52 protein-coding genes (1 of these 52 running past the window's edge) are annotated in these 57,671 nt (G+C 53.3%); 32 read left to right on the forward strand and 20 right to left on the reverse strand.

Features of this window, described 5'->3' with window-relative positions:
• Positions 1-398: 398 nt before the first annotated feature.
• Positions 399-1,103 carry a FadR/GntR family transcriptional regulator gene (locus ABVN44_RS22535; RefSeq protein ID WP_001131144.1) on the forward strand — a complete coding sequence of 235 codons (705 nt, stop codon included), beginning with the start codon at positions 399-401 and terminating at the stop codon, positions 1,101-1,103.
• 11 nt (positions 1,104-1,114) lie between these two features.
• The gene (mdtD, locus tag ABVN44_RS22540) at positions 1,115-2,542 is read left to right on the forward strand and encodes a multidrug transporter subunit MdtD (RefSeq protein ID WP_000202071.1); all 1,428 of its coding nucleotides are present in this window, start codon (positions 1,115-1,117) and stop codon (positions 2,540-2,542) included.
• Here mdtD and rbsR read toward each other — a convergent pair.
• The 7 genes from rbsR to kup form a co-directional block, all read right to left on the reverse strand.
• The gene (gene rbsR, locus ABVN44_RS22545) at positions 2,508-3,506 is read right to left on the reverse strand and encodes a ribose operon transcriptional repressor RbsR (RefSeq protein ID WP_000224487.1); all 999 of its coding nucleotides are present in this window, start codon (positions 3,504-3,506) and stop codon (positions 2,508-2,510) included. The two genes, mdtD and rbsR, sit on opposite strands and share 35 nt — an antisense overlap.
• Positions 3,507-3,509: 3 nt before the next feature.
• Positions 3,510-4,439 carry a ribokinase gene (rbsK, locus tag ABVN44_RS22550; RefSeq protein ID WP_000844728.1) on the reverse strand — a complete coding sequence of 310 codons (930 nt, stop codon included), beginning with the start codon at positions 4,437-4,439 and terminating at the stop codon, positions 3,510-3,512.
• Positions 4,440-4,571: 132 nt separating this feature from the next.
• The gene (gene rbsB, locus ABVN44_RS22555; RefSeq protein WP_023254734.1) at positions 4,572-5,462 is read right to left on the reverse strand and encodes a ribose ABC transporter substrate-binding protein RbsB; all 891 of its coding nucleotides are present in this window, start codon (positions 5,460-5,462) and stop codon (positions 4,572-4,574) included.
• Positions 5,463-5,486: 24 nt separating this feature from the next.
• On the reverse strand, positions 5,487-6,452 hold the full coding sequence (gene rbsC / locus ABVN44_RS22560) for a ribose ABC transporter permease (RefSeq protein WP_000211345.1): 966 nt from the start codon (positions 6,450-6,452) through the stop codon (positions 5,487-5,489).
• 5 nt (positions 6,453-6,457) lie between these two features.
• Positions 6,458-7,963, reverse strand: coding sequence for a ribose ABC transporter ATP-binding protein RbsA (gene rbsA, locus ABVN44_RS22565; RefSeq protein WP_000339359.1), 1,506 nt, complete (start codon positions 7,961-7,963; stop codon positions 6,458-6,460).
• Positions 7,964-7,970: 7 nt separating this feature from the next.
• A complete protein-coding gene (gene rbsD / locus ABVN44_RS22570; RefSeq protein ID WP_000715944.1) occupies positions 7,971-8,390 on the reverse strand; it encodes a D-ribose pyranase in 420 nt (139 codons plus the stop codon).
• A 216-nt stretch (positions 8,391-8,606) separates the two neighbouring features.
• Positions 8,607-10,475, reverse strand: a complete 1,869-nt coding sequence (gene kup, locus ABVN44_RS22575) for a low affinity potassium transporter Kup (protein ID WP_000102338.1) — start codon at positions 10,473-10,475, stop codon at positions 8,607-8,609.
• A 347-nt stretch (positions 10,476-10,822) separates the two neighbouring features.
• Here kup and ravA point away from each other — a divergent pair, with 347 nt between their 5' ends.
• Both ravA and viaA read left to right on the forward strand, forming a co-directional pair.
• The gene (gene ravA / locus ABVN44_RS22580) at positions 10,823-12,319 is read left to right on the forward strand and encodes an ATPase RavA (protein ID WP_023232179.1); all 1,497 of its coding nucleotides are present in this window, start codon (positions 10,823-10,825) and stop codon (positions 12,317-12,319) included.
• Positions 12,313-13,764, forward strand: a complete 1,452-nt coding sequence (viaA, locus tag ABVN44_RS22585; protein WP_000956595.1) for an ATPase RavA stimulator ViaA — start codon at positions 12,313-12,315, stop codon at positions 13,762-13,764. Before ravA ends, viaA begins: the two co-directional genes overlap by 7 nt.
• Positions 13,765-13,768: 4 nt before the next feature.
• Here viaA and asnA read toward each other — a convergent pair whose 3' ends face one another.
• Positions 13,769-14,761, reverse strand: a complete 993-nt coding sequence (gene asnA, locus ABVN44_RS22590) for an aspartate--ammonia ligase (protein WP_000845123.1) — start codon at positions 14,759-14,761, stop codon at positions 13,769-13,771.
• A 150-nt stretch (positions 14,762-14,911) separates the two neighbouring features.
• Here asnA and asnC point away from each other — a divergent pair, with 150 nt between their 5' ends.
• The 16 genes from asnC to glmS all read left to right on the forward strand — a co-directional run bounded on the left by asnC (position 14,912) and on the right by glmS (position 31,034).
• The gene (gene asnC, locus ABVN44_RS22595) at positions 14,912-15,370 is read left to right on the forward strand and encodes a transcriptional regulator AsnC (protein WP_000433016.1); all 459 of its coding nucleotides are present in this window, start codon (positions 14,912-14,914) and stop codon (positions 15,368-15,370) included.
• An 89-nt stretch (positions 15,371-15,459) separates the two neighbouring features.
• The gene (gene mioC / locus ABVN44_RS22600) at positions 15,460-15,903 is read left to right on the forward strand and encodes an FMN-binding protein MioC (protein ID WP_000763722.1); all 444 of its coding nucleotides are present in this window, start codon (positions 15,460-15,462) and stop codon (positions 15,901-15,903) included.
• Between the two features lie 378 nt (positions 15,904-16,281).
• Positions 16,282-18,171 (forward strand): tRNA uridine-5-carboxymethylaminomethyl(34) synthesis enzyme MnmG, encoded by a 1,890-nt coding sequence (gene mnmG / locus ABVN44_RS22605; RefSeq protein WP_000499872.1) that lies wholly within the window; start codon positions 16,282-16,284, stop codon positions 18,169-18,171.
• Positions 18,172-18,273: 102 nt separating this feature from the next.
• Positions 18,274-18,897, forward strand: coding sequence for a 16S rRNA (guanine(527)-N(7))-methyltransferase RsmG (rsmG, locus tag ABVN44_RS22610; protein WP_023232180.1), 624 nt, complete (start codon positions 18,274-18,276; stop codon positions 18,895-18,897).
• A gap of 615 nt (positions 18,898-19,512) precedes the next feature.
• Positions 19,513-19,893, forward strand: a complete 381-nt coding sequence (atpI, locus tag ABVN44_RS22615; RefSeq protein ID WP_000116685.1) for a F0F1 ATP synthase subunit I — start codon at positions 19,513-19,515, stop codon at positions 19,891-19,893.
• 8 nt (positions 19,894-19,901) lie between these two features.
• On the forward strand, positions 19,902-20,717 hold the full coding sequence (gene atpB, locus ABVN44_RS22620) for a F0F1 ATP synthase subunit A (protein WP_000135632.1): 816 nt from the start codon (positions 19,902-19,904) through the stop codon (positions 20,715-20,717).
• A 46-nt stretch (positions 20,718-20,763) separates the two neighbouring features.
• Positions 20,764-21,003 carry a F0F1 ATP synthase subunit C gene (atpE, locus tag ABVN44_RS22625; RefSeq protein WP_000429386.1) on the forward strand — a complete coding sequence of 80 codons (240 nt, stop codon included), beginning with the start codon at positions 20,764-20,766 and terminating at the stop codon, positions 21,001-21,003.
• A 59-nt stretch (positions 21,004-21,062) separates the two neighbouring features.
• Positions 21,063-21,533 carry a F0F1 ATP synthase subunit B gene (gene atpF, locus ABVN44_RS22630; RefSeq protein WP_001052212.1) on the forward strand — a complete coding sequence of 157 codons (471 nt, stop codon included), beginning with the start codon at positions 21,063-21,065 and terminating at the stop codon, positions 21,531-21,533.
• Between the two features lie 14 nt (positions 21,534-21,547).
• The gene (gene atpH, locus ABVN44_RS22635) at positions 21,548-22,081 is read left to right on the forward strand and encodes a F0F1 ATP synthase subunit delta (RefSeq protein ID WP_001288957.1); all 534 of its coding nucleotides are present in this window, start codon (positions 21,548-21,550) and stop codon (positions 22,079-22,081) included.
• Positions 22,082-22,093: 12 nt separating this feature from the next.
• Positions 22,094-23,635 (forward strand): F0F1 ATP synthase subunit alpha, encoded by a 1,542-nt coding sequence (atpA, locus tag ABVN44_RS22640; RefSeq protein ID WP_001176751.1) that lies wholly within the window; start codon positions 22,094-22,096, stop codon positions 23,633-23,635.
• 50 nt (positions 23,636-23,685) lie between these two features.
• Positions 23,686-24,549: a F0F1 ATP synthase subunit gamma gene (gene atpG / locus ABVN44_RS22645; protein WP_000896506.1), complete on the forward strand. Its 864-nt coding sequence runs from the start codon at positions 23,686-23,688 to the stop codon at positions 24,547-24,549.
• A gap of 26 nt (positions 24,550-24,575) precedes the next feature.
• Complete coding sequence (gene atpD / locus ABVN44_RS22650; RefSeq protein WP_000190499.1) at positions 24,576-25,958, forward strand: F0F1 ATP synthase subunit beta; 1,383 nt, start codon at positions 24,576-24,578, stop codon at positions 25,956-25,958.
• A 20-nt stretch (positions 25,959-25,978) separates the two neighbouring features.
• Positions 25,979-26,398, forward strand: coding sequence for a F0F1 ATP synthase subunit epsilon (locus ABVN44_RS22655; RefSeq protein WP_001251971.1), 420 nt, complete (start codon positions 25,979-25,981; stop codon positions 26,396-26,398).
• Positions 26,399-26,627: 229 nt separating this feature from the next.
• A complete protein-coding gene (locus ABVN44_RS22660) occupies positions 26,628-27,326 on the forward strand; it encodes a Bax inhibitor-1 family protein (RefSeq protein ID WP_000009904.1) in 699 nt (232 codons plus the stop codon).
• A gap of 319 nt (positions 27,327-27,645) precedes the next feature.
• Positions 27,646-29,016 carry a bifunctional UDP-N-acetylglucosamine diphosphorylase/glucosamine-1-phosphate N-acetyltransferase GlmU gene (glmU, locus tag ABVN44_RS22665; RefSeq protein WP_000934854.1) on the forward strand — a complete coding sequence of 457 codons (1,371 nt, stop codon included), beginning with the start codon at positions 27,646-27,648 and terminating at the stop codon, positions 29,014-29,016.
• 188 nt (positions 29,017-29,204) lie between these two features.
• Entirely contained in the window at positions 29,205-31,034 is a 1,830-nt protein-coding gene (gene glmS / locus ABVN44_RS22670; RefSeq protein ID WP_023232181.1) for a glutamine--fructose-6-phosphate transaminase (isomerizing), read from the forward strand.
• Between the two features lie 150 nt (positions 31,035-31,184).
• Here the strand turns inward: glmS and ABVN44_RS22675 are convergent, their stop codons facing one another.
• Entirely contained in the window at positions 31,185-32,942 is a 1,758-nt protein-coding gene (locus tag ABVN44_RS22675; RefSeq protein WP_129339497.1) for an SgrR family transcriptional regulator, read from the reverse strand.
• A gap of 94 nt (positions 32,943-33,036) precedes the next feature.
• Between ABVN44_RS22675 and ABVN44_RS22680 the strand changes: the two genes are divergently transcribed.
• From ABVN44_RS22680 to phoU, 7 genes are all read left to right on the forward strand, one after another.
• Entirely contained in the window at positions 33,037-33,855 is an 819-nt protein-coding gene (locus tag ABVN44_RS22680) for a shikimate 5-dehydrogenase (RefSeq protein WP_000166709.1), read from the forward strand.
• Positions 33,856-33,903: 48 nt separating this feature from the next.
• Positions 33,904-35,277: a fructose-specific PTS transporter subunit EIIC gene (locus ABVN44_RS22685; RefSeq protein WP_023232183.1), complete on the forward strand. Its 1,374-nt coding sequence runs from the start codon at positions 33,904-33,906 to the stop codon at positions 35,275-35,277.
• A gap of 165 nt (positions 35,278-35,442) precedes the next feature.
• On the forward strand, positions 35,443-36,483 hold the full coding sequence (gene pstS / locus ABVN44_RS22690; RefSeq protein WP_000867131.1) for a phosphate ABC transporter substrate-binding protein PstS: 1,041 nt from the start codon (positions 35,443-35,445) through the stop codon (positions 36,481-36,483).
• Positions 36,484-36,618: 135 nt separating this feature from the next.
• Positions 36,619-37,578: a phosphate ABC transporter permease PstC gene (gene pstC / locus ABVN44_RS22695; RefSeq protein WP_000741630.1), complete on the forward strand. Its 960-nt coding sequence runs from the start codon at positions 36,619-36,621 to the stop codon at positions 37,576-37,578.
• A complete protein-coding gene (pstA, locus tag ABVN44_RS22700; protein WP_000212197.1) occupies positions 37,578-38,468 on the forward strand; it encodes a phosphate ABC transporter permease PstA in 891 nt (296 codons plus the stop codon). Before pstC ends, pstA begins: the two co-directional genes overlap by 1 nt.
• An 86-nt stretch (positions 38,469-38,554) precedes the next feature.
• Positions 38,555-39,328: a phosphate ABC transporter ATP-binding protein PstB gene (gene pstB, locus ABVN44_RS22705; RefSeq protein ID WP_000063118.1), complete on the forward strand. Its 774-nt coding sequence runs from the start codon at positions 38,555-38,557 to the stop codon at positions 39,326-39,328.
• Positions 39,329-39,342: 14 nt separating this feature from the next.
• Positions 39,343-40,068: a phosphate signaling complex protein PhoU gene (gene phoU, locus ABVN44_RS22710; protein WP_000377800.1), complete on the forward strand. Its 726-nt coding sequence runs from the start codon at positions 39,343-39,345 to the stop codon at positions 40,066-40,068.
• A gap of 94 nt (positions 40,069-40,162) precedes the next feature.
• On the opposite strand, the gene yieH is transcribed toward phoU, so the two are convergent.
• Positions 40,163-40,828 (reverse strand): 6-phosphogluconate phosphatase, encoded by a 666-nt coding sequence (yieH, locus tag ABVN44_RS22715; protein ID WP_023232184.1) that lies wholly within the window; start codon positions 40,826-40,828, stop codon positions 40,163-40,165.
• A gap of 168 nt (positions 40,829-40,996) precedes the next feature.
• Between yieH and adeP the strand changes: the two genes are divergently transcribed.
• Positions 40,997-42,334, forward strand: coding sequence for an adenine permease AdeP (gene adeP, locus ABVN44_RS22720; protein ID WP_001519317.1), 1,338 nt, complete (start codon positions 40,997-40,999; stop codon positions 42,332-42,334).
• A gap of 44 nt (positions 42,335-42,378) precedes the next feature.
• On the opposite strand, the gene ABVN44_RS22725 is transcribed toward adeP, so the two are convergent.
• From ABVN44_RS22725 to rpmH, 9 genes are all read right to left on the reverse strand, one after another.
• Entirely contained in the window at positions 42,379-42,963 is a 585-nt protein-coding gene (locus ABVN44_RS22725; RefSeq protein ID WP_001527038.1) for an NADPH-dependent FMN reductase, read from the reverse strand.
• Complete coding sequence (locus tag ABVN44_RS22730; RefSeq protein WP_023232185.1) at positions 42,963-43,718, reverse strand: 4'-phosphopantetheinyl transferase superfamily protein; 756 nt, start codon at positions 43,716-43,718, stop codon at positions 42,963-42,965. The genes ABVN44_RS22725 and ABVN44_RS22730 overlap by 1 nt, the downstream gene beginning before the upstream one ends.
• Before the next feature lie 157 nt (positions 43,719-43,875).
• Positions 43,876-44,835 carry an HTH-type transcriptional regulator YidZ gene (gene yidZ / locus ABVN44_RS22735; protein ID WP_000749365.1) on the reverse strand — a complete coding sequence of 320 codons (960 nt, stop codon included), beginning with the start codon at positions 44,833-44,835 and terminating at the stop codon, positions 43,876-43,878.
• Positions 44,804-45,991 (reverse strand): MFS transporter, encoded by a 1,188-nt coding sequence (locus ABVN44_RS22740; RefSeq protein ID WP_023232186.1) that lies wholly within the window; start codon positions 45,989-45,991, stop codon positions 44,804-44,806. The genes yidZ and ABVN44_RS22740 overlap by 32 nt, the downstream gene beginning before the upstream one ends.
• 182 nt (positions 45,992-46,173) lie before the next feature.
• Complete coding sequence (gene mnmE, locus ABVN44_RS22745; RefSeq protein WP_198870416.1) at positions 46,174-47,538, reverse strand: tRNA uridine-5-carboxymethylaminomethyl(34) synthesis GTPase MnmE; 1,365 nt, start codon at positions 47,536-47,538, stop codon at positions 46,174-46,176.
• A 140-nt stretch (positions 47,539-47,678) separates the two neighbouring features.
• The gene (gene yidC, locus ABVN44_RS22750) at positions 47,679-49,325 is read right to left on the reverse strand and encodes a membrane protein insertase YidC (protein ID WP_000378283.1); all 1,647 of its coding nucleotides are present in this window, start codon (positions 49,323-49,325) and stop codon (positions 47,679-47,681) included.
• Between the two features lie 2 nt (positions 49,326-49,327).
• The gene (yidD, locus tag ABVN44_RS22755; RefSeq protein ID WP_001307474.1) at positions 49,328-49,585 is read right to left on the reverse strand and encodes a membrane protein insertion efficiency factor YidD; all 258 of its coding nucleotides are present in this window, start codon (positions 49,583-49,585) and stop codon (positions 49,328-49,330) included.
• Entirely contained in the window at positions 49,549-49,908 is a 360-nt protein-coding gene (rnpA, locus tag ABVN44_RS22760) for a ribonuclease P protein component (RefSeq protein ID WP_000239725.1), read from the reverse strand. Before rnpA ends, yidD begins: the two co-directional genes overlap by 37 nt.
• A 16-nt stretch (positions 49,909-49,924) precedes the next feature.
• Positions 49,925-50,065, reverse strand: coding sequence for a 50S ribosomal protein L34 (gene rpmH, locus ABVN44_RS22765; protein ID WP_000831330.1), 141 nt, complete (start codon positions 50,063-50,065; stop codon positions 49,925-49,927).
• A 660-nt stretch (positions 50,066-50,725) separates the two neighbouring features.
• On the opposite strand from rpmH, the gene dnaA reads away from it, so the two are divergent.
• The 4 genes from dnaA to gyrB all read left to right on the forward strand — a co-directional run bounded on the left by dnaA (position 50,726) and on the right by gyrB (position 56,945).
• Positions 50,726-52,126 carry a chromosomal replication initiator protein DnaA gene (dnaA, locus tag ABVN44_RS22770; protein WP_000059093.1) on the forward strand — a complete coding sequence of 467 codons (1,401 nt, stop codon included), beginning with the start codon at positions 50,726-50,728 and terminating at the stop codon, positions 52,124-52,126.
• A gap of 4 nt (positions 52,127-52,130) precedes the next feature.
• Positions 52,131-53,231: a DNA polymerase III subunit beta gene (gene dnaN / locus ABVN44_RS22775; protein ID WP_000673474.1), complete on the forward strand. Its 1,101-nt coding sequence runs from the start codon at positions 52,131-52,133 to the stop codon at positions 53,229-53,231.
• A 197-nt stretch (positions 53,232-53,428) separates the two neighbouring features.
• Positions 53,429-54,502 (forward strand): DNA replication/repair protein RecF, encoded by a 1,074-nt coding sequence (gene recF, locus ABVN44_RS22780; RefSeq protein ID WP_023232188.1) that lies wholly within the window; start codon positions 53,429-53,431, stop codon positions 54,500-54,502.
• A 28-nt stretch (positions 54,503-54,530) separates the two neighbouring features.
• Entirely contained in the window at positions 54,531-56,945 is a 2,415-nt protein-coding gene (gene gyrB / locus ABVN44_RS22785) for a DNA topoisomerase (ATP-hydrolyzing) subunit B (protein WP_000072047.1), read from the forward strand.
• 350 nt (positions 56,946-57,295) lie between these two features.
• Here gyrB and ABVN44_RS22790 read toward each other — a convergent pair whose 3' ends face one another.
• Positions 57,296-57,671 carry the 3' portion of a hypothetical protein gene (locus tag ABVN44_RS22790; RefSeq protein ID WP_024148487.1) on the reverse strand. Its footprint extends 317 nt past the window's final position, so 376 of the gene's 693 nt are visible here — the last part of the coding sequence; the start codon falls outside the window, past its right edge — the gene reads right to left on this strand; its stop codon occupies positions 57,296-57,298.

The raw sequence follows: 57,671 nt of genomic DNA on the forward strand, positions 1-57,671 counted from the left end.
GACGTTAAGAATCCGTATCTTCGAGTGCCCACACAGATTGTCTGATAAATTGTTAAAGAGCAGTGCCGCTTCGCTTTTTCTCAGCGGCGCGGGGTGTGCATATTACGCTTTCCCGCTTCAGAGTCAAGCGTTTATTTTCGCTTTTCTCCGTGAGGTTCTGGTCTGAACCCCGCTGACCCGGCGGCCTGTGTGCCGTTGTTCCGTGTCAGTGGTGGCGCATTATAGGGAGTTATTTCTGCCTGACAAGAGGAAATTTAAAATAATTTTCTGAGTGTCTCTTTTTTCATCAATAGCGTGCTTAACGTGCCATAAAATAAGCAAATTGCCGTTATTGCAACTGCAATCACACTTCCAGGTGGCATACTAATAACCAAACGAAAGAGAAAGGAAGAACATTCATGCCTTTAAGCGCACAACAATTAGCCGCACAGAAAAATCTATCCTATGTTCTGGCTGAAAAGCTGGCGCAGCGGATATTAAAGGGTGACTACGCCCCCGGTACGATTCTTCCCGGCGAAATAGAACTGGGCGAGCAGTACGGCGTAAGTCGAACGGCAGTTCGCGAAGCGGTGAAAACGTTGACGGCTAAAGGTATGGTGCTCCCCCGTCCGCGCATTGGTACGCGGGTGATGCCGCAGGGAAACTGGAACTTTCTGGATCAAGAGCTGCTGACCTGGTGGATGACGGAAGAAAATTTTCATCAGGTGGTAGATCATTTTCTGGTGATGCGTATTAGCCTGGAGCCGCAAGCCTGCCTGCTGGCGGCGACTCTTGGCACACCGGAGCAGAAAGCGCGGCTTAATGCCTTAATGGAAGAGATGGTCGCGCTGAAAAAGCATTTTAAGCGTGAACGCTGGATTGAAGTGGATATGGCGTGGCACGAGCATATCTACGAAATGAGCGCCAATCCCTTTCTAATCTCTTTTGCTACGCTATTTCATTCGGTTTATCACACTTACTTTACCTCAATCACCTATAACGAGGTGGTAAAGCTGGATTTGCACCAGGCCATTGTTGATGCCATCGCTGATGGCGACGGCGAACGCGCTTTCCAGGCCTGCCAGGCGTTGTTAATAGCGCCCAATGAGAGACCAGATAATTAACAGGATATTGAATGACCAGCAAAAAAGCGCGCAGTATGGCTGGCCTGCCGTGGATCGCGGCGATGGCCTTCTTTATGCAGGCGCTAGACGCCACCATTTTGAATACCGCTTTACCGGCTATTGCGCATAGCCTTAACCGTTCCCCACTCGCCATGCAGTCCGCTATTATCAGTTATACCCTGACAGTAGCTATGTTAATTCCGGTAAGCGGCTGGCTGGCTGACCGCTTCGGTACGCGTCGCGTCTTTATGGTTGCCGTAAGTCTGTTTACGTTAGGCTCGCTGGCCTGCGCGCTCTCCAGTTCACTATCTGAATTGGTTATTTTTCGCGTCGTACAAGGCGTCGGCGGAGCGATGATGATGCCAGTGGCGCGGCTGGCGTTATTGCGAGCCTATCCGCGTAGTGAGCTGCTGCCCGTTCTTAACTTTGTCACTATGCCGGGGCTGGTAGGTCCGATTCTGGGGCCGGTATTAGGCGGCGTACTGGTGACCTGGGCAAGCTGGCACTGGATCTTCCTGATTAATATTCCCATTGGTGTTGCAGGCATTCTGTATGCCCGCAAATATATGCCCAACTTCACCACGCCGCGTCGCAAGTTTGACATGACCGGCTTCTTTCTTTTTGGGTTAAGTCTGGTTTTATTTTCCAGCGGAATGGAACTGTTTGGCGAAAAGATTGTGGCGACATGGATCGCATCCGCCATTATTTTTTGCAGTATCGTTCTACTATTGGCCTATATCCGCCACGCCCGCCGTCATCCGACACCGTTAATATCACTATCGCTGTTTAAGACACGCACATTTTCCGTCGGTATTGCCGGCAACCTCGCCACGCGTCTGGGGACAGGCTGCGTACCTTTTTTGATGCCGTTAATGCTACAGGTTGGTTTTGGCTACCCGGCTCTAATCGCCGGCTGCATGATGGCGCCGACAGCTTTGGGTTCTATTATCGCGAAATCGACCGTAACGCAGGTTTTACGACGTTTGGGATACCGGAAGACTCTGGTCGGCATTACGGTATTTATCGGTCTGATGATTGCCCAGTTTTCGTTTCAATCTCCCGCCATGCCGATCTGGATGCTCGTACTGCCGCTATTCATTCTTGGAATGGCGATGTCCACTCAATTTACGGCAATGAATACGATTACTCTTGCGGATCTGACGGACGATAACGCCAGCAGCGGCAACAGCGTTCTGGCGGTTACGCAGCAATTGTCTATCAGTTTAGGCGTGGCGATCAGCGCGGCGGTGTTACGTATTTATGAAGGTTTTGCGGGCACCAGTACCGTGGAACAGTTCCACTATACCTTTATCACGATGGGGGCGATCACTATCGTGTCCGCGCTGATGTTTATGCTGCTAAGAGCCAAAGACGGCAACAATCTGATTAAAGAACGGCATAAATCTAAACCGACCCACGCACCGTCAAAACCGGAGTAAGCTGAAGTCGCTGTTGTTGCAAGGCGGGCTGCGCCATCCGATGAATCAACACATCAATAGCCAGCTCGCCCAATTCATCTTTCGGCTGATGGATAGTCGTCAGCGGCGGCGTCATATAGCGCGCCAGCTCAATATCATCATAGCCAATGACTGCCATATCCTGCGGAATACGAAGCCCCGCCTGATATAGCGCCTGATAGGCGCCGACAGCCATCGCATCGTTTCCGGTAAAAACCGCTTGCGGTCGCTGTTGATGGGCGAGTAACGCCTGCATGGCGTCAAAGCCGCCGCCAAATTCAAAATCGCCGGTGATCTCATAGCCTTGCGGAATAGCCAGCCCTGCGCGTTTCATCGCCGCCCGATACCCTTCCAGCCGTAAACGCGCTGGCGTTTTGTCCAGCGGGCCGGTAATACAGGCTATTCGGGTAAATCCTTTATCGATAAGGTGTTGGGTGGCAAGATCGCCGCCTAACAACGAATTATCCTGAATGAGATCGCTATCGCCCTCGCCATCAAACGGCGACCAGTCCATCATGACGGTAGGAATAGACGGATAACGCTCCATGATTTCACGAGAAGGCTGATGCGTTTCGGTACACAGCAGCAGTAAACCGTCTACCCGTTTTTGCATCAGCGTCTCCAGGTTGCGGTTCATCCGTTGCTCGTCGCCTTCGGTATTGCACAGCACCAGACTATAACCGCGCTCAAAACAGCTTCGCTCAACGCCGCGCACCAGTTCGGAATAAAAAGGGTTGGTACTGGCGGTAATTAGCATACCAATCGTGCGGGTCTGGTTTAACTTGAGGCTTCGCGCCAGCGCAGAAGGCGCATAGTTAAGTGATTTAATCGCCGCTTCAACTTTTTCGGTTATCGTCTCACTCACAAAGCGATCTTTGTTAATAACGTGAGAGACCGTCGATGTAGAGACTCCCGCCAGGCGGGCAACATCTTTCATAGTAGCCAAGCGTTACCCCTGCTGATGTAAAAACGCTTCTATCTCTTCGCGCCACGGAACGGAAGGTTGCGCGCCTTTACGCGTTACGGCAATCGCGGCGGCGGCATGGGCAAAGCGAATCGCTTCCGGCAACGGCGTCTCCTCCAGTATCGCGGTGATAAAGGCGCCGTTAAACGTATCTCCGGCGGCAATGGTATCGACAGCCTCAACGCTAAATCCAGGAACGCGGCGGCCCTCGCCGTCTACGCTGGCCCAGACGCCACGGCTTCCTAAGGTAATTAATACGGTTCGAATGCCTTTATCATGCAAAACCTGCGCAGCTTTCGCGGCATCGTCGTCATTTTCCACACGCACGCCCGTCAGCTTTTCAGCTTCCGTTTCATTTGGCGTGATGATGTCCACTAGCGCCAGCAGTTCATCCGGTAACTCACGGGCAGGCGCCGGGTTAAGCGCAACAGTAGTATGATGTTGATGGGCGATTTTCGCCGCCGCCAGTACGCTTTCCAGCGGCGATTCCAGCTGCATCAGTAACGCATCCGCCTGCGCGATACGTTCACGTTGCGCATCAACCAACGCCGGCGATAACGCGGCATTCGCTCCGGCATGAATACCGATGACGTTCTCGCCTTCGCCGTTAACGAAAATCAGCGCCACCCCGGTAGACTCGCCTTTAATAACGCTAACTGGCGCGATATCAATACGATCGCTGACTAATTGTTTACGAATACTGTCGCCAATATCGTCATCGCCCGTGCAGGCGATAAACGCAATATTTGCCCCGCTACGTCCCGCAGCAACCGCCTGATTCGCGCCTTTCCCGCCAAACGCGACCTGATAATGGCTACCGGTTACCGTTTCACCCGGGGTAGGGAAGGACTCAAGATTAAGGATATGATCGGCATTAATGCTGCCAAGGACGATGAGATTACCTGCGGTTTTCATATTCGGGGTTCCACGTCAAAGTGCGCCACCGGTTAGGGTGGCGCGTGCCCTGCTTTTCTTTTTTTACGTTCACCTCAGCGGAGGCTCGCGTATTTCTGTCGCCATCAGGCCATAGTTGACCCGTGTCGTTTATTACTGCTTGATGACCAGTTTCAGGTCAACCGGATATTTGGCCTGAACTTTTTCGCCTTTCAGCACCTTATCCGCCACTTCAACGCCTTTGGCGCCGATTTGATCCGGTAACTGAGCGATAGTCGCTGCCAGTTTGCCATCTTTTACGGCCTTTTCGCCATCCGGCGTACCGTCAAATCCAACCACCATCACATCTGCTTTACCGGCAGTTTGCAGCGCGCGCAGTGCGCCCAGCGCCATTTCATCGTTCTGGGCGAAGACCGCCTGAACATTCGGATGCGCGGTCAGCAGGTTCTGCATGACGTTCAGACCCTTAGTACGGTCGAAATCGGCAGGCTGGCTGGCCAGGACATTAAATTTGTGGGCGGCTACCGCCTGCTGGAAACCTTCGCCACGCTCACGCGCCGCGGATGTTCCGGCAATGCCTTGCAGCTCAATCACTTTGGCGCCTTCACCAACTTTTTTCGCGATATAGTCGCCAGCGATCTTACCGCCCAGCACGTTATCAGACGCGATATGGCTGACGACATCACCTTTGGTTGCCTGGCGGTCAAGCGTGATAACCGGAATCTTCGCCTGGTTCGCCATCTTCACCGCGTTACCCACCGCATCGGAGTCAGTCGGGTTGATCAGCAAAATTTTGGTCCCGCGAACGGTTAAATCCTGCACGTTCGCCAGCTCTTTGGCAGGGTTGTTCTGGGAGTCCAGCACCACCAGGTTATAACCCAGTTTATCCGCCTCTTTTTGCGCCCCGTCTTTTAACGACACGAAGAAGGGATTATTGAGGGTAGAGATCACCAGCGCAATGGTGTCTTTCGCCATTGCATTCGCGCTCACGGTGGCGCTCAGCGCAACAGCAGATACCAGGGTAGCTAGTTTTTTCATGTTCATATTTCAGATGTCCTGTAGTCGTTGTTACTGCTTTTTGTTGTCTACCAGTACCGCCAGCAAAATCACCACCGCTTTGACGATCATCTGGTAATAGGAGGAAACACCTAACAAATTCAAACCATTATTAAGGAAGCCGAGAATCAATGCGCCGATCAATGTCCCAACAATGCGTCCTTTACCGCCTGCAAGGCTGGTGCCGCCCAGCACCACGGCGGCAATAGCATCCAGCTCATAGCCGGTACCCGCCGTCGGCTGCGCGGAAGAGAGGCGCGCCACTTCAATGATGCCCGCCAGCGACGCTGTCAGGCCGCAAAGTGAATAGACGATAATTTTCACTTTGCTCACGCTAATGCCAGACAGGCGCGTCGCCGCTTCGTTACCGCCCAGCGCGTAGATATAGCGTCCCAGACGGGTGTGATGCAGCATATACCAGGCGGCGATAAAGACGATAGCCATGATCCAGACCGGCGTAGGAACGCCCAGCGGACGGCCGATACCGAACCAGCCAAACAGATCGGCGTTATCGGTAAAGCCGGTGTTGACCGGGCTACCGTCGGTGTAAACCATCGTCACGCCACGCAGTAGCAGCATCATCACCAGCGTAGCGATAAACGCCTGTACGCGGCCCTTCGCGACGATAACGCCAGTGACGGCGCCAATCGCAGCGCCCAGCGCCAGCGCGGCGGCAACCGCGACCAGCGCATTCACTTCAACGCCGACGATTGAAGCGGCAACCGCGCCGGTGAGCGCCAGCAGGGAACCGACGGACAGATCGATCCCCGATGTCAGAATCACCAACGTCATCCCCACTGCCATAATGGCGTTGACGGAGGTCTGTTGAAGAATATTGAACAGATTATTAACGGTAAAAAAGTTGGGGCTCAACGTCGAAACAATCGCGATCAGCACCAGCAGGGCAATGAGCGACTTCTGCTCAAGAAGCCACGCTTTAGTGAAATAACGGCGACCAGAAACAGCCTGGGTTGTCATCTTTTTTACTCCTGATTCACGCGATTAAGCTTGCCCACTGCGGCAGCCATTAACACTTCCTGGGTGGCCTGCTCGCGAGTAAATTCACCGCTGAGATGCCCTTCATGCATGACGATGATGCGATCGCTCATGCCTAATACTTCTGGCATCTCAGATGAGACCAGAATGATGCTCAGGCCGTCGGCCTTAAACTGGTTGATAAGCTGGTAAATCTCTTTCTTGGCGCCGACGTCCACGCCGCGGGTCGGCTCGTCGAGAATGAGCACTTTCGGGCGCGTCATCAACCCGCGGGCAATCGCCACTTTTTGCTGATTACCGCCGGAAAGCAGGCCTATCGCCTGTTCCATTGACGGTGTCTTGACGTTGAACAGACGGATAAAATCCCCCACCGCCTGCTGCTCATCTTTGTGTTTCAGGCTTCCGCCAGCGCGGCTGAAATAGTCCAGCGCCGTCAGCGACATATTCTCTTTAACTGACATGCCGAGCACCAGTCCATCGCGCTTACGGTCTTCAGAGATATAAACGATGCCATTGGCCAGCCCGTCCTGCGGAGAACGCGTCACCACTTCGTGTCCATCAAGCGTCACGTAACCGCTGGTTCGCGGCATCGCGCCGTACAATACTTTCATCAGCTCGGTGCGACCGGCGCCCATCAGGCCGGAGATGCCAAGAATCTCACCTTTTCGCAGCACAAAAGAGACATCATTCACGCCCGGTCCGCACAGATTATCGACCTTCAGGCGAATCTCACCCGGCGCGTTATCCAGATGCGGGTACTGATCTTCCAGCTTACGTCCCACCATCATTTCGATAAGAGAATCTTCGGTCAACGTGGCCACTTCACGCTCGGCGATAAATTGCCCATCGCGGAAGACCGTCACGTCATCGCAAATTTCGAAGATCTCTTTCATACGGTGGGAGATATAGACAATGCCGCGCCCCTGCGATTTTAATTCGCGGATAACGCGGAACAGAGAGTCGGTTTCAGTGTCGGTCAGCGCATCGGTCGGTTCATCCATAATGATGACTTTGGATTCGAAGCTCAGCACTTTGGCGATTTCCACCATTTGCTGATCGCCGATAGAGAGTTCGCCCACCAGCTTATCGCTCTTAAAGCGCAGATTGAGTTTGGCTAAGAGGTGGTCGGCTTCGGCATACATCTTTTTCCAGTCGATTTTACCAAAGCGATTCACAAACTCACGGCCCAGGAAGATGTTTTCCGCAATGGTCAACTGCGGGATCAGGTTCAGTTCCTGATGAATAATGCCGATCCCGGCTTCCTGAGACGATTTAGGCCCGTTAAAGGTGGTCTCTTTACCCAGCCATAACAACGATCCCGCATCTCGCGTATAGATGCCGGTTAATACTTTCATCATGGTGGATTTTCCGGCGCCGTTTTCCCCCACCAGCGCCATAACGCGGCCAGGATAAACATTTAACGCGGCGCCGGAGAGAGCCTTCACGCCGGGGAACGCTTTATCGATCCCTTTGAGTTGCAGTAATGCGTCCATAGCGGCCTCAGAAAGTGACGCCAGCGCAAAGAATGACGTTCGCATACGGGGAACACTCCCCGCTGCGAATCACTGCCTGACTGTCTGCAGTCAATTTTTTGAATTGTTCGTGTGTCGTATAACTAATTTTTATGGTGTTTCCCTGGTGTTGCTGCAGTTGCTCAAGGTGAGTGAGCAACGTTTCGTGGAGCTGCGGATTCTGTTGTTTGATTTCCGTTGCAAGAATCGCCGCCTCAACCTGCATTTCCCGGGTCACGACATCCACCACCTGCATAAAAGAAGGTACGCCCTGGGTTAGTGCCATATCGATACGCGCAGTGCTATTCGGGATGGGTAAACCCGCATCACAGACCACCAGAGTATCAGTATGCCCCAGACGGGAAATGACCGACGAGATTTCAGAGTTGAGTACGGTGCCTTTCTTCATTTTTCTGCTCCACTAGCGAAACGTTTCGCTGGCCGCAGTGTAACCCTGGATGTGTTCATAAAACCATCATGACGTAACAGAATTGTGATCGCCGTCGAAACGTTTCGCTAGCGGAAATCAGGTGAAGATAATAGCCCAATGGCGATTATCGTGTGGGAATCTACGGATTGGCCAGGCCGGGTAAGCCAACGCGGCCCCCGGCATGTTGATGGGAGGTTAAATCTCGACCTGCGTACCTAACTCAATCACGCGGTTAGGCGGGATCTCGAACTGATCCGGCGCGCGCAGGGCGTTGCGTTGCAGCAACAAATACAGCTTGCCACGCAAACGCAAATACCACGGGCGTTTGCCGACAATCAACGACTCGTGCGACATAAAGAACGACGTTTCCATCATCCGACAGCTAAGCCCTTCCAGACCGCAGCGGTGGAACACCTCTTCAACGTTTGGCGTTTCGCGCCAGCCGTAGCTGGCCACCACGCGCCAGAATGTCGGAGACAACTGCTCAATCTGCACCCGGCGAACGTTATGCACATAAGGCGCATCTTCCGTACGCAACGTCAGTAAGATTACGCGCTCATGCAACACTTTGTTGTGCTTCAGGTTATGCAATAAAGCAAAAGGGATCACACTGAGCGCGCGCGACATGTATACGGCAGTACCCGGTACCCGAACCGGCGGTGACTTCTCCAGTGAAGCAATCATCGCTTCCAACGAATTACCGTGTTCATGCATACGACGCAACAGACGGAAACGCTCGCTCTTCCAGGTGGTCATGATCGTGAACATGATCAGGCCCAGGCTCAGCGGCAGCCAACCACCGGACAACAATTTGTCGAGGTTGGCCGAGAACAGCGGGATATCCACGCACAGGAATGCGATGAGGATCAGCGCGACAAAATATTTGTTCCAGTGCCAGTTCTTACGCGCCACGGTCGTAGAAAGAATAGACGTCAGCACCATCGTGCCGGTCACGGCGATACCATAGGCCGCCGCCAGGTTGCTGGAGTGCTCAAAGCTAACAATAACAACCACGACCGCGAAATAAAGCAGCCAGTTTACGAAAGGGATATAGATCTGACCGGATTCCATCTCGGAGGTATGGATAATGCGCATTGGCGACAAATAGCCAAGACGCACGGCCTGACGCGTCAGCGAAAAGACGCCGGAAATGACCGCCTGGGAGGCGATCACCGTCGCCAGCGCGGCCAGAATCAGCAGCGGAATTAACGCCCAGTCCGGCGCCAACAGGAAGAAGGGATTTTTAATCGCTTCCGGATGTTTAAGTAGCAATGCGCCCTGACCAAAGTAGTTCAGTACTAACGACGGCAATACCACGGTAAACCACGCCAGGCGAATCGGGAACTTACCGAAGTGTCCCATATCGGCGTACAACGCCTCTACGCCGGTAATCGACAGCACCACCGCGCCCAACGCAATAAACGATACGGTTTTATATTCAAGGAAAAAACGTACCGCCCAGACAGGATTCAGCGCATGTAACACTTCGGGATTGGCGATAATACTGCGCAGGCCAAGTACCGCCAGGATTAAAAACCAGGTCAGCATGATCGGCGCAAAGAGTTTCCCTACCATTCCCGTACCGTGCTTCTGAATCATAAACAACAGAGTCAGCACAATAATGGAGAGCGGGACAATCCAGGTGTCCAGCTGCGGCGCGACAATCTCCAGGCCTTCAATCGCCGACATCACCGAAATCGCCGGCGTAATGACCACTTCGCCATAGAAAAAGCTGCCGCCTATCAGTCCCATGATAACTAACATGGATGTGGTGCGCGCCGAGGTATTACGCCCGGCAAGCGACATCAGCGTCAAAATTCCACCTTCACCCGCGTTATCGGCGCGCATCACGAAGGTGAGATATTTGATGGAAACCACAAAGATGAGTAGCCAGAAGATCAGCGACAGAAAACCAAACACGGCATCTCGTTCAACGCCAAAACCAAACTGACCGGACAAACATTCACGAAGCGTATAAAGCGGGCTGGTACCAATATCACCGTAGACAACCCCAATAGCTGCGAGGGTAATCGCAGGCAACGATTGCTTATTATCAGTGCTCATAGACTCATCTTTCGTTTATACACGTCACCCTTCACACTACCTCCTTGTCGGCTGCATTCGCTTACCCCAGTCACACGTTTAAGTCAGTGCCAGGGGATTCACTCCTTTGCCGCCTTGATGTAGTTTGAATGAATGAGTGTATAGATATGAAATGTGTGCTTAGTCCCTTGGCCCACAAAAAAGCGCACAGTATGCACGATTAATCATAAAATCGTACCCCTAAATGAAGCCAGATTAACCTGGCTCAAAGAAAAATAAACAGCGCGTCAGACGATTACAGCCCCGGTGGTGAAACGTCTATACTCGCAATTAGCATGATCCATTTGTCGAAAGGACGCCTCTTTATTATGGCTCACCCACATTTATTAGCGGAAAGAATTTCCCGTCTGAGCAGCGCCCTTGAGAAGGGGCTGTATGAACGTAGTCACGCCATACGCCTGTGCCTACTGGCGGCGTTAAGCGGTGAGAGCGTCTTTTTGTTGGGCCCGCCCGGTATCGCCAAGAGTCTGATTGCCCGCCGCCTGAAGTTTGCTTTCCAGCGCGCCCGCGCTTTTGAATATCTGATGACACGCTTTTCCACGCCGGAAGAGGTGTTTGGCCCGCTCTCTATTCAGGCGCTGAAAGATGAAGGTCGCTATGAACGCTTAACGACCGGCTATCTTCCCGAAGCCGAAATCGTTTTTCTGGATGAAATCTGGAAAGCCGGGCCCGCTATCCTGAACACATTGCTGACCGCCATTAACGAACGCCATTTCCGCAACGGCGCATTTGAGGAAAAAATTCCGATGCGGCTGCTGGTGGCGGCCTCTAACGAACTGCCCGAAACGGACAGCAGCCTGGAAGCCTTGTACGACCGAATGTTGATTCGCCTGTGGCTGGATAAAGTTCAGGATAAAGCCAATTTCCGCTCCATGCTGGTTAGTCAGCAGGATGAGAGCGATAACCCGGTCCCCGCCTCGTTACAGGTAAGCGACGAAGAATATCAACAGTGGCAAAAAGATATCGGCGCGATTTCACTCCCTGAGCCGGTCTTTGAGCTGATATTTACTCTGCGCCAACAGCTGGATAATTTGCCGAATGCGCCTTATGTCTCCGACCGTCGCTGGAAGAAAGCCATCCGCCTGTTACAGGCCAGCGCCTTCTTTAGCGGACGCGACGCGGTTGCGCCGATTGACCTTATCCTGCTAAAAGATTGCTTGTGGTATGACGCGCAGAGTCTGAATCTCATGCAACAGCAACTGGAAATATTGATGACCGGACACGCCTGGCAGCAGCAGGCCATGCTGACTCGCCTCGGCGGTATCGTCCAGCGCCGCCTCCAGTTGCAGCAACAGCAAAGCGATAAAACCGCCTTCACCGTCATTAAAGAAGGCGGTATGTTCAGCCGTCGCCCGCATTACACTTTACCGCCGGAAGCCAGTGCATCAACGTTGACGTTATTGCTACAAAAACCGCTAAAACTGCATGATATGGAAGTGATCCATATTACCTTTGACCGCAGCGCGCTGGAACTTTGGCTGACCAAAGGCGGCGAGATCCGCGGCAAACTGAACGGGATCGGCTTTGCCCAAACGCTGAATATGGAAGTCGATAACGCTCAACATCTGGTGGTGCACGACATCAGTCTACAAGGTACCCGTCTGGCGTTACCGGGAACGGCTGAAGACAGTATGCCTGCGGAGATCAAACAGCAGCTGGAAACGTTAGAAAACGACTGGCGCCAGCAGCATACCCGCTTCAGCGAGCAGCAACATTGCCTGTTTATTCACAGCGACTGGTTAGGGCGCATTGAGGCCAGCCTGCAGGATGTAGGAGAACAGATCCGCCAGGCGCAACAATGCTGACGCTGGATACGCTAAATACCATGCTGGCCGTCAGCGAAGAGGGAATGGTCGAAGAGATGATCCTCGCGCTACTGGCTTCCCCACAGCTGGTCATTTTCTTTGAAAAGTTTCCGCGTTTAAAAAACGCCGTGACCGCCGATCTCCCGCGCTGGCGGGAAGCGCTACGCAGCCGTCTTAAAGACGCACGCGTTCCGCCGGAACTCACGGAAGAGGTCATGTGTTATCAGCAAAGCCAACTTCTCTCTACACCACAGTTCATCGTGCAACTGCCGCAAATACTGGCGTTGCTTCACCGCCTGCATTCACCGTATGCCGCGCAGGCGAAGCAGTTGACGGAGAGCAACAGTACCTTTACCCCTGCGCTACACACGCTTTTTTTGCAACGCTGGCGGTTAAGTCTGGTCGTGCAGGCCACCACGTTAAACCAGCAACTACTGGAAGAAGAGCGCGAGCAGTTGATGAGTGACGTTCAGGAACGGATGACGCTGAGCGGGCAACTGGAACCGACGCTGGCGGAAAATGATAATGCCGCAGGCCGCCTGTGGGATATGAGCGCGGGCCAGCTTAAACGTGGTGATTATCAACTGATCGTAAAATACGGCGAATTTCTCGCCGCCCAGCCGGAGCTAATGCAACTGGCGGAACAACTGGGACGTTCGCGGGAAGCCAAATCGGTACCGAAAAAAGACGCGCCGATGGAAACCTTTCGTACACTGGTACGCGAACCCGCAACGGTGCCGGAGCAGGTTGACGGTATACAGCAAGGCGATGATATTCTGCGCCTGTTGCCGCCAGAGCTGGCGACGCTCGGCATCACCGAGCTGGAATATGAATTTTACCGCCGGTTAGTGGAAAAACAGCTCCTCACCTATCGCCTGCATGGCGAAGCGTGGCGTGAGAAAGTGACCGAACGGCCGGTAGTACACCAGGATGTCGACGAGCAGCCGCGCGGACCGTTTATTGTCTGCGTCGATACTTCAGGCTCGATGGGAGGATTTAACGAGCAGTGCGCAAAAGCGTTCTGCCTGGCGTTGATGCGCGTTGCTCTGGCGGATAACCGCCGCTGCTTTATTATGCTGTTTTCCACTGACGTTGTGCGTTATGAACTCTCCGGCCCGGAAGGTATTGAGCAGGCCATCCGCTTTTTAAGTCAACGTTTTCGCGGCGGCACGGATATCGCCAGCTGTTTTCGCGCCATTATTGAAAGAATGCAGGGACGGGAATGGTTTGATGCCGATGCGGTGGTCATTTCGGATTTTATCGCCCAGCGCTTGCCGGATGACGTGGTGAGCAAAGTGGGAGAGTTGCAGCGTCTTCACCAGCATCGATTCCACGCGGTGGCGATGTCGGCGCACGGCAAACCCGGCATCATGCGCATTTTCGATCATATCTGGCGCTTTGACACCGGGATGCGAAGCCGCCTGCTGAGACGCTGGCGGCGCTAACGGCTTATAAAATAGCAGGAATGCTTTCGCGAACCTGCGCGGGCCATACGCCGCACTGCACCTGACCAATATGCGGCAATTGCAGCAGCAACATCGTCAGACGCGACTGCCCAATCCCGCCGCCGATGGTCTGCGGCATTTCGCCGCGCAGCAGCGCCTGATGCCACTCCAGTTGCAGGCGATCTTCATCACCGGTCAACGCCAGCTGGCGCATCAGCGTATCGGCATCTACACGGATACCCATAGAGGAAAGCTCAAACGCATCTTCCAGCACCGGGTTCCACACCAGGATATCGCCGTTCAGACCGGCGTAGCCCAGCTCAGATGCGGAGCTCCAGTCATCATAATCCGGCGCGCGTACATCATGGCGGTGGCCATCGCTCAGTTTACCGCCGATCCCCACCAGAAAAACGGCGCCAAGTTCTTTGGCGATCGCGCGTTCGCGCCCTTTCGCATCCAGATCCGGATAGCGAGACAACAGCTCCTGGCTGTGAACAAACTGAATTTGCTCTGGCAGGAACGGCGCCAGACCAAACTGTTTATGCACTTCTGCTTCCGTCGCCTTAATTCCTGCCCATATAGCCTCTACTGTGCTTTTCAGGGTGGAAAATTGGCGCTCGCCATCGCCCATGACACGCTCCCAGTCCCACTGATCCACATAGACCGAGTGGAGCGGAGAGAGTCGGTCTTCATCGGGGCGAAGGGCTTTCATGTGCGTGTACAGCCCTTCGCCCGCGCTGAAGTCATGTTGCCCCAGGGTTTGACGTTTCCACTTCGCCAGTGAATGCACCACTTCGAACTGGGCGTCAGGCAACGCTTTCACTTTTACCTGCACCGCTTTTTCACAGCCGGACAAATTATCCTGCGTACCATCCCCTACGCGACTCAGGATCGGCGCCTGGACCTCAATCAGACCCAGACGCTCCTCCAGCTGGCGAGAGAAATGTGATTTCACGAAGCTAATTTGACGTTGTTTGGCAATGTAAGCGGTTTTCATTTTTTTACTCCTGCGTCCTGTTGCCTATGATTAAGCAACAAAACGAGAGCACTATTCAATAATCAACAGATAAAAAGCTAACTTCGGTTTTGATTCGTTAAAAATAATGGCTAAAATAGAGATAATCATTAATCTGCATAAGAAAAAGCGATGGAAAATTATCAGATCGACAATCTGGACCGCGGCATCCTTGACGCCTTAATGGAAAATGCCCGCACTGCCTACGCCGAACTGGCCAAACAATTTGGCGTTAGCCCTGGAACCATTCACGTTCGCGTCGAGAAAATGAAGCAGGCCGGGATCATTACGGGCGCACGGATTGACGTCAGCCCTAAACAACTGGGCTACGATGTGGGCTGCTTTATTGGCATCATCCTCAAAAGCGCCAAAGACTATCCCTCCGCACTGGCCCGGCTGGAAAGCCTGGATGAGGTGACGGAAGCGTATTACACCACCGGTCACTACAGCATCTTTATAAAAGTGATGTGCAAATCAATCGACGCGCTTCAGCACGTACTTATCAACAAGATCCAAACAATTGATGAAATTCAGTCCACTGAGACACTGATCGTCTTGCAGAACCCGATCATGCGCACCATCAAGCCATGATCGGCTTTTTTAATCCCACATTTTTCCACAGGTAGATCCCAGCTCGTTCACAGAGTACAATGCAGCCTCTTTACCTGAGCGAGCGATCAATGGCAGACATTACTCTTATCAGCGGCAGCACCCTGGGCGGCGCCGAATACGTCGCGGAACATCTGGCGGAAAAGCTGGAAGCTGCCGGTTTTTCAACCGAAACGGTGCACGGTCCGTTATTAGAGGATCTGTCAACTTCCGGGATCTGGCTGATAATCAGCTCAACGCACGGCGCCGGAGACATTCCGGACAACCTGACCCCTTTCTATGAAGACCTTCAGACGCAGAAACCCGATCTTTCCGCGGTACGTTTCGGCGCAATTGGCATTGGCAGTCGAGAATACGACACGTTTTGCGGCGCGATTGAGAAAATAGAAGCGGAACTGAAAGGCGCTGGCGCAAAACAGGTTGGGGAAACACTGAAGATCAACATCCTTGAACATGAGATTCCGGAAGATCCAGCGGAGATTTGGCTCGGATCCTGGATTAATTTACTCAAATAAGTGTAAAGATCGTGCGATCCATTGTGGATAAATCTGGTGGAAAGCTTGGATCAACCGGTAGTTATCCAAAGAATAACCGTTGTTCACTTTTTGAGTTGTGTATAAGTACCCGTTTTGATCCCAGCTTATACGGGCCACGATCACCGATCATTCACAGCTAGTGATCCTTTCCAACGCATTGATCTTTATTACAGGATCCGGGTTATCCACAGCCTGGTGCGATCCTAATAAGAGATCACAATAGAACAGATCTCTAAATAAAAAGATCTTCTTTTTAATAGCCCGGATCCCGGGGCTTTCTCCATCGGCTAAAGTTGAGTAGAATCCACCGCCCGGGCTTCAATCCATTTTCACACCGCGTTATGCGAGGCAATTACCATGTTTTATCAGGATCCTTTTGACGTCATTATTATTGGCGGGGGTCATGCAGGCACTGAGGCCGCGATGGCCGCAGCGCGTATGGGTCAACAGACTCTGCTTTTGACACACAATATTGACACGTTGGGACAGATGAGCTGCAACCCGGCGATCGGCGGTATTGGAAAGGGACATCTGGTAAAAGAGGTGGATGCGCTCGGCGGTCTGATGGCGAAAGCGATCGATCAGGCAGGTATTCAGTTTAGGATACTAAACGCCAGCAAAGGTCCGGCCGTTCGCGCTACCCGGGCTCAGGCGGATCGAGTCTTATACCGCCAGGCGGTGCGTACCGCGCTGGAGAATCAGCCGAATCTGATGATCTTCCAGCAAGCGGTTGAAGATCTGATTGTCGAAAACGATCGCGTTGTCGGCGCCGTGACCCAAATGGGGCTCAAATTCCGCGCGAAAGCGGTGGTGCTGACCGTCGGAACCTTCCTGGACGGCAAAATTCATATTGGTCTGGATAACTACAGCGGCGGTCGTGCTGGCGATCCGCCATCCATCCCGCTGTCTCGCCGTCTGCGTGAGCTTCCGCTACGCGTCAGTCGCCTGAAAACCGGCACACCGCCGCGTATTGATGCGCGTACTATCGATTTCAGCGTGTTGGCTCAACAGCATGGCGATAACCCGATGCCGGTTTTCTCGTTTATGGGGAATGCTTCTCAGCATCCGCAACAGGTGCCGTGTTACATCACGCATACCAATGAGAAAACCCATGACGTGATTCGTAATAACCTCGATCGTAGCCCAATGTACGCTGGCGTGATCGAAGGGATCGGCCCACGCTACTGTCCTTCGATCGAAGACAAGGTGATGCGTTTTGCCGATCGTAACCAGCATCAGATCTTCCTTGAGCCGGAAGGACTGACCTCTAACGAGATTTACCCTAACGGTATCTCCACCAGCCTGCCGTTTGACGTGCAGATGCAGATTGTCCGTTCCATGCAGGGCATGGAGAACGCGAAGATCGTTCGTCCTGGTTATGCGATTGAGTACGATTTCTTCGACCCGCGCGATCTGAAACCGACTCTGGAAAGCAAATTTATTCACGGCCTGTTCTTTGCTGGTCAAATCAACGGTACTACCGGCTATGAAGAGGCTGCGGCGCAGGGCTTGCTCGCTGGTCTGAATGCCGCGCGTCTTTCCGCCGACAAAGAGGGCTGGGCGCCTGCGCGTTCTCAGGCTTATCTCGGCGTGCTGGTGGACGATCTCTGTACGCTGGGCACCAAAGAGCCGTATCGCATGTTTACCTCCCGCGCCGAATATCGCCTGATGCTGCGTGAGGACAACGCCGATCTGCGTTTGACCGAAATGGGCCGCGAGCTGGGTCTGGTGGATGATGAACGCTGGGCGCGCTTCAACGAGAAGCTGGAAAATATCGAACGCGAACGTCAGCGGCTGAAATCGACATGGGTAACGCCCTCTGCGGAATCCGCCGATGAAGTGAATGCGCATTTGACCACGCCTCTCTCCCGTGAGGCCAGCGGTGAAGATCTGTTGCGTCGTCCGGAAATGACCTACGCGCAGCTCACTTCGCTTGCCGCATTCGCGCCTGCGCTTGAAGATGAGCAAGCCGCTGAGCAGGTGGAAATCCAGGTCAAATACGAAGGTTATATCGCTCGCCAGCAGGATGAGATTGAAAAACAACTACGTAACGAGAATACGTTGCTGCCTGCCACTCTGGATTATCGTCAGGTTTCCGGTCTGTCGAACGAAGTTATCGCCAAGCTGAACGATCATAAACCGGCGTCTATCGGCCAGGCATCGCGTATCTCCGGCGTTACGCCAGCGGCAATCTCCATTCTGCTGGTATGGCTGAAAAAACAAGGTATGCTGCGTCGTAGCGCTTGATAACACTAATTTGGCGGGGGCGCTTCGCTTGCCCGCCCTACAAATTTGTAGGCCCGATAAGCGAAAGCGCATCGGGCATTTGATTATTAACAGGTAATGACCGTGCTCAACAAACTCTCTCGTCTGCTGGCTGATGCCGGTATTTCTCTTACCGATCACCAGAAAACGCTGCTGGTCGCCTACGTTGATATGCTGCACAAATGGAACAAAGCATACAACCTGACGTCAGTGCGGGATCCCAACGAAATGTTGGTACGCCATATTCTCGACAGCATAGTCGTTGCGCCGTATCTTCAGGAACAGCGTTTTATCGACGTAGGAACAGGACCGGGGCTGCCGGGCATCCCACTGGCTATTGTTCTCCCTGACGCGCATTTCACCTTACTCGACAGCCTGGGCAAGCGGGTACGTTTTCTGCGTCAGGTCCAGCACGAACTGAAACTGGAAAACATCACGCCGGTTCAAAGCCGCGTTGAAGCCTATCCCTCCGAACCACCGTTTGATGGCGTTATCAGCCGCGCTTTCGCATCGTTGAATGATATGGTGAGCTGGTGTCACCATCTGCCGGGAGAGAAAGGGCGTTTTTATGCCTTAAAAGGGCAATTGCCAGGGGATGAAATTGCCTCACTACCTGACAATTTTAGCGTCGAATCTGTTGAAAAATTACGCGTTCCGCAACTGGAAGGCGAGCGGCATCTGGTGATTATTAAGTCAAACAAAGTTTAATTTTTATCAAAAAAAATAGAAAAAAAACGACGCGGCTTGTGTTAAAAATCGACAGGTATAACGCATTTCAGCGTTGTTACATTTAACTCTGGATTTACGGTTTCGTTTCAACATGACAACGTCGCTTCTTTTGTTAAAACAGAGAGTAATCAACTTTGTAAATATCAGTCTGCTAAAAATCGAATCGAAAAATCACTTTTGCTTGTTAAATTTTTATTATAAATGTCAATGGGGCGTTTTTAAGGTGTAAGCTGGTATTTTTAAAACAGTACCTAGTTTTACGCTTAAATATCAAAAAGATGAAAAGGCATGAATTGACACGTAAATGAATTGCGTAAGCATGAATATGTTTAATGTGTGATCTGGTGCACGCTTTATCGCCAGTGTTTTCGCGCTATTTGCAGTTTTGTACGATCGTTCACACTTTGGCTAAAAGTTAAAAATGCGGGCCAGAGAAAAATATTTAAACATTTATTCACCTTTTGGCTACTTATTGTTTGAAATCACGGGGGCGCACCGTATAATTTGACCGCTTTTTGATGCTTGACTCTAAGTCTTAAAGAACGTTTTATACGACACGCGGCATACCTCGAAGTGGGCAGGAGTAAAAACGTGATGTCTGTGTCGCTCGTGAGTCGAAACGTTGCTCGTAAGCTTCTGTTCATTCAGTTTCTGGCGGTAATAGCAAGTGGATTGCTGTTTTGCCTCAAAGACCCCTTCTGGGGCATCTCCGCAGTATGTGGGGGATTGGCAGTGGCACTGCCTAATATGTTGTTTATGATATTTGCCTGGCGTCACCAGGCGCATACACCTGCTAAGGGCCGCGTGTCCTGGACTTTCGCCTTCGGTGAAGCCTTCAAGGTGTTAGCGATGCTGGTTTTACTGGTGGTGGCGTTGGCGGTTTTAAAGGCGGTGTTTTTGCCGCTGATCGTTACGTGGGTTTTGGTGCTGGTGGTTCAGATACTGGCGCCGGCTGTAATTAACAACAAAGGGTAAAAGGCATCATGGCTTCAGAAAATATGACGCCGCAGGAATACATAGGACACCATCTGAATAACCTTCAGCTGGACCTGCGTACTTTCTCGCTGGTGGATCCGCAGAACCCCCCAGCCACCTTCTGGACGCTCAATATTGACTCCATGTTCTTCTCGGTGGTGCTGGGTCTGTTGTTTCTGGTGATGTTCCGTAGCGTTGCTAAAAAAGCGACCAGCGGCGTGCCAGGCAAGTTTCAGACCGCGATTGAGCTGATAGTCGGCTTTGTGCATGGCAGCGTCAAAGACATGTACCATGGCAAAAGCAAGCTGATTGCGCCGCTGGCCCTGACGATTTTCGTCTGGGTATTCCTTATGAACCTGATGGACTTACTGCCTATCGACCTGCTGCCGTATATCGCTGAGCATTGGCTGGGTCTGCCGGCAACGCGCGTGGTGCCGTCTGCTGACGTCAACATCACCCTGTCGATGGCGCTGGGCGTATTCATCCTTATTCTGTTCTACAGCATCAAAATGAAAGGCATCGGCGGCTTCGCAAAAGAGTTGACGCTGCAGCCGTTCAATCACTGGGCGTTCATTCCTGTCAACTTAATCCTTGAAGGGGTAAGTCTGCTGTCCAAACCGGTTTCTCTCGGTCTGCGACTGTTCGGCAACATGTATGCCGGTGAGCTGATTTTCATTCTGATTGCTGGTCTGTTGCCGTGGTGGTCACAGTGGATTCTGAATGTGCCGTGGGCCATTTTCCACATCCTGATTATTACGCTGCAAGCCTTCATTTTCATGGTTCTGACGATTGTCTATCTGTCGATGGCGTCCGAAGAGCATTAATTTACCAACACTACTACGTTTTAACTGAAACAAACTGGAGACTGTCATGGAAAACCTGAATATGGATCTGCTGTACATGGCTGCCGCTGTGATGATGGGTCTGGCGGCAATCGGTGCTGCGATCGGTATCGGCATCCTCGGGGGTAAATTCCTGGAAGGCGCGGCGCGTCAACCTGATCTGATTCCTCTGCTGCGTACTCAGTTCTTTATCGTTATGGGTCTGGTGGATGCTATCCCGATGATCGCTGTAGGTCTGGGTCTGTACGTGATGTTCGCTGTCGCGTAGTAAGCGTTGCTTGAATTAAGAGCAATATCAGAAGGTTAACTAGATAGAGGCATTGTGCTGTGAATCTTAACGCAACAATCCTCGGCCAGGCCATCGCGTTTATTCTCTTTGTCTGGTTTTGCATGAAGTACGTATGGCCGCCGTTAATGGCAGCCATCGAGAAACGTCAGAAAGAAATTGCTGACGGTCTCGCTTCTGCTGAACGAGCACATAAGGATCTTGACCTTGCAAAGGCCAGCGCGACCGACCAGCTGAAAAAAGCGAAAGCGGAAGCTCAGGTAATCATCGAGCAGGCAAACAAACGCCGCGCTCAGATCCTGGACGAAGCCAAAACTGAAGCAGAGCAGGAACGTACTAAAATCGTGGCGCAGGCGCAGGCGGAAATTGAAGCCGAGCGTAAACGCGCCCGTGAAGAGCTGCGTAAGCAAGTTGCTATCCTGGCTGTTGCTGGCGCCGAGAAGATCATCGAACGTTCCGTGGATGAAGCTGCTAACAGCGACATCGTGGATAAACTTGTCGCTGAACTGTAAGGAGGGAGGGGCTGATGTCTGAATTTGTTACGGTAGCTCGCCCCTACGCCAAAGCAGCTTTTGACTTTGCCGTTGAACACCAAAGTGTAGAGCGCTGGCAGGATATGCTGGCGTTTGCCGCCGAGGTAACCAAGAACGAACAAATGGCAGAGCTTCTCTCTGGCGCGCTGGCGCCGGAAACGCTCGCTGAGTCGTTTATCGCAGTCTGCGGTGAGCAGTTAGACGAAAACGGTCAGAACCTGATTCGGGTGATGGCTGAAAATAATCGTCTGAACGCGCTCCCGGATGTTCTGGAGCAGTTTATTCATCTGCGTGCCGCCAGTGAAGCTACCTCCGAGGTAGAAGTTACGTCGGCAACCGCATTGAGTGAAGAGCAGCTTTCGAAAATCAGCGCCGCGATGGAAAAACGTCTGTCACGCAAAGTGAAGCTGAATTGCAAAATCGATAAGTCTGTAATGGCAGGCGTTATCATCCGGGCGGGTGATATGGTCATTGATGGCAGCGTACGCGGCCGTCTTGAGCGCCTTGCAGACGTCTTGCAGTCTTAAGGGGACTGGAGCATGCAACTGAATTCCACCGAAATCAGCGAACTGATCAAGCAGCGCATTGCTCAGTTCAATGTGGTGAGCGAAGCTCACAACGAAGGTACTATTGTTTCTGTCAGTGACGGTGTTATCCGCATTCACGGCCTGGCCGATTGTATGCAGGGTGAAATGATCTCCCTGCCGGGTAACCGTTACGCTATCGCACTGAACCTGGAGCGCGACTCCGTGGGTGCGGTAGTCATGGGTCCATACGCTGACCTTGCCGAAGGCATGAAGGTTAAATGTACGGGGCGTATCCTGGAAGTTCCGGTTGGCCGCGGCCTGCTGGGACGTGTGGTAAACACCCTGGGTGCGCCAATCGACGGTAAAGGTCCGGTTGATAATGACGGCTTCTCTGCCGTTGAAGCGATTGCGCCGGGCGTTATCGATCGTCAGTCTGTCGATCAGCCGGTGCAGACCGGCTATAAAGCCGTTGACTCCATGATCCCAATCGGTCGTGGTCAGCGTGAACTGATCATCGGTGACCGTCAGACCGGTAAAACCGCGCTGGCTATCGATGCCATCATCAACCAGCGTGACTCCGGCATCAAATGTATCTATGTCGCTATCGGCCAGAAAGCGTCCACCATCTCTAACGTGGTGCGTAAACTGGAAGAACACGGCGCGCTGGCTAACACCATTGTTGTGGTGGCAACCGCGTCCGAATCCGCTGCGCTGCAATATCTGGCGCCGTATGCCGGTTGCGCAATGGGCGAATACTTCCGCGACCGCGGCGAAGATGCGCTGATCATTTACGATGACCTGTCTAAACAGGCTGTTGCTTACCGTCAGATCTCCCTGCTGCTCCGTCGTCCGCCAGGACGTGAAGCATTCCCGGGCGACGTATTCTACCTCCACTCTCGTCTGCTGGAGCGTGCTGCGCGTGTTAACGCCGACTACGTCGAAGCCTTCACTAAAGGTGAAGTGAAAGGGAAAACCGGTTCACTGACTGCGCTGCCGATTATCGAAACGCAGGCAGGTGACGTTTCCGCGTTCGTTCCGACCAACGTAATTTCCATTACCGATGGTCAGATCTTCCTGGAATCTAACCTGTTTAACGCCGGTATTCGTCCTGCGGTTAACCCGGGTATCTCGGTATCCCGTGTAGGTGGCGCAGCCCAGACCAAGATCATGAAAAAACTGTCCGGTGGTATTCGTACCGCGCTGGCGCAGTATCGTGAACTGGCGGCGTTCTCTCAGTTTGCATCCGACCTTGACGATGCCACCCGTAAACAGCTTGACCACGGTCAGAAAGTGACCGAACTGCTGAAACAGAAACAGTATGCGCCGATGTCCGTCGCGCAGCAGTCTCTGGTTCTGTTCGCAGCAGAACGTGGTTATCTGGCGGATGTCGAACTGGCGAAAATCGGTAGCTTCGAAGCCGCACTGCTGGCTTACGTCGACCGTGATCACGCTCCGCTGATGCAAGAGATCAACCAGTCCGGTGGCTATAACGACGAAATCGAAGGCAAGCTGAAAGGCATCCTCGATTCCTTCAAAGCAACCCAGTCCTGGTAACGTCTGGCGGCTTGCCTTAGGGCAGGCCGTAAGGCATTGAGGAGAAGCTCATGGCCGGCGCAAAAGAGATACGTAGTAAGATCGCAAGCGTCCAGAACACGCAAAAGATCACTAAAGCGATGGAGATGGTCGCCGCTTCCAAAATGCGTAAATCGCAGGATCGCATGGCGGCCAGCCGTCCTTATGCAGAGACCATGCGCAAAGTGATTGGTCACCTTGCGAACGGTAATCTGGAATATAAGCACCCCTACCTGGAAGAGCGCGACGTTAAACGCGTGGGCTACCTGGTAGTGTCGACCGACCGTGGTTTGTGCGGTGGCTTGAACATTAACCTGTTCAAAAAGCTGCTGGCGGATATGAAGGCATGGTCCGATAAAGGCGTTCAGTGCGAACTCGCAATGATCGGCTCTAAGGGCGTGTCATTCTTTAATTCCGTAGGCGGCAACGTTGTCGCTCAGGTGACAGGTATGGGGGATAACCCTTCTCTGTCCGAACTGATCGGTCCGGTTAAAGTGATGTTGCAGGCCTACGACGAAGGCCGTCTGGACAAGCTTTACATTGTCAGCAACAAATTTATTAACACCATGTCTCAGGTGCCGACGATCACTCAACTGCTGCCGCTGCCGGCGTCAGAAGATGATGATCTGAAGCGTAAAGCCTGGGATTACCTGTATGAACCAGACCCGAAAGCGCTGCTGGATACTCTCCTGCGTCGTTATGTGGAGTCTCAGGTTTATCAGGGCGTGGTAGAAAACCTGGCCAGCGAGCAGGCCGCACGAATGGTGGCGATGAAAGCCGCAACCGATAATGGCGGCAGCCTGATTAAAGAGCTGCAGTTGGTATACAACAAAGCTCGTCAGGCCAGCATTACTCAGGAACTCACCGAGATCGTCTCGGGGGCCGCCGCGGTTTAACCAGGTTATTTCGTAGAGGATTTAAGATGGCTACTGGAAAGATTGTCCAGGTAATCGGCGCCGTGGTCGACGTCGAGTTCCCTCAGGATGCCGTACCACGCGTGTACGATGCCCTTGAGGTGCAGAATGGTAATGAGAAGCTGGTGCTGGAAGTTCAGCAGCAGCTTGGCGGCGGTATCGTGCGTACCATCGCGATGGGGTCTTCTGACGGTCTGCGTCGCGGTCTGGATGTAAAAGATCTCGAACACCCGATCGAAGTCCCGGTAGGTAAAGCCACGCTGGGTCGTATCATGAACGTCCTGGGCGAACCGGTCGACATGAAAGGCGAGATCGGCGAAGAAGAGCGTTGGGCGATTCACCGCGCAGCGCCTTCCTATGAAGAGTTGTCAAACTCTCAGGAACTGCTGGAAACCGGTATCAAAGTTATCGACCTGATGTGTCCGTTCGCGAAGGGCGGTAAAGTCGGTCTGTTCGGTGGTGCGGGTGTAGGTAAAACCGTAAACATGATGGAGCTTATCCGTAACATCGCGATCGAGCACTCCGGTTACTCTGTGTTTGCGGGCGTAGGTGAACGTACTCGTGAGGGTAACGACTTCTACCACGAAATGACCGACTCCAACGTTATCGATAAAGTATCCCTGGTGTATGGCCAGATGAACGAGCCGCCGGGAAACCGTCTGCGCGTTGCATTGACCGGTCTGACCATGGCGGAGAAATTCCGTGACGAAGGTCGTGACGTACTGCTGTTCGTCGATAACATCTATCGTTACACCCTGGCCGGTACGGAAGTATCCGCACTGCTGGGCCGTATGCCTTCCGCAGTAGGTTACCAGCCGACTCTGGCGGAAGAGATGGGCGTTCTGCAGGAACGTATCACCTCCACCAAAACCGGTTCTATCACCTCCGTACAGGCGGTATACGTACCGGCGGATGACTTGACTGACCCGTCTCCAGCCACCACCTTTGCGCACTTAGATGCAACCGTGGTACTGAGCCGTCAGATCGCATCCCTGGGTATCTACCCGGCCGTTGACCCGCTGGACTCCACCAGCCGTCAGCTGGATCCGCTGGTTGTTGGTCAGGAACACTACGACACCGCGCGTGGCGTTCAGTCCATCCTGCAGCGTTATCAGGAACTGAAAGACATCATCGCCATCCTCGGTATGGACGAACTGTCTGAAGAAGATAAACTGGTGGTAGCACGCGCGCGTAAAATTCAGCGCTTCCTGTCCCAGCCGTTCTTCGTGGCGGAAGTATTTACCGGTTCTCCGGGCAAATACGTCTCCCTGAAAGACACCATCCGTGGCTTTAAAGGCATCATGGAAGGCGAATACGATCACCTGCCGGAGCAGGCGTTCTACATGGTCGGTTCCATCGACGAAGCCGTGGAAAAAGCCAAAAAACTTTAACGCCTTAATCGGAGGGTGATATGGCAATGACTTACCACCTGGATGTCGTCAGCGCGGAGCAACAAATGTTCTCCGGTCTGGTCGAGAAAATCCAGGTTACGGGTAGCGAAGGCGAACTGGGGATTTACCCGGGGCACGCGCCGCTGCTCACCGCCATTAAGCCTGGTATGATTCGCATCGTTAAGCAGCACGGTCATGAAGAGTTTATCTATCTGTCCGGCGGCATTCTGGAAGTGCAGCCTGGCAGCGTGACCGTTCTGGCGGATACCGCGATTCGCGGTCAGGATCTCGACGAAGCGCGAGCCCTGGAAGCGAAGCGCAAAGCCGAAGAGCACATTAAGAGCTCGCACGGTGACGTGGATTACGCTCAGGCGTCTGCGGAACTGGCCAAAGCGATCGCTAAACTGCGCGTTATCGAGTTGACCAAAAAAGCGATGTAACACCGGCTTGAAAGCATAAAACCAGTCTGATTGCGGACTGGTTTTTTTTTATCCTCTCAATTTTTATTCGATAAACTAGCAACGACAAAAACAAGCGGCTGAAGGCGACGCGTTTTCAGCGACAGCGCTGTTTTCATTAAATCCTTCTTTCTGTCATTGGCATCTGCACATTGTGCGAAGAAGGGAGGAATGGATGCGTTTTTATTGCATAAAATGAGGGATTATTACTATGTCATTTCAGCCATCCTTTGCGGGTCCACAACCCGACTCAAGGATTGATCGTACTACTTTTATTCGTCGTGCTTATCTTCATCTCGCCGTCGCCATCGTCGGTTTTATCGTATTGAGCGCGGCGTGGAGTTTTATAGGGGTCGGGGAGTATGCGCTTGATGTGCTGCTGGCTGGTGGAAGATATAGCTGGTTGGTTGTTCTCGGCGCTTTTATGCTGGTGGGAATGCTGGCGACCCGTCTGGCGGATAATGCGGGGAATAATCAAACGCAACTTATCGGGCTGGGGATTTATGTGTTGGCAGAATCCCTGATTTTTGCCCCCCTGTTAACGGTGGCGGCGTATATTAACCCGTCGAGCATTGGCGCGGCGGCAATAACGACTCTGTTGCTGGTCGGCGGCCTGACGTTTACCGCTTTTTCTATAAAAAAAGACTTTTCTTTTCTGCGCTCGTTTCTGACTATGGCTGGGTTCATTGCTTTTGGCGCGATTATTGCGAGCGTCATCTGCGGCTTCTCGCTGGGCGTCTGGTTTTCTGCGCTAATGGTACTGCTGTGCGCCGGGTTTATACTTTACGATACTTCTAACATTATTCACCATTACCCTACCGATCGCCCTGCTGGCGCGGCATTACATCTGTTTGCTTCTATCGCGACCATGTTCTGGTATATTTTGCGGATTTTTATGTCGCGTAATTAAGTAAAAAATACGCGCAACGGAAAACCAGCGGCCTCTGTCGCTGGTTTTTGCTTTTCTGACTCCCCTGCGCTTTATTACGTTATCTTCTTTATTTATGGAGTAAAAAAACAGCAAAAACATCGGACTACGTTGCCAGTACGCGGGTGTTTTTACTTTTCAGGAGACAAGAGGCGCGGTAATGAACGAAAATGATTCATTAGCAGGCGGGGATTTTATCCCGGTGAGCGTTTTATCCTTCTTCCATTTTACGATGAAAAAAATGTAGTATTTTCAACGTGAAACAGTATAAATTCGTTCTCAAATTACAGTCAGGACGCGTATGTTAAATAGTGCTATGAGCGTAGTGATCCTTGCCGCAGGTAAAGGCACGCGCATGTATTCCGATATTCCTAAAGTGCTGCACACGCTGGCGGGTAAACCCATGGTGCAGCATGTCATTGATGCAGCTACTAAATTAGGGGCCGCACAGGTTCATCTGGTCTATGGCCACGGTGGCGAGTTGTTAAAACAGACCCTGAAAGATGACAAGCTGAACTGGGTGCTTCAGGCGGAACAGTTGGGTACAGGTCACGCAATGCAGCAGGCCGCGCCCTTCTTTAGCGACGATGAAGATATTTTAATGCTTTACGGCGACGTGCCGCTGATTTCGGTTGAAACCTTACAGCGCCTGCGCGATGCCAAACCGCAGGGTGGTATTGGGTTATTAACTGTGAAGCTGGACGATCCGAGCGGCTATGGCCGTATTACGCGTGAAAACGGTAAAGTGACCGGCATCGTTGAACATAAAGACGCCACTGATGAACAGCGTCAGATTCAGGAAATTAACACCGGTATTCTGATCGCCAACGGCGCGGACATGAAACGTTGGTTGTCTAAGCTGACTAACAATAATGCGCAGGGTGAATATTACATCACTGATATCATTGCGCTGGCTTATCAGGAAGGACGAGAAATCGCCGCGGTGCATCCGGCTCGCATCAGCGAAACGGACGGCGTGAATAACCGTCTACAGCTTTCTCGTCTGGAGCGTATTTACCAGGCCGAACAGGCGGAGAAACTGCTGTTATCCGGCGTTATGTTGCGCGATCCGGCACGTTTTGATCTTCGCGGCACCCTTCATTGTGGAATGGATGTCGAAATTGACGCTAACGTTATCATCGAAGGTTATGTAACGCTCGGTCACCGCGTGAAGATCGGCGCGGGCTGCATTATTAAAAACAGCGTTATTGGCGATGACTGCGAAATTAGCCCATACAGCGTGGTGGAAGATGCGCATCTGGAAGCGGCCTGCACCATCGGCCCGTTTGCTCGCCTGCGTCCCGGCGCGGAGCTGTTAGCGGGCGCTCACGTCGGCAATTTCGTTGAAATGAAAAAAGCGCGTCTCGGTAAAGGTTCTAAAGCCGGCCATCTGACCTACCTGGGAGATGCGGAAATTGGCGACAACGTGAATATCGGCGCGGGGACCATCACCTGTAACTATGATGGCGCGAACAAATTCAAAACGGTTATTGGCGACGATGTGTTTGTCGGCTCCGATACCCAACTGGTGGCGCCGGTTACTGTTGGTAAAGGGGCCACCATCGCCGCAGGGACTACCGTCACCCGTAACGTAGCTGACAATGAACTGGTATTAAGCCGCGTGCCGCAGGTGCATAAGCAAGGCTGGCAGCGTCCGGTGAAGAAAAAGTGATTTTGTAGGCCGGATAAGCGTCAGCGCCATCCGGCAGACCGGAGATGAGAGGATAAAATAATCCTCCGCTCCATGAGCAGTACTTATAAAAATAACCCCACTCTCTACAAGGCTCGGGGCGCCCGCAACGACGGGCATACAGGTCAGCGACAACGCATGGCGTAATGCCATAATCAGGAAATAAAACTATGTGTGGAATTGTTGGCGCTATCGCGCAGCGTGATGTAGCTGAAATCCTTCTCGAAGGTTTACGTCGTCTGGAATACCGCGGATATGACTCTGCCGGTCTGGCCGTGGTTGATGCAGAAGGTCATATGACCCGCCTGCGTCGCCTCGGTAAAGTCCAGATGCTGGCTCAGGCAGCGGAAGAACATCCTCTGCATGGCGGCACCGGTATTGCTCACACTCGTTGGGCGACGCACGGTGAACCTTCAGAAGCTAACGCGCATCCGCATGTTTCTGAACACATTGTGGTGGTGCATAACGGCATCATCGAAAACCATGAACCGCTGCGTGAAGCGTTAAAAGCGCGTGGCTATACCTTCGTTTCTGAAACCGACACCGAAGTGATTGCACACCTGGTAAACTGGGAACTGAAACAGGGCGGTACTCTGCGTGAGGCTGTTCTGCGTACTATCCCGCAACTGCGTGGCGCATATGGTACGGTAATCATGGATACCCGTCACCCGGATACCCTACTGGCTGCACGTTCTGGTAGCCCGCTGGTGATTGGCCTGGGTATGGGCGAAAACTTTATCGCTTCTGACCAGCTGGCGCTGTTGCCAGTGACTCGTCGCTTTATCTTCCTTGAAGAGGGCGATATCGCTGAAATCACTCGCCGTTCGGTAAATATCTTCGATAACACCGGCGCGGAAGTAAAACGTCAGGATATCGAATCCAATCTGCAATATGACGCGGGCGATAAAGGTATTTACCGCCACTACATGCAGAAAGAGATCTACGAACAGCCGAACGCGATTAAAAACACCCTTACCGGGCGCATCAGCCACGGTCAGGTGGATTTAAGCGAGCTGGGACCGAACGCCGACGAACTGCTGTCGAAGGTTGAGCATATTCAGATCCTCGCCTGTGGTACTTCTTACAATTCCGGTATGGTTTCCCGTTACTGGTTTGAATCGCTGGCAGGTATTCCGTGCGACGTTGAAATCGCCTCTGAATTCCGCTATCGCAAATCTGCCGTGCGCCGTAACAGCCTGATGATTACCCTGTCACAGTCTGGCGAAACCGCAGATACCCTGGCTGGCCTGCGTCTGTCGAAAGAGCTGGGATATTTGGGCTCTCTGGCCATTTGTAACGTGCCGGGATCTTCGCTGGTGCGTGAATCCGATCTGGCGCTGATGACCAACGCGGGTACGGAAATTGGCGTAGCATCTACCAAAGCCTTCACCACCCAGTTAACCGTGCTGTTGATGCTGGTGGCGAAACTGGCGCGTCTGAAAGGTCTGGATACGTCCATTGAGCATGATATCGTTCATGGCCTACAGGCGCTGCCGAGCCGTATTGAGCAGATGCTGTCGCAGGACAAACGCATCGAGCTGCTTGCAGAAGATTTCTCCGACAAGCATCACGCGCTATTCCTCGGTCGTGGCGATCAATATCCGATTGCGCTCGAAGGCGCGCTGAAGCTGAAAGAGATCTCTTACATTCACGCGGAAGCCTATGCTGCAGGCGAGCTGAAACACGGGCCGTTGGCGCTGATTGACGCCGACATGCCGGTGATTGTGGTGGCGCCGAACAACGAACTGCTGGAGAAACTGAAATCCAACATCGAAGAAGTTCGCGCACGTGGCGGTCAGTTGTACGTCTTCGCCGATCAGGATGCGGGTTTCATCAGCAACGACAACATGCACATCATCGAGATGCCGCATGTGGAAGAGGTCATTGCGCCTATCTTCTACACCGTTCCGCTGCAACTGCTGGCGTATCACGTGGCGCTGATTAAAGGCACCGACGTTGACCAGCCGCGTAACCTGGCGAAATCGGTTACCGTAGAGTAAGTACAAATGTAGTACCAGGCAGAAGGCCGTCGATAGACGGCCTTTTTTTGTGCGCCGTGACAGGCGCTGTTCTTTCTCTATGGTGGCTGAAGAGCGACTAAGAGGTGCTACGCCTGCCAGCGCTACGGGCACCCGGTCACATTCTCTTCTTTAAGGCCCTGGCTCAATCCAGGTGGATCGGAAGTCAAACCACCCCAGGTTATTCAGGTGGATCCCCCTGGCCCGGTCGGGGCTTTTGAGTCGCATCCAGTGGTGAAAAAGCGGCTGTAGCCAGCCTGAACGGGTGGTTTCCCTGACCAGTTGTTCCGCGCTGATGGTTTCGGCATGCCACTGGGTTTCCCATTGGGCCAGCAGCGCATCATCCCCACCGCTGATGGCGTGGCGCAGTAAAGGGGAGCCCAGCAGCCATGTACCGACGTTCCACTCTTCGGGAATGGGGAAATTGACCGTCCCCAGCCAGAGATCCACATTGGCTTTGCCATTCGCCCAGTCATCATAATTCAGCTCCACGCCCTCAAGTAAAATGCCCTGCTGGCGCATGATCTCTTGCATGATATCCAGGAGCATCGGAAATTCAGGGTGCTGATCGTGATAGGCCAGACGCAGTTTTGCGTAGGGCGACGACGAGATAAAAGGTGAACAGGCTGGGCCCGCCTCAATAGTATGAAACCAGGAGGACAGTAGGCTGCCGCCCGGTACCCAGAAGGGGCGAATTGCCTCACTCAGATGCTGGAGTAAGGCGTAAGGGCTGAGTGTTTCCCGCAGCCAGCGGCGATGTTCGGCGGTATGCCAGTGCGGAGAGCGACTGTCGCATAATAAAAAATAGCCTCCACGCTCAAGAAACATCTCGCGCAGGTTGTCAGAAGGTTTGCCTGATACCTGGCTAAGCCGTCCGGAAACGTAATCCTCATCGCTCAGGCTGGAACTGAGCCAGGCTGCCGTGTCGTTATCCGACAGCGATTCCGCCAGGTTATCTGTCTCCGTTAAATTCGGCCAGATAAAGACCTCCACTTCATCCAGCAGCCCGCGCAGACCGAAATAGTGGTCAAAGGCCTTCATTTGCAGATGAAAGCCATTGTTTTCCACCACCTCATAAGGGCCAGTTCCCACGGGATGTGCCGGGAAATCAGCGCGTTGTGTATGGTCAGGCAGTAGGATCATGGCATCAATATGACTGAGCAGCAGCGGCAGTCGGTTATCCGGGTGCGCCAGCGTAATTTCAAGGCTCAGCGGCCCGGTGGCCTGAATGGTCTGCAAGTGCGAGAACAACGGCAGCTTAGCGCTGCGGGTCAGTGAAGCGATAACCGCGTCGATCGTCAGCTCCTGACCATCATGCCAGAGGACGGCGGGGCGCAGATAAAAACGCCAGCGCAGTGGATCAATCTGCCGCCAGTGGTGGGCAAGATCGGCTTCGACTTCACCTTTTTCCTCATTTATGCGCGTCAGGCCGCTAAAAATCTGCCTGACCAGATGCTGCTCAGAGCGACGCAACGGTATGCCGGGGCACAGCGACGGCATTGTCCGGTAATAGGGGATGCACAGCCGCTGATAGTCTGCCCGCACGCTATAGCCCAGCTTTGAACGCAACAGTTGCGCCACCTGGTGCTTATTTTTACCCAGCAGTTGAATGGCCTGATCAACATGACCAGACTCCAGCAACTGCTCCGCCTTTTCGCTTAACAGCTGTTCTGGTTTATAGCGCAGGTGAAGCCGGGCGCGATGCCCACGTCCGGCCTGTGATTGCCAGATGAGCCACTTTGCCTCCTGCATCTGAAGCAACAGATTACGCATATGCCGTCGGGTGCAGAACAACACATCCGCCAGCTCCTGTAATGTCACGCTAACAGGCTTGTCGCCATAGTGCTGGAGTAGCTTTAAGTATTTTTGTTCAGTGTGCCGGGTTGTCATAAAAGGTGAAATTTCCCGAACGGGAATGAGCAATTTTTAATATCCCCTTTTTAGCCGATGATTTTCTCTATCGCAACTTCTATGAGGATTTATCATGACAAAGCGCATTAATAAAGACACTCAGGTCTGCATGTCCCTGGCGGCACGCCCAAGTAACTTCGGTACACGCTTTCACAACTATCTGTACGAAGCGCTGGATCTCAATTATCTCTACAAAGCTTTTTCGCCGACCGATCTTACGCAGGCCATTAGCGGCGTGCGCGGGTTGGGGATCCGTGGGTGCGCGATCTCTATGCCGTTTAAAGAAGCCTGCATTCCGCTGGTGGATGAACTGGATGCTTCCGCTCAGGCCATTCACTCAGTTAATACCATTGTGAATACCAATGGCCATCTGAAGGCGTACAACACCGATTACATTGCAATAGCTCGCTTGCTGGCGAATTACAAGGTCTCTCCCGACCTGGTGTTTGCTTTGCGTGGCAGCGGTGGTATGGCAAAGGCGGTGGCCTGCGCGCTGAAGGATGCGGGGTTTACCCGTGGTTATATTGTCGCGATTGATGAAGCGTCAGGTAAACAACTGGCCGAACTCTATGGCTATGAATGGCGCCCGGATACCGACGGTATTGAAGCCGATTTGTTAATTAACGCCACGCCTATCGGAATGGCTGGCGGTAATGATGCCGACAAACTCTCTTATTCCGAACAGGAAGTGGATAAGGCGAGCGTTATCTTTGATGTGGTGGCGCTACCGCCCGTCACGCCGCTGATCCGCTACGCCCGTGAACGCGGTAAAACCGTGATTACCGGTTCCGAAGTGTTTGCTATTCAGGCCGTGGAGCAATTTGTCCTTTATACCGGGATTCGCCCGGATGACGCGCTATTCCAGAAAGCCGCGGCCTGGTCACGTCTGTAACATTTTTTCCCGCTTTTTCTTTAAATTAAAAGAACAGGGTACCCTACTATGACTAAAAAAATTGTTGCTGTGACGGCCTGTCCGACGGGCGTCGCCCATACCTTTATGGCGGCAGAAGCGTTGGAAATTGAAGCCCGCAAGCGTGGTGACTGGATCAAGGTTGAAACCCGCGGTTCCGTCGGGGCGAAGAACACGCTGACCGCGGAAGAGATAGCGCAAGCGGATGTGGTGATTATCGCGGCGGATATTGAGCTGGATCTGTCAGGCTTTGTTGGCAAAAGACTCTATCGCACCAGTACCGGCGCGGCGCTAAAAAAGAGTGCGCAGGAAATGGATAATGCTTTCAATAGCGCCGAGGTCTATCAGGGGAGTGCCGGGCGCTCTTCTTCAGCTGGTAAAACAGAGCTACCCGGCGTTTATAAGCATTTAATGACCGGTGTATCCCATATGCTTCCTTTGGTGGTGGCGGGAGGGTTATGTATCGCGCTCTCTTTTGTCTTCGGTATCCAGGCCTTCAATGAGCCGGGCACGCTGGCGGCTGCGTTATTTCAAATTGGTGGTAAGGCGGCCTTTGCGCTGATGGTGCCGGTACTGGCTGGGTTTATTGCCTTCTCAATTGCCGATCGTCCGGGCCTGGCCCCGGGGCTTATTGGCGGGATGTTGGCCAGCCAGTGCGGCGCTGGTTTCCTGGGAGGGATTGTGGCCGGTTTTCTGGCTGGTTACAGCGTACGGTTTCTGGCGCAAAATATTAAGCTGCCGGCGTCAATGGAAGCACTTAAGCCTGTGCTGGTTCTGCCGCTACTGTCTACGCTGATTACCGGCCTAATCATGATTTACGTGGTGGGTGGCCCCGTTTCTGCGGTGATGGAAGGGCTGACGACGTTCCTGGGGAATATGACCTCTACGAATGCTATCTTGCTGGGAATGTTGCTGGGCGCAATGCAAGGTTTTGACCTTGGCGGGCCGGTGAATAAAGCTGCGTATACCTTCGGCGTCGGTTTACTGGCTTCTCATTCTTATATGCCAATGGCGGCCATTATGGCGGCAGGGATGGTACCGGCATTAGGAATGGGCGTCGCAACCTGGGCGGCCAGAGCGAAATTCACTGCCTCTGAGCATGAAGCGGGTAACGCATCCTTTATCCTGGGGCTGTGCTTTATCTCTGAAGGGGCGATTCCCTTCGCTGCGCGTGACCCGATGCGCGTCATCCCTTCCACGATGGTCGGTGGCGCAATCGCCGGGGGACTGTCCATGTATTTCGGTTGTACACTGATGGCACCACACGGCGGTCTCTTTGTCCTGGCGATCCCGCATGCGGTAGAACATGTGATGCAATATCTGCTCTCGATTGCCCTGGGCACGATTGTCTGCGGCCTGATGTACGCGCTGTTGAAACCGTCTGCGGTTGCGCAAACAGTCTAATTCATCTCCCCCTGCAGGCTGGTCTGGTGTCTCCCCGGGCCAGCTTTTTTATTTCCATTGTCATCAAACCGTTATAATCAAGACATATAACTGTCATCAATTTGTCCTATTTTGCTCATCGTAGCAACTCAAACAACGATTTACCGAAACCGTGCAGGAGACATTATGAAAGTTATGCGTACCACTGTCGCAACTGTTGTCGCCGCGACCTTATCGATGAGCGCGTTCTCTGCCTTTGCAGCAGCAAGCCTGACAGGTGCCGGTGCAACGTTTCCTGCGCCGGTGTATGCCAAATGGGCGGATACCTACCAGAAAGAAACCGGTAACAAAGTCAATTACCAGGGGATAGGCTCTTCCGGCGGCGTGAAACAAATCACCGCGAATACCGTTGATTTTGGCGCTTCCGATGCGCCGCTGTCTGACGAAAAACTGAATCAGGAAGGCCTGTTTCAGTTCCCGACGGTGATCGGCGGCGTGGTGCTGGCGGTGAATATTCCAGGCCTCAAATCCGGCGAACTGGTGCTGGATGGTAAAACGCTGGGTGACATCTACCTCGGTAAAATCAAAAAGTGGGATGATGAAGCCATCACCAAATTGAACCCAGGCGTGAAGCTGCCTTCTCAGAACATCGCTGTGGTGCGTCGCGCTGACGGTTCCGGTACCTCCTTCGTGTTCACCAGTTACCTAGCGAAAGTCAACGACGAGTGGAAATCGAAAGTGGGCGCGGGTTCTACCGTGAACTGGCCAACCGGCCTGGGCGGTAAAGGTAACGACGGCATCGCGGCATTTGTACAGCGTCTGCCAGGCGCTATCGGCTACGTTGAATACGCTTACGCTAAGCAGAACAACCTGGCCTACACCAAACTGGTTTCTGCCGACGGCAAGCCGGTAAGCCCGACGGAAGAGAGCTTCTCTAATGCGGCGAAAGGCGCAGACTGGAGCAAAACCTTCGCGCAGGATCTGACCAACCAGAAAGGTGACGATGTGTGGCCAATCACCTCCACCACCTTTATCCTGGTCCATAAAGCGCAGAAGAAACCTGAGCAGGGTGCTGAAGTGTTGAAGTTCTTCGACTGGGCCTACAAAAATGGCGCTAAGCAGGCGAATGATCTGGACTACGCCAGCCTACCGGATAACGTTGTTGAGCAGGTTCGTACCGCCTGGAAGACCAGCATAAAAGACAGCAACGGTAAGGCGCTGTATTAATTAACGAATTGGCGGATGGCGCTACGCTTATCCGCCCTACGGTTTCGACCGCAGGCCCACGTTGTAGGCCGGATAAGCGTAGCGCCATCCGGCAGGGGCAACGTCGTAAAACGCGTTTAATGGAAAGAGTAATTTATGGCTGCAACCAAGCCTGCTTTTAACCCGCCGGGTAAAAAAGGCGACATGATTTTCAGCGCGCTGGTAAAACTGGCTGCGCTGATTGTGCTATTGATGTTGGGCGGTATTATCGTCTCATTGATCATCTCCTCCTGGCCAAGTATTCAGAAATTTGGTTTCTCATTTCTTTGGACTAAGGAATGGGACGCGCCAAACGATATCTACGGCGCGCTGGTGCCCATTTACGGCACGCTGGTGACCTCCTTTATCGCACTGCTGATCGCCGTTCCGGTCAGTTTCGGCATTGCCCTGTTTTTAACCGAGCTGGCGCCAGGCTGGCTAAAGCGTCCGCTCGGCATCGCCATTGAGCTGCTGGCGGCGATCCCCAGTATCGTGTACGGCATGTGGGGGCTGTTTATCTTCGCGCCGCTGTTTGCGACGTACTTCCAGGAGCCGGTCGGCAATATTCTTTCCAACATTCCGTTTGTCGGCGCGCTGTTCTCCGGCCCGGCGTTTGGTATCGGCATTCTGGCGGCGGGCGTCATCCTCGCCATCATGATCATCCCCTACATTGCGGCGGTTATGCGCGACGTCTTCGAGCAAACGCCGGTAATGATGAAAGAGTCCGCTTACGGTATCGGCTGTACTACCTGGGAAGTTATCTGGCGCATCGTGCTACCGTTCACCAAAAATGGCGTGATCGGCGGCATTATGCTGGGGCTGGGCCGTGCTCTGGGTGAAACGATGGCGGTCACTTTTATCATCGGCAACACTTACCAGCTCGACAGCGCGTCGCTGTATATGCCGGGCAACAGCATCACTTCCGCGCTGGCGAACGAATTCGCTGAGGCGGAATCGGGTCTGCACGTGGCAGCGTTGATGGAGCTGGGGCTGATCCTGTTTGTGATCACCTTTATCGTCCTGGCGGCGTCTAAGTTCATGATTATGCGTCTGGCGAAGAACGAGGGAGCACGTTAATGGCTACGCTTGATATGCAGAACACCGCGCAGCTCGCGGAATCCCGTCGCAAGATGCAGGCGCGTCGCCGCATGAAGAATCGTATCGCACTAACGCTCTCAATGGCGACGATGGCATTTGGCCTGTTCTGGCTGATCTGGATTTTGATGTCCACCATCACGCGCGGCATTGATGGTATGTCGCTGGCGTTGTTTACCGAAATGACGCCGCCGCCGAACACGGCGGGCGGCGGGCTGGCGAACGCCCTGGCGGGGAGTGGATTGTTGATTCTCTGGGCTACCGTATTGGGTACGCCGCTGGGGATTATGGCCGGGATCTATCTGGCGGAATATGGCCGTAAATCCTGGCTGGCGGAAATTATTCGCTTTATTAACGACATTCTGCTTTCCGCGCCGTCAATTGTTGTGGGGCTGTTTGTTTACACCATCGTGGTGGCGCAGATGCAGCACTTCTCCGGCTGGGCAGGGGTGATTGCGCTGGCGCTGTTGCAGGTACCGATCGTTATCCGTACCACTGAAAACATGCTCAAGCTGGTGCCGGATAGCCTGCGTGAAGCCGCCTATGCGCTGGGTACGCCGAAGTGGAAGATGATCTCCGCGATTACGCTGAAAGCCTCTATCTCCGGCATTATGACCGGTATCCTGCTGGCTATTGCGCGTATCGCCGGCGAAACGGCGCCATTGTTGTTTACCGCGCTCTCGAACCAGTTCTGGAGCACCGACATGATGCAGCCGATCGCCAACCTGCCGGTGACCATTTTTAAATTCGCGATGAGCCCGTTTGCCGAATGGCAACAATTAGCCTGGGCGGGCGTGCTGATTATTACCCTGTGCGTACTGCTGCTGAATATTCTGGCGCGTGTTGTTTTCGCGAAGAAAAAACACGGTTAAAGACATTGTAGGCCTGATAAGCGTAGCGCCATCAGGCATTATTTTACGGCGTGGCGGATGCGGCGCTGGATGAGGAAAAGAGTGAAATGAGTATGGTTGAAACTGCCCCGAGTAAGATTCAGGTTCGTGATTTGAACTTCTACTACGGCAAATTCCATGCCCTGAAGAACATTAATCTGGATATCGCGAAGAATCAGGTAACGGCATTTATCGGGCCATCCGGCTGCGGTAAATCAACGCTACTGCGTACCTTCAATAAAATGTATTCGCTTTATCCGGAGCAGCGCGCGGAAGGTGAAATTCTGCTGGATGGCGACAATATTCTCACCAACACCCAGGATATCGCGCTACTGCGCGCAAAAGTGGGGATGGTATTCCAGAAGCCGACGCCGTTCCCGATGTCCATCTATGACAATATCGCCTTTGGCGTGCGTCTGTTTGAGAAGCTGTCTCGCGCCGATATGGACGAGCGCGTGCAGTGGGCGTTGACCAAAGCCGCATTATGGAACGAAACCAAAGATAAATTGCACCAGAGCGGGTACTCTCTCTCCGGTGGTCAGCAGCAGCGTCTGTGCATTGCGCGCGGTATCGCCATTCGCCCGGAAGTGCTGCTGTTGGATGAGCCATGCTCAGCTCTGGACCCGATCTCTACCGGGCGTATTGAAGAGCTGATCACCGAGCTGAAACAGGATTACACCGTGGTGATCGTGACCCACAACATGCAGCAGGCGGCACGTTGCTCCGATCATACGGCGTTTATGTACCTGGGCGAGTTGATTGAGTTCAGCAACACGGACGATCTGTTCACCAAGCCCGCGAAGAAACAAACAGAAGACTATATCACCGGTCGTTACGGTTAATTCAGGAGTGCGTAATGGACAGTCTGAACCTTAATAAACATATTTCCGGCCAGTTCAACGCCGAACTGGAAAGCATCCGCACTCAGGTAATGACCATGGGCGGCATGGTGGAGCAGCAGCTTTCTGACGCTATCACCGCCATGCACAACCAGGACAGCGAGCTGGCGAAGCGCGTGGTAGAAGGCGATCATCAGGTTAATATGATGGAAGTCGCCATCGATGAAGCCTGCGTGCGTATTATCGCCAAGCGCCAGCCGACGGCGAGCGATCTGCGTCTGGTAATGGCGATTATCAAAACCATCGCCGAACTGGAGCGCATTGGCGACGTGGCGGATAAAATCTGCCGTACCGCGCTGGAGAAATTCTCCCAGCAGCACCAGCCGCTGCTGGTCAGTCTGGAGTCACTGGGCCGCCACACCGTGCAGATGCTGCACGACGTGCTGGATGCGTTCGCGCGCATGGATCTCGATGAAGCGGTGCGTATCTATCGTGAAGATAAGAAAGTTGACCAGGAATATGAAGGCATCGTGCGTCAGCTGATGACCTACATGATGGAAGACTCGCGCACCATTCCCAGCGTGCTGACCGCACTGTTCTGCGCGCGCTCTATCGAGCGTATCGGTGACCGTTGCCAGAATATCTGCGAATACATCTTCTACTTCGTGAAGGGGCAGGATTTCCGTCACGTCGGCGGCGATGAGCTGGATAAGCTGCTGGCGGGGAAAGACCCGAAAGAGTAAATCTCATTCTTTTGCCCGGTGGCGCTGCGCTTACCGGGCCTACAGGTACAGATGCTGTAGGCCGGATAAGCGTTAGCGCCATCCGGCATTTCAGTTAACGCGTAATCTCCCACCCGCGCGCTTTCCACAATCCCGGCAACTGCGCCAAATTGGTAAATGTCGTCACGTTAGGGTGATCGATCGGCTTGTTATGCGGATCGGCGCAGAAATAAAATACTTCCATTCCCGCCGCAATTCCTGACTGCGCGCCTGCGCTGGAATCATCCACCAGAATACACTTCTCAACATTGACCTTCATGGCGTTCGCCGCATGGAGCATCAGCGCCGGATCGGGCTTCCAGCGTTGAATATCGTAACCGCTAAACAGCAAATCGGGAAAATAATGCAACATGCCCAGTTTACCCAGCGAATGCTGCATCTTACTGACCGGTCCGTTGGATACCACGCACATAGGCGTCTTAATGCTCTCCAGCAGGGTATTTGCGCCCGCGATCGCTTCCAGTTCGGTATCGAACAGGCGCGCCACTTCCGCGCGGTACACCGGCTCCAGCTCCGCCTTTGCCAGCGCAACGCCATGCTCTTTACTGATGGTATCGATAATTTCGTAGAGCTTTACGCCTTTAAAGCGTCTGAATACTTCCGTGAGCTCAAGCGTAATGCCGAACTGCCGGAACATAGCGACATAGGCACGCGAGCAAATCACTTCACTGTCGACCAGCGTGCCGTCACAGTCAAAAAACACTGCTTCGATTTGGGACATGTCATTTCCATTTTAACAAGTTTAACGTTTACGTAATGCTGAATGAGGGGACGCAATCGTTGCCGTACTAACAAATTGAGTGAAAAAAATTACCACACAACTGCGCCAGGTGTCGCATTTTGGTATAGGATAACGGCGAATTTTCCCTCCTTTCTCCGGAAATTGATAATGAGTCAACAACACACCACCCAGGCTTCTGGTCAGGGTATGCTGGAACGCGTGTTTAAACTGCGCGAACATGGCACGACGGCACGAACCGAAGTGATCGCCGGTTTTACCACTTTCCTGACGATGGTTTATATCGTTTTTGTTAACCCGCAAATTCTGGGCGTAGCTGGCATGGACACCAGCGCCGTCTTTGTGACCACCTGTCTGATTGCGGCCTTTGGCAGTATTCTGATGGGTCTGTTCGCTAACCTGCCGGTGGCGCTGGCGCCCGCGATGGGGCTGAATGCATTCTTTGCCTTCGTGGTTGTGCAGGCAATGGGACTGCCGTGGCAGGTAGGCATGGGCGCCATTTTCTGGGGCGCTGTTGGTCTTTTATTGCTGACTATCTTCCGCGTGCGTTACTGGATGATCGCCAACATTCCGGTCAGCCTGCGCGTGGGCATCACCAGCGGCATCGGCCTGTTTATCGGCATGATGGGGCTGAAAAACGCCGGCGTGATCGTCGCTAACCCGGAAACGCTGGTCAGCATCGGCAACCTGACCTCGCACAGCGTGCTGCTGGGGGTTCTCGGATTCTTTATTATTGCGATTCTCGCTTCGCGCAACATTCATGCGGCGGTGCTGGTGTCCATCATCGTCACGACGCTGCTTGGCTGGATGATGGGTGATGTACACTACAACGGCATTGTCTCCGCGCCACCAAGCGTCACCAGCGTGGTAGGGCATGTCGATTTGGCAGGCTCGTTCAATCTTGGCCTGGCGGGGGTTATTTTCTCCTTCATGCTGGTAAACCTGTTTGACTCCTCCGGTACGCTGATTGGCGTGACCGATAAAGCCGGGCTGGCGGATGAGAAAGGCAAATTCCCGCGCATGAAGCAGGCGCTGTTTGTTGATAGTATCTCTTCCGTCACTGGCGCATTTGTCGGAACGTCTTCTGTGACCGCTTATATTGAATCGTCTTCCGGCGTTTCGGTGGGCGGTCGCACCGGTTTGACGGCGGTGGTGGTCGGTATTTTGTTCCTGCTGGTTATCTTCCTGTCGCCGCTGGCGGGCATGGTGCCGCCTTACGCGGCGGCGGGCGCGCTAATTTACGTCGGCGTGCTGATGACCTCCAGCCTGGCGCGGGTAAACTGGCAGGATTTAACCGAATCGGTCCCGGCGTTTATTACGGCGGTAATGATGCCGTTTAGCTTCTCGATCACCGAAGGTATCGCGCTGGGCTTTATCTCTTACTGCGTGATGAAAATCGGTACCGGTCGCCTGCGCGACCTTAGCCCGTGCGTAGTGATTGTCGCGCTGTTATTTGTGCTGAAGATTGTGTTTATTGACGCACACTGATGAAATGAACCCTCGCCCCATCGGGGGGAGGGTTTTTAACGAACTTACGCTTTAACGCGCTGAATAAACTCGCCAAATGCGGTCAACTGACCGGTCAAATGATCTAACGTTCCCTGATCCACCACTTCTCCAGTCTGCGGGTCGACTTTATTCTGAATCACGCCGCCCATAAACTCCGGTTTGTTCATCACCATTGCATCAAGGAACACCAGAATCTGGCGCAGATGATACTGGCAGCGCGCGCCGCCAATCGCCCCCATTGAACTGGTCTGGATAAGAACGGGCTTACCCGCCAGCGGCTGCTCAGGCAGACGGGATAGCCAGTCGATGGCATTCTTCAGGCCGCCGGGAACGGAATAGTTATATTCCGGCGTCACAATGACGACGCCGTCGGCGTTGCGAATCTGCTCCGCCAGCGCCTCTACGCTGGCTGGAAATCCCTCTTCCTGCTGGATATCGGCGTCATACAGCGGAATATCCCCGATCGAAGGCAGCGGCGATACCGTCATTCCTGCCGGCGCGACTTTAGGCAGCGTACGCGCCACCATCCCGTTAAAGGAACCTTTGCGTAAACTTCCCAGCAATGTAACCACATTCAGCGTTTCAGACATACGTGCCCCTTTTTTCATTATGAACGATTAAGCGTATACGATTTGGCGGCGGGGAGTTGGGCGAATCGCATCAGACGGCCGGTTGGCTCATTGGCGCGCGTCTGGATATCGGGCAGGCTTTTCCAGCCCAGTTTGCCATCGAACTCCCACACTTTTAATTTTTCTATCGCTGGCGTAACGGTTACGGACCATACCAGCACATCTTCCGCATCGCACACGGCTTCAAGCTGCGTGACATGCGCGCACTTCAGGCGTCCGGCCACGGGTAAAAGTTGCAGCTCCCGCGGATCGTCATTCATGACATCGCCGGTGAGTTTTAACACGCTCTGGCGCAATGTAATGAGTTGCGCTCGCGCTTCGTTGGGATCGTTTTGATTGGCTACCCATAAGTTTTCATTACGGGAGAAAGGGTGGCGTTCGAGCGAATGCGGATAGTGAAAGCCGCGGGAGGTGCGCTGTAATTCCATATCCAGCCCGCACTCTCCTTCGGTGGTCAACGCCACGCCAACCATATTTCCGGCGTAGGAGATAGAAAAGCCTGGCAGATTTTTGTCACGAAACGCGGGTTTACCTTTCGCCTGAATAATGATTTCCGGCAGCTCGCTAATTCCGTACAGCATAAACATCAGTTCGGCAAGAAGGCCTCTGGAGGCGAGAAAACGCGTTCGTCGGTGAGCAGGCAGGTTTCTGGCTTCAATATGGCAAGACGAAGAGAGACGAATTGAAACCAACTGTCCCTCCGTAAGTATCCCTCTGGCAAAGTGAGTCGCCATTTTTCGCTCCGTGATTAATGGGCCGTGATAATGACGAGAGTAACATTAACGTAAATTATGGACAGGTTTTACGCGCTAAAAATTCAATTTCAGAAGGTTCTTTAATCAGACGGTGACATTTCTGGTAAGAGTAAGGTTAATTTATCAACACAGGTGGTCAGATAAGGCGACGGCAGAGCGTGTTGATAGCCTGTCGTAGCCACACAATCTTGGGATTATGACTATTACGTTTGTGCCATAATAGGGTAAACGGCACCATCAGCTTTTCCCGCTGTTGCGCATCAAAAGGCAGGGGGCGCGCCACTAACGGTAGCTGGTGGAGCTGATTGTAGTGCTGGCAATAGCGCGGCGCGGTTGCTATCAGGGTGTGATCCGGCTGGGCGGCCATAAAGAGCGACTGCTCGAACCCCGGCAGGCTCAACGCAATATGACGTTTGCGTCCCATTTCTTGCAGGACATCATCCAGCGCCCAGGTATCGCTTTGCTCCCAGCAAATACTGATATGCGGGTAGCGCAGAAAAGTGTCCAGATCCCACGCTTCGCGCAGCGCCGGATGATCTTCCCGCAGCCAGACCCACGGTAAATCGCTAAACAACACCTCAAAATCAATCGCGAGCGGCAACAGACTGAGCAATTCTCGCGAGCGGGGATGGCTTTCGCGTCCGGTAAATCCGATATCGACTTCCCCGCGCGTAATCGCCTCCAGCGAGTCATAATCCCAGTTGCGAACCTTAATGGTAGCCTGCGGATAGCGCTGATAAATCTGCTGCGACAGTGAATTAAACATAATCATCATCAGCGGCGACTCTGCCGCCAACTCAAATTTTAAACCGCGCGGCGTTTGATGATGCGGCTTATCAAGCAGTTGATTCCCCATCTGCATCCAGTCCGCCAGACTTTGCTCCATACTGACCATCAGCGGCGTCGGCGCCAGGCCCAGCGGCGTATTGACGAACAGCGGATCGTCAAACCATGCCCGGAGTTTCGCCAGCGATTTGCTGACCGCCGATGGCGTTACGTTCATCCGTTTTGCAGCTTTAGTGACGCTGCGCTCCTGCATGAGTAACTGTAGGCATAACAGCAAATTAAGGTCGAGATTGGTAAGGGATTTCTTCATGCTCGGCTACGGACCTGTTGGGCGCGACGGAGAAGATCAGCAGAATACTCACTATGCTACAACCAATCAGAATCCCGATCAGCATATTCATCGCGCTGATACCGAGTATTGCCGCCAGCCAAATCCACAGTGATGAACCGCAAACCTGCGCGATACCGAGCGTGGAACTGGCCACTCCGGCGCGCAGCGAAAACGGCCCCAGCGCCTGGCTCATCGCGACGCCAAAACCAACCGAGAATCCGGCGCAGATAAGCGTCAGGCCAAAGAGTGTGACGGTATTGGTATGAGCAAGGCTTAACGTCACGCCAGCCGTCAAAAACAGCCCCTGTGAGACGAGCATTAAGGTTCGCGGCTTAAATAACCCAAGCGCAAAAGGGGTGGAAAAAGAGACGACCATACTGACGCCTGCGGTGAGCGCCATGGTAATGGCATAGTCGCCACGGCTAAATCCCATCACCTCCATCAGCAGCACTGGAGAGGCATTGACGAAGGTCAGGATCACCGACACGCTAAGGGTGGTGATCGCCAGTCGACTAACGAAAAAACGGTTAACCAGCGACTCGGCGGCGGGCGACGATCGTGATAAATCGCGTGGAGCCAGCCTTGCCGGGCGCGTCTCGCGCAGGATAAACAGTGATAACAGGCCCACAATAATGCCCATCGCGGACATCGTATAGAACAGACTTTGCCAGGGGAAACGAAGCATAATCAAATGCCCCATCACCGGGGCGAGTACCGGCACAATACAGGTAATCCCATTCAATAATGACAGCACTTTCGCCCGACGATGCTCGTCGAGCGTGTCGCGCAGAATGGCGAACGCCACCACATAGCAGCCGCCTGCTCCTACCCCCTGAAGAAAACGCCCACTCAGAAATAGCGAGCCTTCCGACGCCCGTGAACAAAGCAGTGAGGCCATCATAAAGACGAGCGCGCCGACGATCGCGACCGGCTTGCGGCCTGACTGGTCGGCTATCTTCCCGGCAAACAGCATGGCCGTCGCCATTCCGGCCAGGTAAACGGAGAAGGCGATATGCAACTGCGCCTCGCTGGCGTTCAGATCGGCGGCTATACGCGGTAAACCGACCAGATACATATCAATACCGGCAGGATAGAGTAAAACCAGGGCAAAACTACACAGTAGAAAACGTTTCATAGCGGCCTCACGAAAAGTGTGGCGCTAAGAATACGGGGCGACGTTGCGCGAGACGAGTTGCCATTTGGACAACAGTGATTTCCGCATGGGAAATCATTGCTGCCGGATGGCGGCATAAACGCCTTATCCGGCTTACGGGTTTTGTAGGCCCGGTAAGCATTGCGCCACCGGGCAATACAACGTTACTTACCAATACAGAAGCTGGAGAAAATCCGTCCCAGCAGGTCGTCGGAGGTAAACTCGCCGGTAATCTCGCTTAAGCTTTGCTGCGCAAGGCGCAACTCTTCCGCCAGCAGTTCCCCCGCCCATGCGCCTAATAGCTGCGCTTTGCCCTGCTCAAGGTGTTCAGCGGCTTCCGCCAGCGCCTGTAGGTGACGGCGACGGGCCAGGAAGCCGCCTTCCATATTGGTATCAAACCCCATGCTCTGCTTGAGGTGGTTACGCAACACGTCGACGCCTTCGCCGGTACGCGCCGAGAGGCGAACCAGTGAGTGACCGTTTACTTCACTAATACCCAACGGTTCGCCGGTGATATCCGCCTTGTTACGTACCACGGTAATCGGTAGATTTTTGGGCAGACGGGCGATAAAGTCCGGCCAGATGTCGGCAGGGTCAACGGCGTCCGTCGTGGTGCTATCCACCATAAACAGCACGCGATCGGCCTGTTCAATCTCCTGCCAGGCGCGTTCGATGCCGATACGCTCAACTTCGTCGCTGGCGTCGCGCAGTCCGGCGGTATCGATGATATGCAGCGGCATCCCGTCGATGTGAATATGCTCGCGCAACACGTCGCGCGTGGTACCGGCGATATCGGTAACAATGGCCGCTTCACGGCCTGCCAGCGCATTCAGCAGGCTGGATTTCCCGGCATTCGGGCGTCCGGCAATCACTACCTTCATCCCTTCGCGCAGCAGGCTGCCCTGGCGCGCTTCGGTGCGCACGGCGTCAAGATCGGCGATGACGCCATTGAGCTGCGCTTCAATTTTGCCGTCAGAGAGAAAGTCGATCTCCTCATCCGGAAAATCGATAGCCGCTTCGACGTAGATTCGCAGGTGAGTAAGTGCTTCCACAAGGTGGTTAACGCGGGCGGAAAATGCCCCCTGTAACGAGTTTAGCGCCGAACGCGCCGCCTGTTCGGAACTGGCATCGATCAGGTCGGCAATGGCTTCTGCCTGGGCTAAATCGAGCTTATCGTTGAGGAACGCTCGCTCGGAGAACTCGCCCGGTCGGGCAATGCGCACGCCTGGAAGCGTCAGGATACGTTTTAACAGCAGGTCCAGGATCACCGGACCGCCGTGCCCTTGTAGCTCCAGCACATCTTCACCGGTGAAGGAGTTCGGGCCGGGGAACCACAGCGCAATACCCTGATCCAGCGCGCTGCCGTCAACGTCTTTAAACGGCAGGTAGTCGGCATAGCGCGGCTTCGGCAGCTTGCCCAGCACCTCTTGCGCAACGTCGCGCGCCTTCAGACCAGAGATACGCAGGATACCCACGCCACCGCGTCCCGGTGGGGTTGCCTGGGCGACGATAGTGTCGTTATGGCTCATGGTTAGTCTCAACTTTGTTGCAATAAAAAAGGCGGTCATATGACCGCCTTTTGATTGTAGGCCTGATAAGCGTTAGCGCCATCAGGCTGACCGGCGCGCCTTGCCGGATGGCGGCTTCGCCTTATCCGGCCTACACCGAATCAGGATTTTTTCTTCTCGCGGCTATGCAGGCCACGCTTCTCCAGACCACGGTAAATCAGCTGCTGCTGAATGATGGTGACCAGGTTGCTGACGATATAGTACAACACCAGACCTGACGGGAACCACAGGAAGAACACCGTAAAGATGACCGGCATAAAGGTCATGATCTTCTGCTGCATCGGGTCGGTCACGGTGGTCGGCGACATCTTCTGAATGAAGAACATCGTTACGCCCATCAGGATCGGCAGAATGTAGTACGGGTCCTGTGCAGACAGGTCATGAATCCACAGCGCGAACGGCGCATGACGCAGTTCAATGGAACCCATCAGCATGTAGTACAACGCCAGGAAGATAGGCATCTGGATGATCAGCGGGAAGCAGCCGCCCAGCGGGTTAACCTTCTCCGCTTTGTACAGGGCCATCATCTCCTGGCTTTGGCGCTGTTTATCATCGCCAAGACGTTCGCGCATCGCCTGAATTTTCGGCTGCAGCATACGCATCTTCGCCATTGACGTGTACTGCGCTTTAGTCAGCGGGTACATGATACCGCGAACGATAAAGGTAATGATGATAATGGAGAAGCCCCAGTTGCCCACAAAGCTGTGGATCCACTTCAGCAACTTGAACAGCGGCTGAGAGATGAACCACAACCAGCCGTAGTCCACGGTCAAATCCAGGTGCGGTGCAACAGCCGCCATTTTATCCTGAATTTCCGGGCCGACCCACAGGGTGCTGGTCATCGCGCCAGTCTGGCCTGGCTGTACCAGTACCGGCTGCGCTTTATAGCCGATAGCGACAATGCCGTTACCCAGATTAGCGGTGTAGAAATTGTTGGTGCCGTCGTTACGCGGAATCCATGCGGTAGCGAAATACTGCTGCAACATTGCCACCCAACCGCCTTTGGAGCTGACGTTGAGGTTTTCGTTATCGGCAATGGTGTCGAATTTGTATTTCTCATACTTCTCATCCGGCGTGGAGTACGCTGCGCCGCGGAACGTATGCAGCGCAAAGTTGCTGCTGCCGGTGTCGCGATGAGGAGGCAGGTTGACGGATTGTTTTAACTGACCAAAGGTGGAGACTTCCAGCGGTTTTTCGCCGGTGTTCTGCACGCTATAGTTCACGTTAACCGCATAATCGCCACGCTTAAAGACAAACGTTTTGGTAAACGTGTTGCCTGCGGCGTCAGTATAAGTCATCGGAACCTGCAGTTCGTTCTGACCGTCGGCCAGTACAAACGCCTCTTTCTCGACGTTGTACAGCGGACGCGGGCCGTTCGCCGGGTTATCCGGGCCGTCGCGGCCTGTCAGGCCGCTTTGCGCCTGATAGATAAACTGCGGGGTGGTTTCCAGCAGCTGGAACGGTTCGTTGGAACCCAGTTCTTTCGGGTAAGCCGGGAGCAAGGCCTGCTCGACATCACCACCACGGGTGTTGATAGTCAAATCAAGCACATCGGTTTTCACCGTAATCATTTTCCCCTGGCCACTGGCTGGTACGCCCTGGTCGGCGGCGCTACCCGCTGCGGTGGTCGTTGTCTGCGTGGTCTGTTGAGTCTGAGGTTGCGGATTTTTATCCTGCTCCCAGGCTTGCCAGATCATGAAAGACACGAACAGCAAAGCGATGACTAAAAGATTGCGTTGCGAATCCATCGTTAGTGTTCTCTGGTATCAAATGGTCCGGGCGGGACGGGATCGTCACCACCAGGGTGTAAAGGGTGGCATTTTAATACGCGTTTCACCGTCAACCAACTGCCTTTTATCACTCCAAACCTGCGCAATGCCTCAATTCCGTAGCTTGAGCACGTTGGCGTGAAACGACAATGCGGCCCAAGCAGCGGACTGATCAGGCGTTGATAGACCCGAATAAGGGCTATCAGGACCCGCGAGCCAGGCGACAGTGGCGGCGCCATAATTTTTCCAACGCTTCCGAGAGAGCACGGTTATCGAGGTCGGCAACCCCTTTTTTCGCCACCACCACGAAATCCATTGCAGGAAGTTCATGCTGGCGCAGACGGAAGCTTTCACGCGTCAGACGTTTAATCCGGTTGCGTTCATGCGCACGTCGAACATTTTTCTTGGCGACGGTAAGACCGATACGGGGATGCCCCAGCGAATTCAGGCGGCCGAGGATGGTGATTTGCGGCGTGCCAGCCCGTTGAGGTTGCTGGAAGACGAATGTGAAATGAGCGGGAGTTAACAAACGTAACTCCCTGGGAAATGCGAGCTTAACCACTCAGGGGTTAGCTTTATTACTTGGAAACGGTCAGACGAGCGCGGCCTTTAGCACGACGACGTGCCAGAACCTGACGACCATTTTTAGTAGCCATACGAGCACGGAAGCCGTGAGAACGGTTGCGCTTCAGTACAGACGGTTGAAAAGTGCGTTTCATGGCGATTTCTACCTAAACTTGAATAAATTCACTGACTTTTGCGTATACCCGAACAAACTTTGAACGACTTACGCCACAGTGTGGGTGATTAAAGAGGCCGGATTGTAATAATTGTACACTCCGGAGTCAATTCTCTTTCCTTATTTTCCCGCGATTTTCCACGCCTTTTTGTGCGGAAAATAAGCAGCGTTGACGCCATATGACGGGCATTGCGCGACGGGTGGAGAATTATACGGACTGCCAGGTAAAGCGCAAGGATCGCCCTGGATCTTTATGCGATCTTTTAGGCGTCTGCTCACCTTTACCTATTAATTTTTTCAATATGCGCGCGAAAGCGTACAGGAGTTCCCCAGGATCGATTACACTTATCCTTTCCTGGAAAGTCCTGTGGATAAATAGGGAAGAATCTGTGAGAAACAGAAGATCTCTTGCTCAGTTTAGGCTATGATCCGCGGTCCTGATCGTTTCAAACGATCCTGGTCAGGCATGAACACGAAATCTTTCAGACTGCGTGAAGTCGCGATCGTTTGAAAGATCCGTGAAAACCGCAGACAGCGGTTCGTGCGTCACCCTTCATGCAGGGTCTTATCGACGTGCGCCAACAATCATTAATGTATCAGCCTTTGTCATTTATCGACTTTTGTTCGAGTGGAGTCCGCCGTGTCACTTTCGCTTTGGCAGCAGTGTCTTGCCCGATTGCAGGATGAGTTACCAGCCACAGAATTCAGTATGTGGATACGCCCGTTGCAGGCGGAACTGAGCGATAACACGCTGGCTTTGTATGCGCCAAACCGTTTTGTGCTCGATTGGGTAAGAGATAAGTACCTCAACAATATCAATGGATTACTCAACACATTCTGCGGCGCGGATGCCCCACAACTGCGTTTTGAAGTGGGAACAAAGCCCGTTACGCAAACGCTAAAAACGCCTGTGCATAACGTTGTCGCGCCTGCGCAGACAACAACGGCGCAGCCGCAGCGCGTAGCGCCTGCGGCCCGTTCGGGCTGGGATAACGTACCAGCGCCGGCGGAGCCGACCTACCGCTCCAACGTCAATGTTAAACATACATTTGATAACTTCGTCGAAGGTAAATCCAACCAACTGGCGCGCGCGGCGGCACGTCAGGTGGCGGATAATCCTGGCGGCGCCTATAACCCCTTATTCCTCTATGGCGGCACCGGTCTGGGTAAAACTCACCTGCTGCACGCGGTGGGTAATGGCATTATGGCGCGCAAACCCAACGCGAAAGTTGTGTATATGCACTCCGAGCGCTTTGTGCAGGACATGGTAAAAGCCCTGCAAAATAACGCCATTGAAGAGTTTAAACGCTACTACCGCTCCGTTGACGCATTGCTGATCGACGATATTCAATTCTTCGCCAATAAAGAACGATCCCAGGAAGAGTTTTTCCATACCTTTAACGCTCTGCTGGAAGGCAATCAGCAGATCATTTTGACGTCGGATCGCTATCCGAAAGAGATCAACGGCGTTGAGGATCGTCTCAAGTCCCGCTTTGGTTGGGGGCTAACAGTGGCGATCGAACCGCCAGAACTGGAAACCCGCGTGGCGATCCTGATGAAAAAAGCGGACGAAAATGATATTCGTCTGCCAGGCGAAGTAGCGTTCTTTATCGCCAAGCGTCTACGCTCTAACGTGCGTGAACTGGAAGGCGCGCTGAACCGGGTGATCGCCAATGCCAACTTTACCGGCCGGGCGATTACTATCGACTTTGTGCGCGAAGCGCTGCGCGATTTACTGGCGTTGCAGGAAAAACTGGTCACCATCGACAATATTCAGAAGACGGTGGCCGAGTATTACAAAATCAAAATTGCGGATCTGCTTTCTAAGCGTCGATCTCGCTCGGTAGCACGTCCGCGCCAGATGGCTATGGCGCTGGCAAAAGAGCTCACCAACCACAGTCTGCCGGAAATCGGCGATGCGTTTGGCGGGCGCGACCACACTACCGTACTTCATGCCTGTCGTAAAATTGAGCAACTGCGTGAAGAAAGCCACGATATCAAAGAAGATTTTTCGAATTTAATCAGAACATTGTCGTCGTGATCCTATGAAATTTACCGTTGAACGTGAACATTTATTAAAACCGCTTCAGCAGGTCAGCGGCCCGCTGGGCGGTCGTCCTACGCTGCCGATTCTCGGTAACCTGCTCCTCCAGGTAGCGGACGGTACGCTTTCTCTGACCGGCACCGATCTTGAAATGGAGATGGTCGCGCGCGTTACGCTTTCTCAGCCGCATGAGCCGGGCGCCACTACCGTGCCGGCGCGGAAATTCTTTGATATCTGCCGCGGCCTGCCGGAGGGCGCGGAGATTGCCGTTCAGTTGGAAGGCGATCGGATGTTGGTGCGTTCTGGCCGTAGCCGCTTCTCGCTGTCTACGCTGCCTGCCGCCGATTTCCCGAATCTTGACGACTGGCAAAGCGAAGTTGAATTTACGCTGCCGCAGGCCACGATGAAGCGCCTGATTGAAGCGACCCAGTTTTCGATGGCCCATCAGGATGTGCGCTACTACTTAAACGGTATGCTGTTTGAAACGGAAGGTAGCGAACTGCGCACTGTCGCGACCGACGGCCACCGTCTGGCGGTGTGCTCAATGCCGCTGGAAGCGTCTTTACCCAGCCACTCGGTGATTGTGCCGCGTAAAGGCGTGATTGAACTGATGCGTATGCTCGACGGCGGCGAAAACCCGCTGCGCGTGCAGATCGGCAGTAATAATATCCGCGCGCACGTCGGCGACTTTATCTTTACCTCAAAGCTGGTGGATGGTCGCTTCCCGGATTACCGTCGCGTTCTGCCGAAGAATCCGGATAAACATCTGGAAGCGGGCTGCGATATCCTCAAGCAGGCGTTTGCCCGCGCGGCAATCCTCTCGAATGAGAAATTCCGCGGCGTGCGTCTGTACGTCAGTGAGAATCAGCTCAAAATCACCGCCAATAACCCGGAACAGGAAGAAGCGGAAGAGATTCTGGACGTGAGCTACGGCGGGACGGAGATGGAAATCGGCTTTAACGTCAGTTACGTGCTGGACGTGCTCAATGCGCTGAAGTGCGAAACCGTGCGCATTATGCTGACGGATTCCGTATCCAGCGTACAGATTGAGGATGCGGCGTCACAGTCGGCTGCCTATGTTGTTATGCCAATGCGCTTGTAAAGAATATCGGGCTATCTTACTTGTTATTCTGGCTTCGGGCAGTGCTCGCACAAAATACGAAGTATTTTGGACGTCTTATGGACGGCCCGAAGGGCGAGCGCAGCGAGCAATCCTCACGTACTCCAGTACGCTCCGGTTGCTGTGCGCTGGCCGTAACCAGACTAACTGCGCCGATAACGCCCTGGTTATGAGTTGATATGTCGCTATCCAGACTGCTAATCAAAGACTTCCGCAACATAGAAAATGCGGATCTCGCTTTATCCCCCGGCTTTAACTTCCTGGTTGGCGCCAACGGCAGCGGCAAAACCAGCGTGCTGGAAGCTATCTATACGCTTGGCCACGGTCGGGCGTTTCGCAGTTTGCAGCCTGGCCGCGTGATTCGTCATGAGCAGGAAGCGTTTGTTCTTCACGGGCGATTACAGGGCGAAGAGCGTGAGACGTCGATTGGCTTAACCAAAGATAAGCAGGGCGACAGCAAAGTCCGTATCGGTGGTACCGACGGTCACAAGATCGCGGAGCTGGCGCATTTAATGCCGATGCAGTTGATTACGCCGGAGGGGTTTACTTTACTCAACGGCGGCCCCAAATACAGAAGAGCGTTCCTTGACTGGGGATGCTTTCACAACGAAGCCGGATTCTTCACCGCCTGGAGCAACCTGAAACGATTGCTGAAACAGCGTAATGCCGCGCTGCGCCAGGTGAGTCGTTATGAGCAATTGCGCCCGTGGGATAAAGAGCTGATTCCGCTGGCGGAACAAATTAGTACCTGGCGGGCGGAGTACAGTAGCGCTATCGCACAGGACATGGCGGATACCTGTCAGCAGTTTTTACCTGAATTTTCCCTGACGTTCTCTTTCCAGCGCGGCTGGGAGAAAGAGACAGACTATGCGGACGTGCTGGAGCGAAGCTTTGAGCGTGACCGTATGTTGACCTACACCGCGCACGGGCCGCATAAAGCGGACTTTCGCATTCGCGCCGACGGCGCGCCGGTGGAAGATACCCTGTCGCGCGGGCAGCTAAAGTTATTGATGTGCGCCTTACGTCTGGCGCAGGGCGAGTTCCTCACCCGCGAAAGCGGGCGGCGCTGCCTGTACCTGATAGATGATTTTGCCTCTGAACTTGACGATGCGCGTCGCGGACTGCTGGCCAGCCGCTTAAAAGCCACGCAATCGCAGGTCTTTGTCAGCGCAATTAGCGCTGAACACGTTATAGACATGTCGGATGAAAATTCGAAGATGTTTACCGTGGAAAAGGGTAAAATAACGGATTAACCCAAGATTAAATGAGCGAGAAACGTTGATGTCGAATTCTTATGACTCCTCCAGTATCAAAGTCCTGAAAGGGCTGGATGCGGTGCGTAAGCGCCCGGGTATGTATATCGGCGACACGGATGACGGCACCGGTCTGCACCACATGGTATTCGAGGTGGTAGATAACGCTATCGACGAAGCGCTCGCGGGTCACTGTAAAGATATCGTCGTGACTATTCACGCCGATAATTCCGTGTCCGTAACGGATGATGGCCGTGGCATTCCGACCGGTATTCACCCGGAAGAAGGCGTCTCGGCGGCGGAAGTGATCATGACCGTTCTGCACGCGGGCGGTAAATTTGACGATAACTCCTATAAAGTCTCTGGTGGTCTGCACGGCGTGGGTGTCTCGGTAGTCAACGCTCTGTCGCAAAAACTGGAACTGGTTATCCAGCGAGATGGCAAAATTCACCGTCAGATCTACGAGCACGGCGTGCCGCAGGCACCCCTTGCCGTCACTGGCGATACCGATAAAACCGGCACGATGGTACGTTTCTGGCCGAGCCACGAAACCTTCACTAACGTCACTGAATTTGAATATGAGATCCTGGCGAAACGCCTGCGTGAACTGTCATTCCTGAACTCTGGCGTTTCCATCCGTCTGCGCGACAAGCGTGACGGCAAAGAAGATCATTTCCACTACGAAGGCGGCATCAAGGCGTTTGTTGAATATCTCAACAAAAACAAAACGCCGATCCACCCGAATATCTTCTACTTCTCCACCGAAAAAGACGGTATCGGCGTGGAAGTAGCGCTGCAGTGGAACGATGGTTTCCAGGAAAACATCTACTGCTTTACCAACAACATTCCGCAGCGCGACGGCGGTACTCACCTGGCAGGCTTCCGTGCGGCGATGACCCGTACGCTGAACGCCTACATGGACAAAGAAGGTTACAGCAAAAAAGCTAAAGTCAGCGCCACCGGCGACGATGCCCGTGAAGGTCTGATTGCGGTGGTTTCCGTGAAGGTGCCGGACCCGAAATTCTCCTCGCAGACCAAAGATAAGCTGGTCTCTTCCGAGGTGAAATCGGCGGTAGAACAGCAGATGAACGAACTGCTGAGCGAATACCTGCTGGAAAACCCATCTGACGCGAAAATCGTCGTCGGCAAAATTATCGACGCCGCGCGTGCGCGTGAAGCGGCGCGTCGCGCCCGTGAAATGACCCGTCGTAAAGGCGCGCTGGATTTAGCGGGCCTGCCGGGCAAACTGGCGGACTGCCAGGAACGCGACCCGGCGCTGTCCGAACTGTACCTGGTGGAAGGGGACTCCGCGGGCGGCTCTGCGAAGCAGGGGCGTAACCGTAAAAACCAGGCGATTCTGCCGCTGAAAGGTAAAATCCTTAACGTCGAGAAAGCGCGCTTCGACAAGATGCTCTCCTCTCAGGAAGTGGCGACGCTGATTACCGCGCTGGGCTGCGGTATCGGTCGCGACGAGTACAACCCGGACAAGCTGCGTTATCACAGCATCATCATCATGACCGATGCGGACGTCGACGGCTCGCACATCCGTACGCTGCTGTTGACCTTCTTCTATCGTCAGATGCCGGAAATCGTCGAGCGCGGCCACGTCTACATTGCGCAGCCGCCGCTGTACAAAGTCAAGAAAGGTAAGCAGGAACAGTACATCAAAGACGACGAAGCGATGGATCAATACCAGATTTCCATCGCGCTTGACGGTGCGACTCTGCACGCGAACGCCCATGCGCCGGCGCTATCCGGCGAAGCGTTAGAAAAACTGGTCTCTGAATATAACGCCACGCAGAAAATGATTGGTCGTATGGAGCGTCGTTTCCCGAAAGCGCTGCTCAAAGAGCTGGTGTATCAGCCAACTCTGACCGAAGCCGATCTTTCTGATGAGCAGACTGTAACGCGCTGGGTGAATGCGCTGATTACCGAGCTGAACGAGAAAGAGCAGCACGGCAGTCAGTGGAAGTTCGATGTTCATACTAATACGGAACAGAATCTGTTCGAGCCTATCGTTCGCGTGCGTACGCATGGTGTGGATACCGATTATCCGTTGGATCACGAGTTTGTGACCGGCGCGGAATATCGTCGTATCTGCACGCTGGGCGAGAAGCTGCGCGGTCTGATTGAAGAGGACGCGTTTATCGAACGCGGCGAGCGTCGCCAGCCGGTAACCAGCTTCGAGCAGGCGCTGGAGTGGCTGGTGAAAGAATCACGTCGCGGTCTGGCTATCCAGCGTTATAAAGGTCTGGGTGAAATGAACCCGGATCAGCTGTGGGAAACCACCATGGACCCGGAAAGCCGCCGTATGCTGCGTGTGACCGTTAAAGATGCGATTGCTGCCGACCAGCTGTTCACCACGCTGATGGGTGATGCCGTTGAGCCGCGTCGTGCCTTTATCGAAGAGAACGCCCTGAAAGCAGCGAATATCGATATTTAATATTCCCGCGTAATCTCTCCCTTATATAAGGGAGAGATTTAGTCTGTAGGTTGAGGGGAGCGAATCCCAACATTTAACAGCGCCTGGAAGGTTTGTCAGCAGTCTGAGATTTAGTAACGCATTGGGGGTAGTGAGTGCAATACAATGACATATCCAATATAAAGAATTATAGCCACTACAAGTATCGTTAAAATTAATATTTCTAATAATTTGTTCATAATATATCCTTGATGTATTTTCCATTGTTTAGCATTAAAGATACTTTGTTGGTTGGATAGAGTATTTACTCCGCCATCCGACAAGGTAAGGCTGACATAGAATGCCTGAATACATTCAGGCATTCTTTATTATTAGTAGCGCATCGCCGGTAAAGAATTCATGATAATAATATAGCCAATTGCCTGGAAGGGCGCAGTGACAACATCGCCAATAATAGAGAATGGCATTAATAAAACCTTAGCCGAGAAATGCTTCTTATCACGTGTGAAATTTATTTTATGGGAAGATTTTAGTAATATTTCATTTTCATTATCGGCATCTTTGGGTTGGATTTTTCCTGCTAACGTAAAATAAAAAGGACTGCCAGGATCGTTTTCATGTACATAAAATGCCTCTCTGACTTTTGATTTTTCTTCTCCCGTCAAAGACTTATAACTGTATCTAATATCTGAAGGGCGGACGCAATGAAACTCATTTTGTTTGTTCCCTTTTTTACTATCGGTAGAA

Source organism: Salmonella sp. SJTUF15570 (genome assembly GCF_043357055.1).
GTDB lineage: Bacteria > Pseudomonadota > Gammaproteobacteria > Enterobacterales > Enterobacteriaceae > Salmonella > Salmonella enterica.

Excerpts from the sequence above, each read along its gene's own strand:
- ABVN44_RS22535 (WP_001131144.1), top strand. The coding sequence starts at position 399 with ATGCCTTTAAGCGCACAACAATTAGCCGCACAGAAAAATCTATCCTAT.
- mdtD (WP_000202071.1), top strand. The coding sequence starts at position 1,115 with ATGACCAGCAAAAAAGCGCGCAGTATGGCTGGCCTGCCGTGGATCGCG.
- rbsK (WP_000844728.1), bottom strand. The coding sequence starts at position 4,439 with ATGAAAACCGCAGGTAATCTCATCGTCCTTGGCAGCATTAATGCCGAT.
- rbsB (WP_023254734.1), bottom strand. The coding sequence starts at position 5,462 with ATGAACATGAAAAAACTAGCTACCCTGGTATCTGCTGTTGCGCTGAGC.
- rbsC (WP_000211345.1), bottom strand. The coding sequence starts at position 6,452 with ATGACAACCCAGGCTGTTTCTGGTCGCCGTTATTTCACTAAAGCGTGG.
- rbsA (WP_000339359.1), bottom strand. The coding sequence starts at position 7,963 with ATGGACGCATTACTGCAACTCAAAGGGATCGATAAAGCGTTCCCCGGC.
- rbsD (WP_000715944.1), bottom strand. The coding sequence starts at position 8,390 with ATGAAGAAAGGCACCGTACTCAACTCTGAAATCTCGTCGGTCATTTCC.
- kup (WP_000102338.1), bottom strand. The coding sequence starts at position 10,475 with ATGAGCACTGATAATAAGCAATCGTTGCCTGCGATTACCCTCGCAGCT.
- ravA (WP_023232179.1), top strand. The coding sequence starts at position 10,823 with ATGGCTCACCCACATTTATTAGCGGAAAGAATTTCCCGTCTGAGCAGC.
- viaA (WP_000956595.1), top strand. The coding sequence starts at position 12,313 with ATGCTGACGCTGGATACGCTAAATACCATGCTGGCCGTCAGCGAAGAG.
- asnA (WP_000845123.1), bottom strand. The coding sequence starts at position 14,761 with ATGAAAACCGCTTACATTGCCAAACAACGTCAAATTAGCTTCGTGAAA.
- asnC (WP_000433016.1), top strand. The coding sequence starts at position 14,912 with ATGGAAAATTATCAGATCGACAATCTGGACCGCGGCATCCTTGACGCC.
- mioC (WP_000763722.1), top strand. The coding sequence starts at position 15,460 with ATGGCAGACATTACTCTTATCAGCGGCAGCACCCTGGGCGGCGCCGAA.
- mnmG (WP_000499872.1), top strand. The coding sequence starts at position 16,282 with ATGTTTTATCAGGATCCTTTTGACGTCATTATTATTGGCGGGGGTCAT.
- atpI (WP_000116685.1), top strand. The coding sequence starts at position 19,513 with ATGTCTGTGTCGCTCGTGAGTCGAAACGTTGCTCGTAAGCTTCTGTTC.
- atpB (WP_000135632.1), top strand. The coding sequence starts at position 19,902 with ATGGCTTCAGAAAATATGACGCCGCAGGAATACATAGGACACCATCTG.
- atpE (WP_000429386.1), top strand. The coding sequence starts at position 20,764 with ATGGAAAACCTGAATATGGATCTGCTGTACATGGCTGCCGCTGTGATG.
- atpH (WP_001288957.1), top strand. The coding sequence starts at position 21,548 with ATGTCTGAATTTGTTACGGTAGCTCGCCCCTACGCCAAAGCAGCTTTT.
- atpA (WP_001176751.1), top strand. The coding sequence starts at position 22,094 with ATGCAACTGAATTCCACCGAAATCAGCGAACTGATCAAGCAGCGCATT.
- atpG (WP_000896506.1), top strand. The coding sequence starts at position 23,686 with ATGGCCGGCGCAAAAGAGATACGTAGTAAGATCGCAAGCGTCCAGAAC.
- atpD (WP_000190499.1), top strand. The coding sequence starts at position 24,576 with ATGGCTACTGGAAAGATTGTCCAGGTAATCGGCGCCGTGGTCGACGTC.
- ABVN44_RS22655 (WP_001251971.1), top strand. The coding sequence starts at position 25,979 with ATGGCAATGACTTACCACCTGGATGTCGTCAGCGCGGAGCAACAAATG.
- ABVN44_RS22660 (WP_000009904.1), top strand. The coding sequence starts at position 26,628 with ATGTCATTTCAGCCATCCTTTGCGGGTCCACAACCCGACTCAAGGATT.
- glmU (WP_000934854.1), top strand. The coding sequence starts at position 27,646 with ATGTTAAATAGTGCTATGAGCGTAGTGATCCTTGCCGCAGGTAAAGGC.
- glmS (WP_023232181.1), top strand. The coding sequence starts at position 29,205 with ATGTGTGGAATTGTTGGCGCTATCGCGCAGCGTGATGTAGCTGAAATC.
- ABVN44_RS22675 (WP_129339497.1), bottom strand. The coding sequence starts at position 32,942 with ATGACAACCCGGCACACTGAACAAAAATACTTAAAGCTACTCCAGCAC.
- ABVN44_RS22680 (WP_000166709.1), top strand. The coding sequence starts at position 33,037 with ATGACAAAGCGCATTAATAAAGACACTCAGGTCTGCATGTCCCTGGCG.
- ABVN44_RS22685 (WP_023232183.1), top strand. The coding sequence starts at position 33,904 with ATGACTAAAAAAATTGTTGCTGTGACGGCCTGTCCGACGGGCGTCGCC.
- pstS (WP_000867131.1), top strand. The coding sequence starts at position 35,443 with ATGAAAGTTATGCGTACCACTGTCGCAACTGTTGTCGCCGCGACCTTA.
- pstC (WP_000741630.1), top strand. The coding sequence starts at position 36,619 with ATGGCTGCAACCAAGCCTGCTTTTAACCCGCCGGGTAAAAAAGGCGAC.
- pstA (WP_000212197.1), top strand. The coding sequence starts at position 37,578 with ATGGCTACGCTTGATATGCAGAACACCGCGCAGCTCGCGGAATCCCGT.
- pstB (WP_000063118.1), top strand. The coding sequence starts at position 38,555 with ATGAGTATGGTTGAAACTGCCCCGAGTAAGATTCAGGTTCGTGATTTG.
- phoU (WP_000377800.1), top strand. The coding sequence starts at position 39,343 with ATGGACAGTCTGAACCTTAATAAACATATTTCCGGCCAGTTCAACGCC.
- yieH (WP_023232184.1), bottom strand. The coding sequence starts at position 40,828 with ATGTCCCAAATCGAAGCAGTGTTTTTTGACTGTGACGGCACGCTGGTC.
- adeP (WP_001519317.1), top strand. The coding sequence starts at position 40,997 with ATGAGTCAACAACACACCACCCAGGCTTCTGGTCAGGGTATGCTGGAA.
- ABVN44_RS22725 (WP_001527038.1), bottom strand. The coding sequence starts at position 42,963 with ATGAAAAAAGGGGCACGTATGTCTGAAACGCTGAATGTGGTTACATTG.
- ABVN44_RS22730 (WP_023232185.1), bottom strand. The coding sequence starts at position 43,718 with ATGGCGACTCACTTTGCCAGAGGGATACTTACGGAGGGACAGTTGGTT.
- yidZ (WP_000749365.1), bottom strand. The coding sequence starts at position 44,835 with ATGAAGAAATCCCTTACCAATCTCGACCTTAATTTGCTGTTATGCCTA.
- ABVN44_RS22740 (WP_023232186.1), bottom strand. The coding sequence starts at position 45,991 with ATGAAACGTTTTCTACTGTGTAGTTTTGCCCTGGTTTTACTCTATCCT.
- mnmE (WP_198870416.1), bottom strand. The coding sequence starts at position 47,538 with ATGAGCCATAACGACACTATCGTCGCCCAGGCAACCCCACCGGGACGC.
- yidC (WP_000378283.1), bottom strand. The coding sequence starts at position 49,325 with ATGGATTCGCAACGCAATCTTTTAGTCATCGCTTTGCTGTTCGTGTCT.
- yidD (WP_001307474.1), bottom strand. The coding sequence starts at position 49,585 with ATGGCGCCGCCACTGTCGCCTGGCTCGCGGGTCCTGATAGCCCTTATT.
- rpmH (WP_000831330.1), bottom strand. The coding sequence starts at position 50,065 with ATGAAACGCACTTTTCAACCGTCTGTACTGAAGCGCAACCGTTCTCAC.
- dnaN (WP_000673474.1), top strand. The coding sequence starts at position 52,131 with ATGAAATTTACCGTTGAACGTGAACATTTATTAAAACCGCTTCAGCAG.
- recF (WP_023232188.1), top strand. The coding sequence starts at position 53,429 with ATGTCGCTATCCAGACTGCTAATCAAAGACTTCCGCAACATAGAAAAT.
- gyrB (WP_000072047.1), top strand. The coding sequence starts at position 54,531 with ATGTCGAATTCTTATGACTCCTCCAGTATCAAAGTCCTGAAAGGGCTG.